Here is a 57,671-nt window from a genome sequence, read left to right as displayed (position 1 = left end):
CCCTGAGCCACCAGATGGCAAAATTGGTAAATATGAAAATGGTGAACTTAACGGTATTTTAGAAGACGCCCCTGCGATGCGCGCAGCTGATAGCATCCCTTCTATTCGTGATGATCAAGCGATTGAAGTTGCTGAACTCGTGCAAAAAGTGCTTAACCAGCAAGGTGTTACCATGGTGATGGACGCCCGTGTTTCTGAGCAACAACTCGAGGCATTTGCACAATTACAACAACGCGGGGACCTTACAATTCGTTTCCAAGCTGCACGTGAAATCACGCCAGACGAGACCCCAAATGTGGCATCTGTTGCTGCTGCGGTTGATAAAGCAGTCGCCTTTGCTAAAAAATGGCACCAAGCTGATTGGACGCCAACACCGGGTATCGGTTTAAATAATATTAAGATGTTTGTTGATGGTGTGATGCAATTCCCAACCATGACAGCGTCATTATTACAGCCTTATCGCATTAACCAAGGCACCGATGATGCACCAAATTGGGTTGAGACCGACAACTATGGCGACCTCTATTTCACCGCTGAAATCCTAGATGAGCTAATGGAAAAAATTGCAGCGGCAGGCTATGACCCGCACTTGCATACCGTTGGCGAAGGTGCCGTTTCGATTGTTTTAGATGCCATCGAAAAAATGCGTGCGGCTCACCCTGAAAAAGATATTCGCCCAGGTTTAGCCCACAACGAACTTGTTCATGCGGATGATTACGCACGCTTTGCCCGTTTAAAAACTATCGCTTGCTTGTCTTTCCAATGGGCGGCACCAACGCCTGAACTGGCTGCATTCGAGAAAAATATGCTAGGTGAAGCGCGTTTTGAGCAATTAGAGCCTATCGCTAAATTTGTTGATGCTGGTGCAGTTGTCGCATTTGGTAGCGACTGGCCTATCGATGACTTTGATGAATGGTATGATTTAAAAGTCGCAGCAACACGCCGAGGCCGGGATATTAATGGCCAACAAGCACCACGACTAGACAATGACCGTGACCTGACCGTGACTGAAGTTCTTCGCAGCGCAACAATTGACTCCGCTTATGCACAACACCGAGAAGACGTCCTTGGTTCATTAGAAGCAGGTAAATTCGCAGATATGATTGTATTGGATCGTAATGTATTTGAAATCCCAGCGGATGATATTGAAAATGTAAAAGTACTGCGTACGATTATCGGCGGAAAAACAGTTCATATTGCTTAGAAGTCTCTTTATCTAATAATTAAAAATAAAGTGATTAAATAAAATAAACACCCCAAAGATTAAATCGAATCTTGGGGTGTTTTTAATTAGGTGCTTAATTCCAAAACCTAACACAATTAAAAAGAGAAATTACGAGGGAATTAACGCCCTCGTAATACAACATTATTCTTCGTAAGAAAATATTGTCTGAACAACCGTATTCCCATGACTAATAACGACATAACATAACCTGTCGCGTATTAATAACGAAACACCTAACACGGTAATACACGCCGATACAAACGCAATCACTGCGAACTTGCTCATTTCCCTTGACCTCTTAATTGTTAAGAGGCACAATCCTAACTGTCGGTTTTGGATCGGGCCTCGTTGGTGAATAATAACTAACGGGGCTTTTTCATTTCTGATCCAAAATAAGTGACTTGAACCAGAAAGGCTCAAGCACCCAACCGCAGAGTAGCAAAATTTTATATTTTACGCACGCAACAATATTAAAATAATATTATTTTTTAACTTTGATTTCTAATTATAATTCCACCATTAATTAAAGATAAAATAGTTTGGGTGCTTGATACCACAAACCAAACAGTTAAAAAGAGAAATTACGAGGGAATTAACGCCCTCGTAATACAACATTATTCTTCGTAAGAAAATATTGTCTGAACAACCGTATTCCCATGACTAATAACGACATAACATAACCTGTCGCGTATTAATAACGAAACACCTAACACGGTAATACACGCCGATACAAACGCAATCACTGCGAACTTGCTCATTTCCCTTGACCTCTTAATTGTTAAGAGGCACAATCCTAACTGTCGGTTTTGGATCGGGCCTCGTTGGTGAATAATAACTAACGGGGCTTTTTCATTTCTGATCCAAAATAAGTGACTTGAACCAGAAAGGCTCAAGCACCCAACCGCAGATTAGCAAAGTTTTATATTTTACGCACGTTTTACCTCATAAAAATGCTTATTAAAAACACTTTATTCAGATATTATTATAAAAATAGTTAAATAAAATTTAAAATAAAAATCTATTTTTAAATCGTTATTTAAACTCTTCAACTTAAGAAAAATACTAAAATTTTCATTCAAAAAAATAACACTTGCAAACAAAAATACATCCCGCTAATATCCCCAGCGTTTTCTATCCAATAACAAACTGCAAGGAGGTTTATCATGACAACAACTAATCAAACTCTTTGTGGGCATACTCAATACTAGGTTTCCTCTCTATTCAGTTTTGCCTGCTAATTCACCTTATTTTTTAATTAGAAATGAGTTTATGACTTATGGGCAATACCTTTCATTCTGTGAGCGAACACGTCAGTTATATCGCCACGGAAACAACTTGGATTGAAAGTAAAGCAATCCAACAATTACAAATTACTGCAAACCTACCCAATATGGTATCCGTCGTTGGTATGCCAGATCTCCACCCTGGTCGTGGGTATCCTATTGGTGCAGCATTTTTTTCTGCCAAACGGTTCTACCCAGCTCTGGTTGGGAATGACATTGGCTGCGGAATGAGTTTATTTCAAACGGATATTAAAAAATCAAAAGTTAATCTCGATAAGCTCGAAAAACAACTTTCTGAGATGCCGGACCATGCGCCATCAACATGGCTTGATGAATATGTTCCTCATGATATGAAATCACATGATTTTATGGCATCACTAAGTTCTATTGGCGGTGGTAATCATTTTGCAGAATTTCAATCAATCGATGAAATATTACAACCTGAATTATTTGCGAAAAGCAGTCTAAATAAACAGCAATTACTGTTACTTGTTCACAGTGGATCTCGTGGTTTGGGGCAATCTATCTTACGTCAACATGTTGAACGTCACAGCCACGATGGCCTTTTTGAAGACTCTGATGATGCAAAAGAATACCTTCATGCACATCAAAATGCGCTCAATTTTGCGCAAATAAATCGACGTTTAATTGGTTTACGTATGTTGCAACAAGTAAAAGCAACAGGGGAGCTGAATTTAGATATCAACCATAATTTAGTCGAGCCTTGCAATATCAATGGCGTCGCTGGCTGGCTTCATCGCAAAGGTGCCACACCTTCTGACCGTGGCTTTGTGATTATCCCTGGCTCACGAGGTGATTACAGCTATTTAGTTTCCCCCCAGCCAAATGAAGCTTGTCTGAACTCCCTTGCTCATGGAGCGGGTCGTAAATGGATGCGAACTGAGTGCAAAGGACGGTTATCACACCGTTATACACCTCTTCAATTATCACGAACAGCACTAGGGAGTCGTGTTATCTGTGCAAATAAACAATTGATATACGAAGAAGCCCCACAATCCTATAAATCTATTGATACCGTGATTGAAAGTATGGTGAATATAGGTGTTATTCAGGTTGTGGCTCGGCTAAAACCTGTTATCACGTATAAAACCAGTGGAGAGTGTTAATTATGTTATTACAATTTTCCTCTGCACAAGGCCCTGAAGAATGCTGTATGGCTGTTGAAAAAGCACTCGCCTGTTTTTTACAAGATGCAACAGAGCTGCGAGTTTGCGTTGATATTTTAGAGTCATTCCCATCGAAACACGGGTTAAAGTCCGCCTTACTTTCTCTTGATGGAGAGCATGCAAAACAGCTAGCCCAAGCTTGGTGTGGTACGGTGCAATGGCAATGCCAGAGCCCTTTACGCCCTCGCCATAAACGAAAAAATTGGTTTATGAGTGTAATCCGCTTTTCACCGATTCAGCCTCTTGAAGAAAGTGAAATCGAATTTGAATTCACGAAAGCCCAAGGCGCAGGAGGGCAGCATGTGAATAAAACATCTTCTGCCGTTAGAGCAAGGCATGTGACAACGGGGATTACCGTAAAGGTTCAATCTGAACGTAGCCAACATGCGAACAAAAAATTGGCTAAACAATTGATACAATGGAAGCTTAATGAGCATCAATCACAACAATTAAATGCATTGGATAAGCAGCGTCACCATTCTCATTACCAGATTGAAAGGGGTAATGCTGCTATTACCTTTTCAGGTAAAGAGTTTAAACGATTGATATAATATAAAAATTAGTCACCCTTGAGCTATAGGGTGGCTAACTGGCTGAACTTAATTATGGCTGATACAGCATCGGGAGAGCCTCCATTGATTGCCCCGTAATATGACACTCTTTACCGCCCAACATGGATTTATCTGGTAATGGAAAACTGGCTATTTGCTCTCTTAACACAGCATCAGCACTGGATTTCTGAATAACGTCTTCTTTCAGTGATTTATTTTTAAAATCACAAGGTGTGTGATAAATTAACTCAAAAGCTGACTCAATTTCTTCTATTTTTTTATTTACCGCATCAAGTGTCACTTGGTAGTCTTTGTTTTCTGCTTCAAGATAGTTAATTAAATAGGTATCTTTATTGCTCGAGTTAATTTCTGATTTTATTTGTTTTTTATTAAAATCAATTAATTCTTCAAGTTCTTTGCGAAACTTTCTTTCTTCATTCAAAATATTTAAATACTCTTCGCTATTAAAAAATAAATTCATAACTTAATCCACCCTTATTATTTCCATTTAAATTAATGATAAATTAGTCGTCATTTATAGCCGCAAGTAGATGACAAAATTAAAATAGCCAAATAATTTATAAATTCAATATCTATTTTATTGTTGAATGAATAGTTAGCGGCCAGCCTCCTTTCAGAGGCGGCATCAAGGGGGTAAACGCTAGAGAATTTTTTCGGTTAAAAACCAACCGGCTATACTTTCACGTTTTTGTTCTGTAGGTAGGACTTCATGAGGAAATTCTTCTGACATAAAAAAGATCATTCTTCCTGCTAAAGGCTCCAATTTAAACAGATGATTATCGTTTTTATCAAAAACAACAAGTTCTCCGCCATCGCCTGATTTCCATGACTCATTCATATATAAAACCGTTGTGACTTTACGACGGCCAACACCTCGCGGGTTATCAACGTGTTTTTTATAAAAACCCCCATTCGGGTAACGGCAAAAATGCGTTTCAAAATCCCGCAAGCCTAAATACAACTGGTAATTCAGTGCTTGGCGTATTTCCTCCATTTTATCCATATAAAGAGCAATGGGTGCTCCCATTTCAGGTTCTAACCATACAGTTTGGTCACCCCGAATCGCTCTATTGCCCTGCAATGAATCTCGATGGCCGATACGAGCATCTTGCAGTGTGTTTGGTATGCAGTGTTTTATCTCTTGGATATCTGATGAGATCAGAAAATCGTCCCACACATACCAACCCTGTGTGGAGAGTGAATCAATAAGTGCATTAATTGACATGATAAATATTAGGAAGGTTATTCGGTAAAACTTTATACGGCAAGAAACTTAAAAAATAAAATTAAAAACTTAAATCTTGATGATTAGCTGATTAAATCAAACTTAAAGACCAAAAAATTTGAATCAATGAAAAATTCACTTTTAAAAACAATATGTTCTTAGAAAACCATATAAATTAAACGAGGGAGAATACAACTCGCAGCTCTCCCAACCGTGCGTATTTTTAAATCATTTGATTAACAATATACCGTTACCAGACTTTTGCTTGTGCCGTTCTATGCATAGACAAACCAAGGTTACCTGTCTTTTGGTAACTACTAGCAAATTGTTCTGGTGTTGTTGAAGTCGTTCCTTCCCTAAGCACCTCGAACCCAGTCCCATAGTCAGCAAGAACTACAGTTGGGTCATACAACTCTTCGTTAAAATTTAAATTATTTTTCAGTTTAGAGAGAGTGATATTGAAACAGTTTTTATTGGCATCATTAATCAGTATTTCTGACTCGTATTGTAAATTTGCTATATTCCCTTCACTTTCATTGTACTCTTTTAGCAAGTTTAATAGGTTTTCATTTGCTTTCGAGCTTTTTCTTAAATGGAGTGTTTTAGTCTTCTTCATTGGCGTATGCCAAGAGTCAATATTATTTATTTTTCTCTCAAGCGACCTAGCATAGGCTAAGCTTTGCCCAATACTGTAATCAGTATAATTTTCTGTATTTATGTTTAACACTTTATCATTTAAATTTGAATAATTTTCCTTTATATAGTTATCTTTATTTTCACTGTTTTTATCTACATTAACCTTTAATAATTCCAGTGATTTCTTAAAGGCTGACTTCCCCCTAAATCTTTCCCCATCTATATCGTTGATATTTTTTTCTATTGCCTTTATTAATGATTTAGTAATCTCATCTCTTTTTATTAATAACTCATCCATTTCCGTGGATTTTAATTTTAATCCATCTAAGTCCTTATTGATATCATCTATATTTTTCATATATATTCCTTTATAAATAAAAATTAATTAGCGCTAAAAAAGAGTAAGGTTAAAAATAAAAAATAACAAATTTTTATTTATTATAATTTTTATTAAATAATAATAGGTTCATATAAAAACACCGCCAATCGGCGGTGTTAAGAGAAGAAATCTATAAGGTTTCTAACCTTGCATAAGACGCTACCAGCCACTTAATACCTTGCCCTTGAAACGCAATTTGCAAACGACAATGCTCACCGCTGCCTTCAAGGTTAATAATCGTGCCTTCACCAAATTTTGGGTGCATTACTCGCTGGCCTAAAGCATAGCCGGAATCATTTTGACTGATGGGCGTACCAAGGCGCTGATGGCTAACTGGTCGTGAAACTGTAGCGCGTAAGCGAACCTCCTCCACACATTCCGTTGGGAGTTCGCCAATAAAACGCGATGGCCGGTGGTAAACTTCTTTACCATATAAACGGCGGCTTTCTGCATAAGTAATGGTGAGCTTTTCCATTGCTCGAGTGATACCGACGTAAGCTAAGCGACGCTCTTCTTCTAAACGACCACTTTCATCCATCGACATCTGACTCGGGAACATGCCTTCTTCCATGCCCACAATAAAGACCACTGGAAATTCCAAACCTTTGGCGGAGTGAAGTGTCATTAATTGAACGGCATCTTGGCTGACATCTGCTTGGCCTTCGCCTGATTCAAGGGCCGCATGGGATAAAAAAGCCTGCAATGGCATGAGATCTTGGTCTTCTTCTTGATAACTGAAGTCACGAGTCGCATTGACGAGTTCTTCCAAGTTTTCAATTCGAGCCTGTGCTTTTTCGCCTTTTTCTTGTTCATACATTGCACGCAGACCCGAGTCATTAATCACTCTATCTGCCTGAACATGTAATGGCATTTCTTGGGTTTCTTTCGCGAGTGCGTCAATCAGTTCTAAAAAGCGTTCGATGGATGCCGCTGCACGCCCACCAAGGACTTGCTCGCGAAGTAAGTACTCACAACTTTCCCATAATGTTAATTGCTGGTCACGTGCTGTTTGGCGCACAGTATCTAAAGTACGCTCACCAATCCCACGCGTCGGGGTGTTAACCACTCGCTCAAATGAAGCATCATCATTACGATTCGCAATCAGCCTTAAATAAGAAAGTGCATCTTTGATTTCCTGACGTTCAAAGAAGCGTTGCCCACCATAAATACGATACGGCATCGCACTTTGAATTAATGCCTCTTCAAGTACACGGGACTGCGCATTGCTACGGTATAACATGGCGCAATCTTGTAAAGCACCACCATTTTCCTGCCATTGTTTGATGCGCCCCACGACATAGCGAGCTTCATCTAATTCATTAAATGCACAATAAAGCGAAATCGGTTCGCCGTCTCCGCCTTCCGTCCATAAATTCTTCCCTAAACGGTCGCTATTATTGGCAATTAATGTATTCGCGGCTTTTAGAATGTTGTTGGTTGAACGGTAGTTTTGTTCAAGCCGAATAGTTTCTGCACCAGGAAAATCATTGAGGAAACGCTGAATATTTTCAACTTGTGCACCACGCCAGCCGTAAATCGATTGATCATCGTCCCCGACGATCATCACTTTGCCCGTTTCACCCGCCAACACGCGGATCCATGCATATTGAATACTATTTGTGTCTTGGAATTCATCCACCAAAATATTGGTGAAACGCTCGCGGTAATGTTGCAGAACATGGGGTTTATTCAGCCACAGCTCGTGAGCACGCAATAGTAATTCCGCAAAGTCCACCAGCCCAGCACGGTCACACGCCTCTTGATAAGCTTGATAGACTTTTAACCACGTTGCCTCAACAGGGTTTCCATAACTTTCAATGTGTTGTGGACGAAGCCCTTCATCTTTTTTCCCGTTGATGTACCACATACCTTGACGCGGTGGCCATTGTTTTTCATCGAGGTTCATGGCTTTAAGCAACCGACGAATTAAGCGGTATTGGTCGTCACTATCTAAAATTTGAAAGTCTTGTGGTAAGTTGGCATCCATGTAGTGTTGGCGTAACAAGCGATGTGCCAAACCGTGGAATGTACCAATCCACATGCCACCTTCGCTACTGCCAATCAATTGATTGATTCGATGGCGCATTTCAGCCGCGGCTTTGTTGGTAAAGGTCACCGCCATAATCGAAAATGGCGAGGCATTCTCAACGGACATCAACCATGCAATTCGGTGTACCAATACGCGCGTTTTCCCACTTCCAGCTCCCGCAAGAACAAGTAAATTGGTACGCGGGGCAGCAACCGCTTCGCGCTGTTTGTCGTTTAGACCTTCGAGCAGATAAGAGACGTCCATAGTTACCATCAAAGCAAAACAGTGGCAAATACCACTGTGTTTTTATACATGAAAAATGATTATACCAATGATAAGAGAGATTCCAACTGGGAAATTTCAACGTGCGGCAATAAACGTACGTCTTTTTCTTCCATCAGTGTTTTTTGACTTGGGTTTATCCAGCAAGCTTGCATACCGCTATTAATCGCACCTTCCACATCAGTGAGCAAATTATCCCCCACATGCAAAATAAACTGTGGTTCGATATCTAAGCGCTGCGCGGCTAGTCGGTACATATCGCAAAAAGGTTTCGAGCGCCCATCCGGGCCTGCTTTTAAAACAAACTGAAAATAATTCCCCAAACCACACGCATCAGGCTGCGCATTACCATTGGTAATCGCCACTAACGGCACTTTTTCAGCGAGCTGAAGTAAGGTTTTATGCGTTGATTCAGGAATATCGATTTGGTTACGCCAATACGTAAAATGCGCCATGATATCATCTGCGCCTTTTTCAGCATCTTCCCGCGAATAACCATAATGGCAAAACATCATTTTCGATGAAAGCCAACGCCAACGTGAAATATCATGAAAAATTTCAGGTTCTTGCTCTTCCACTAGACGGCGAAAAGCGTACAAATCATCATTATTAAAATGATTGAATTGTGGGTCATATTCACGCACAAAACGTAAAACTTCCTCTTCCGTTTTATCAATAACAGGGTGGTTATCGTAAAGCGTGTCATCCAAATCAAACGTAATCGCTTTAATTGGCGATAGCGGGCGGTAAAAATGCATTAAGGTTTCTCCCTCTTTGCTCTCGGATGAGCCACATCATAAACGTTTGCTAAGTGCTGAAAATCTAGGTGCGTATAGATTTGTGTTGTTGATAAATTCGCATGGCCTAAAAGTTCCTGCACTCCACGTAAATTCCCGCTTGATTCAAGGATATGTGTCGCAAAAGAGTGGCGTAATTTGTGTGGGTTAATATGGCTGTTAACCCCTTGTTTGATGCCCCATTGTTCAAACCGCTTTTGAACATTTCGGTTCGAAATTCGCTTACCACTTTGGGTAGAAATAAATACAGCATCATCTTCAGGTTCATACAATTCACGCATTTCTAACCAGCGCTGTAACCAGCTCACCGCCGTTTTCCCTAGTGGAATTTTGCGTTCTTTGCTGCCTTTACCCATCACCTTGACTTCACCCATTGTTAAATCAAGATGACGGACATTTAACCCAACCAGTTCTGACAAACGTAGACCTGCGCCGTACATCACTTCCAACATGGTTCTATCTCGAACAACCAGCGGATCGCCGCTGTCCATATTCAGAAGCTGGGAAACTTCATCCACATCCATGTTCTTTGGCAGACGTTTTTTGGCCTTCGGCGCTTGAATCGCTTTGGCTGGGTTGGCTGGCAGTTCACCTTGGTGAACCATCCAATCACAAAAACTTCTTAATGATGAAAGACGTAGCGCCATACTGGCCGCTTGAAGCCCCGATTTTCGGCTTTTTGCTGCAATATTTCGAACGAGTGTGGTATCGAGCTTTTTCCATTCATCAATTTTCATTGAAACCAGCATTTCAACAATCACACTGAGCTGGCGACGGTAATTTGTAATCGTGACAGGGCTTAACCGCCGCTCAACACGTAAATAACGCAAGAATGCTTCAACTTGGATCATCAGCCCATCGGGCTGAGCATCTACAGGCGTTCTATCCATTGGCTTAATAACCTCGGAAGAATTTGAGCGACTTTTTCTAACATTACCGTGCCCATTCCATATTGGTAATGTTCACGAGAGCGACTGGTAAAAATCACCATGCCAGATTCACCATGGTGACCAAATAATGAAATCGCCACGGATCCCACATTCAATGCTTCTGGCAACAGTAACTGAATTTCAGGGCCATTTAAGCGCCCAAGATAATTCTGCCTTTCACCAAACCGTTGAATTCTCACGGGTTCAAAAACACGACGGGAAATCACTAATTGATGCGCATCGAGAGGTGCTGATAAACGCCAGCTGTCACTAAATAGACGAATAGACGCACCTGACAAGCCCAGTTTTTTCGCCCAGCGATTAAGCGCTTGTAGCATTTCTTGTAAGCTTTTTGATGATGACATTTCAATCACCAGCAGTAATAACTCATCAAAAAGCTCCACATTTTCATGCGCTTGCTCAACCATAAAACGGATATCTTGCTCAAGTTCTTTAATTTTGATCCGTTGGCGGCTCATCACTAACTCAGGTAAGGACACCGCCCCGTTCACCACGTGGGGAACATTTATTTGCTCAACAAGCGCTGGGTGGCGTAGAAAAAAATAAGGATTTTCCTTTAAGTACTGCACCACGTCATTTTCATCCATTTGATGAATCTGTTTGGATGCTTTTTCAGTTTTATCCATACTATCCTCTTTGCCCTTTCAAGATTATATCTGGATCACTCCATCATAAACGTGTGCCGCAGGGCCCGTCATATAGAGAGGTGCTCCCGGCCCATCCCAAGAAATAGCAAGGGAACCTCCGGGTAAATCCACACGAACCCGTTTAGCTAATAAACCTTGAGAAATCCCAACTGCGACGGCAGCACACGCACCGCTACCACACGCTTGAGTTTCCCCCGCACCACGTTCATAAACACGCAAACGGATATGCTCTGCGCTAACGATTTCCATAAAACCAATATTAGCACGTTCAGGAAAACGCTCATGACTTTCGAGCGCTGGGCCTAATATTTCCACTTCCGCAGTATGGATGCTTTCCACTTGGATAACACAATGCGGGTTACCCATTGAAACGACACCACACAACACTGTACGTTCTTGTGCTCGGATAATATAGGTTTTTTCTTCCTTAACTGCGCGAAATGGAACTCTCTGTGGCTCAAAATCAGGTTCACCCATATTCACGCTGACATCATCATTTTCGTTAATGGTTAATGTCATGCGACCTGATTGAGTACTCACTTTAATTTTTTGCTTATTGGTTAAACCTTTAAGACGAACAAAACGTGCAAAACAACGCGCCCCATTACCACATTGGGAAACCTCACTACCATCCGCATTAAAAATGCGATAATGAAAATCGAGATCAGGGTCATAAGGCGCTTCAACCAACAAAAGTTGGTCAAAACCAACTCCAGTATGTCTATCGGCTAGGCGACAAATCATTTCTGGGGAGAAATACACATTTTGGGTTACTCCATCAACCACCATGAAGTCATTGCCTAAGCCATGCATTTTAGAGAATTGCATTTCACGCTCCATAGCGGCAACTTACTGGTTGATTGCTTGAGCAGGCTCTTTTACTGAGCTGCTTGGAGCAGTAGGTTGCACATCAGATGTTTGCGACGATGCCGCATTCTCTTCTGGTGGAAAATAAAGAGGGCCTTTTAATCCACAGCCAGAAAGGGTAAATAAAACAACAAGTGCGCTAAGCCCAACTAAACTTTTTTTCATTCTTTTTCGCCTGTAATACTCACTTTTGACATCTGATATTTTTACACAATAACAGGACTGAACCCGCAAATCACGTCTGTTTATCAAGCATGTTGACATTATATACTTTAGGCTAAATTTAATCTGAAAATTTTAAGGGCTTCCCTCCCCGCGCGTTCCCCCCTATAATTTTCATTAACTATAATAATTTCAATCAACTAATTGTGAGCAAACAGGAACTTAACCGTGAATGACAGCGAATTTCATCAGCTAGCAGAAACGCTGCTTAGCGCAATTGAAGAGCATTTAGATAATTATGATGGCGATGCCGATATTGATTGTGAGATTAATGGCGGTGTGATGACCCTCAGCTTTGAAGATGGCAGCAAGATCATTATCAATAAGCAAGAAGCGTTTCATCAGATGTGGTTAGCCACCAAACAAGGTGGGTATCACTATGATTATCAAGATGGAAATTGGATTTGTGACCGTTCAGGTCATGAGTTTAAAACAAAATTGGCAGAAGCTATCGCGTTTCAAAGCCAAGAACCGTTTTCTTTCTAAGAAACATAACGCGACCGGCAGGCAAAAGCCTGCTCGCAATGAAGAAATCAATAATAGTGCGCTTGTTGCTGCCCTTGTGGCGCTAAGCGCATATCATGCCCAATTTCATCACTTTCATCTTCTGCACCAAACGGCCATGTCACACCAGAAAACGCCACCACTTGGTTTTTACCCTCTTGATTAATAATCTGGTAAAACTGAGGTAGATTAAAATTAATAAAATTAGCACCGTAAGTGAAACGGTCATGGGAAGACGAGTAGAATTTACTCACATCACGTACTAAATCTTCTTTCGAACCTTCACAGTGAGAATAGATTTCGACACGGTTAGCTTCATCTAAGACGTAGATATTAAAGCCTGTATTATCTGGGGTGTTTTCAAAGAAAAACTGCACAATGCCTTCACTGGCATAGCCATCAACGACCGCAGGTAAGTGATTATCACTTTTCGCTTGCAGTTTAACTGGCCAACCGTGCAATTTGTTATGAGAAATTGCACCATAGAATTCAACCGCATTTTCGAGTTTTTGTACTGAAACATTTAGGCGTTCAAAGAATAGCCCCCACGTTTGCCCCGCAATACGTAACGCTTTAAAACGTCCCGGATCATTACGATTACTGGATAAACGCAGCTCAACACACTCGGAAACTAACTGTTGCACACGGGTACGAATCAAGCCACGTAAGTGCTCACTATAACAAAAGACTTCGACAGCTTCTGGTGGTGCCGCATCTTGGTGCATCTTACCTAAAATGGTTTTTAATGCTTCTAACATACATTGCTCGCCGCTGAAATGCAGGGTTCTCACCTCATTCCATGAATTGCGGTACAACAAATCGATGCTGCCGATAAGGCATTGTTGTGACTCACCAAAGCTGAAAATATCCAGCTTCCTGAAATCCACGTGCACCACTTGCTCAGAATAAACCTGAGTCGGGTCTTTTTCTAAGTTAACGATAATGGCAAGGTGGCGAATTTCACACGGGCTATACAGCGCTTTTGGTGTGGGTGCAGGCAAACGAATTGGGAAATGGCTAGAGACGTCATGCATTAACTCAAGCAGTTTTCGCTCATCACACTGAGATTGCCCATTGTGCATATACACTTGCGTATTTTCAGTCAGTAACCCGTTGAAATACGCCCATGCCACCAACTTATTCAAATAGCGGTTATATTCAAGAGGTTGATGACCAATAATCGCGTCAATATTTGGTGCTTGATTATACAGATACCAGCCACTGCGATTCGCACGCCCTGCGGGCACGTAAATAAAGGTTAAGTGAGATTCACTTAAGTCAGGAGAAATCTGCGGGTTCACCAAGGTCACTTTACCCGGTAAGGCTTCAAAAGCCGCATATAACTTACGTGTTAATACCCCAATATCTTGTGGGCTTGCACTAACACTTAAATTATTTCGACGCGCAAAACGAATAAGGTTTCGATAGCTTTGCATCATCGTGTCGAGTAATTCATTATGCGCTTCACGAACACGTTCAATTTTCCATTGATTACGTGAATCAAGTAACGCTAAACGTTCCGCACTCCATCCCCATGATTCAACAAGTTGAGATAGCACATCACGACGCCAACCAGAGCAGGCATTGCCATCATCTTCAGAGAGTTTTTCACAGACTTTGAGGTAAAAACAGCGACGGATCAAATCAAGGCGAGTAGAGTCATTGATTTCGGTGAGATAGCGCGTAACGCGGTCTAACATCAGGCAGTATGAATCTAAACCGTAACTCACGATTTCGCCTGCATGTAGATGGCGTTTAAATTCCATTGCCAGTAATTTACCGTGGGGGTAATCCCATGAATAAGACTCAAGCAAAATGCTTTTTAATACCGCTTTATAGGGTGAATCGACGCTTTTATATAACTGCCACAAGCTGGCACCAAAGTATTCAGCGGCTGACAGCTCACCTAACCCGCCTAAATCTAGCCATTCGTTTGGCGTCAATACACCTTGTGCATATAACCCCATGACGTATTCATCGTAATGCTGTTCTTCTTCAACAGGCACCATCGTCCACAGCAAACGTTTTCCCGCCATGCGGACAGCAGTACGATAAAACTCATCCAATAACAGGATATGCTGCGTTGAGCCGCAATTTTCCCCACCAATATGCCCACTGGCATGGTGACGAAAACGGTTTTCATCAATTAAAAAGATGGTGACATCAATGCCTAAAGACGCTGCCCACTGCTCAATCAACGTACATTTCTTTTGCAGAAAGCGTTTTTCTTCGTGATCAAGCCATGATGGATGACAAACCCACACATCAATATCAGAACAGTGGCTTTGCCCAACCGAAGAGGTACTGCCCATTGAATAAATTCCAGTGATAGGTAATTCACCATTAGCACTCGAATCTGTGGGTAAGAAGCGTTCAAATTGCTCTAACCATTTCATTTGCTCTGTATCTGGGGAGAAAAAACACACACCATGAGGGACGCTACCTTCGATAAAACCAGGCATCATAGGATGATGATAATGAAACAAGACTGGCAGCAAGCTATAAACCTGTGAAAAGGTTTCGCTCATAGACGCCGTCGCGCGCTCTAACCGTAATTGGTTTATCGCATCAAGTCTTTGTTTTAAGGTTTCAATATAGAGATACAAAGGTTACGCCTGACTGTAATGAATGTAATACAAATCTGGAAATTTCCCAGCACCCAACAGATAGAGATAGATTTAAAAAAGTTTTCAAATGAATTGTCGGAAACGTGATCAATTTAACACCTTGGAGCAAAAGGGTAAAGTAGATCACATAATTTTATACGCTTATTTTTGATACAAAATGCTTTTCAACATATTGTATAAAAAGGCTTTTTATTTTTTAACTCGGTAGAATATCCCTTGTTTTTCAATGGAATAATATCACTCATAGGAATTGTTTAACAAAATAACAATTCAAAAAGATATTAAGTACAATACGCACGGCGCCTGTGCTTGCACGCTTCAACACAAATTTATGCAAATCCCGCCCCTCACAATGGCGTAAATAGCACGATAAGCTAAAGAAATAACTCAATTGCTATCTTAGGTCATCATCTTTTGAATCACTTTCCTGCATCATGGTCACAAATATAAATCTGTTACAAATAATCTGGATGGTGATTTTGTACCCAACTGGAAAAAAAATCCTTAACATGTTAAAACTAATGCCAATTGTATGGTTAATACACGGCAATTTTCGCCAGAGAAAACAGCAAAATGACATCAACAAATATCGTACGCATTGCAACGCGTAAAAGCCCTCTCGCCTTATGGCAGGCGCATTTTGTCAAAGACAAACTAGAGCTGCTTCACCCCGGTTTACAGGTTGAACTTGTCCCCATGGTAACAAAAGGCGACATCATTCTTGATACCCCGCTGGCAAAAGTAGGTGGAAAAGGGTTATTTGTTAAAGAGCTGGAGCTTGCGTTATTAGAAGGACGTGCGGATATTGCCGTTCATTCAATGAAAGACGTGCCCGTTGAATTCCCTGAAGGACTTGGTTTGGTTACTATCTGCGAACGCGAAGACCCTCGTGATGCCTTTGTATCTAATCAGTACGACAATATTGATGCCTTGCCAAAAGGCAGTGTTGTAGGCACATCAAGTTTACGCCGCCAGTGCCAACTCAGAGAACTCCGCCCTGATTTAGTCATTCGTGATTTACGCGGTAATGTGGGCACTCGCTTATCAAAACTCGATAACGGCGAATACGATGCCATTATCCTAGCTGTTGCGGGTCTAAAACGCTTAGGGCTTGAAGCGCGTATTCGTACTGCACTTGAGCCTGAACAATGTTTACCCGCTGTTGGGCAAGGTGCTGTTGGCATTGAATGTCGATTAGATGATACGGTAACCCGTGAGTTACTTGCGGCACTGAACGATGATGATACCTCGACTTGCGTACTTGCAGAGCGTGCGATGAATATGCGCTTAGAAGGCGGATGCCAAGTTCCTATCGGCAGCTATGCAATTTGGCAAGATGACAAAATTTGGTTACGTGCCCTTGTCGGTGCACCAGACGGTAGCGTGATTATTCGCGGTGAGCGGCTTATCACCCCACAAGAGGCCAGCCAAGCGGGTGTTTCATTAGCTGAAGAGCTATTAGAACAAGGCGCGAGAGAAATTTTAGCTGAAGTGTATAAAGGAAACTCGCCTGCATGAGAGTTCTTGTCACACGCCCTGAACCTTCAGGCTCAGAGCTGATAGCGGCAATAACCTCAATAGGTGGGCAAGCTTATGCCTCTCCTTTAATTCGTATTGGGCCAGGGGCTGAGCTCAATACTTTGGTCACTCAGCTCGATGCCCTAGAAACGAACGATCTGGTCTTTCTTTTGTCCAAAAATGCAGTCGAGTACGCAAATTTAACGCTTGAACAAACGGGACGTAGCTGGTCTGATAAGTTATCTTACTATGGAATAGGTCGTTCTACTGGGCAGTATTTTCAGCACACGACAGGGCAAACAGCACATTGGGCTGACCATGGGGAAACCAGTGAAGTGCTTCTTACCCTTCCTGAGCTCCAATTTTTAGAAGGCAAACGTGCCCTTTTATTGCGGGGAAATGGTGGACGAGAACTTCTCGCATCCACATTACGCTCGCGTGGAGCCCACGTTGATTATTGCGAGTGTTACGCAAGGTTGCCTGTAAATTACGACAAAATACAATTCAATCAGAAATGGGTGCAAACCGAGATTACTGATGTCGTAATCACTAGCGGGCAAATGTTAGCCTTGCTTGAAGAATTAATCACCGATGAATATCGAGCATGGTGGTTTTCCCGCCGCCTGCTGGTTGTCAGTGAACGGATTGCAGATCTCGCCCGCCAAAGTGGATGGCAGAAGGTCTGTGTAGCGAATAGCGCAGATAATAATGCTTTAATTGAAGCATTAATCTCAACCGATATGGGATGCTAATTTATGACGGAACACGATAAAACGACCGAGACGGTGACGCCAGAAACGGGTGAAAAATCAACAGTTCACCGCGAAACTAAACCTTCCTCGGAACAAAAACGTTCTGGTCTCGTAGGCGGGATTATTGCTATTGCGGTTATCATCGCCATTGGTGGTGGCCTCTATTATTTCACTCAACAAAGTAATGCTAAATTAGTTAATGAAAATAATGAACTAAAACAGCAACTAAGTGATTTAATTGATCAGCAAAATTCAGATAGGCAACGTGTAGATGCCTTGATTGCTGCCAACAAAGATATCAAAAATCATGCCGTTGAATATGAAGATAAATTAAATCGCCGTATGCAAGAGCTGCAAGCTCATGTCACCGCACTTTCAAGTACCGATGTCAAAAGCTGGCTGATCGCCCAAGCCGACTTCATGGTGAAGATGGCCGGTCGCAAATTGTGGAATGATCATGACCCTGTGACCGCGGCAGTTCTGCTAAAGAGTGCAGACTCCAGTTTAGCGGAAATGAACGACCCAAGCCTGCTGGATATTCGTAAATCCATCAATAATGACATGGCAAAACTGGCTGCGATTAACCAGATTGACTATGACGGCATTATCTTAAAGTTAAATCAGCTTAGTAATGAGGTTGATAACTTGCGCCTCGCCGATTTAAACAGTGGTGATGCAGCGGATGATAATAACAGTGATGTAAGTGACGATATTTCCGATTGGAAACAAAACTTGTCACGCAGCTGGAAAAGCTTCACGAGTGATTTTATTACCGTTCGCGCTCGTGACGGTTCAGAAGCTCCACTATTAGCGCCAAACCAAGATATTTATTTACGTGAGAATATTCGTTCACAGCTTTTAATTGCCGCCCAAGCGGTTCCTCGTTATCAAGAAGAAACGTATAAGCAGTCATTAGAACAAGCTTCTACATGGGTGAGAGCCTATTTTGATACCGAAGCGCCAGCGACAAAGGCTTTTTTAGCGACCATTGATGAGCTAATCAATCAACCGATTGATGTTGAAATGCCTGATGCTCTCGAAAGTCAAGAAAAGCTCGAAAAACTGATGCAAACGCGCGTTCGCAGCTTGCTTTCACAGACTGAAACTGACAAATCCACTGATGGTGCAGTTGATGCCGCCGCTGAGGCAGTAAAAGACGCAACAAAAGCCGCAGAAGATGCCGTTCCTGCTACTGATGCACAAACGCCGGATACAGAACACCCTTTTGAATCCGCAGAGCCTGCTGGCAATAGGGGGTAATGATGATTAAGGTATTAATCCTCTTTCTGGTTCTGATTGCGGGAGTGATCTTAGGCCCACTATTGGCGGGTCACCAAGGTTATGTCTTTATCCGTACAGATAATTATGACATTACCACCAGTGTCACTAGCCTCGTTTTGGGTTTCATCCTGCTGCAATTTGTGCTGCTATTCCTTGGTTGGTGCTATCGCCGTTTTATGAGTACCACTTCGCGCACGAAAGGATGGGTGAGCGGTCGAAAATACCATAAAGCCCACACTCAAACCCAAAAAGCGTTGCTGAAATTAGCTGAAGGTGACTTTGAGCAAGTTGAAAAGCTGATGAGTAAGCATGCCGATTTCTCTCAACAGCCAGTGATTAACTATTTGATGGCCGCTGAAGCTGCACAACAACGTGGTGATGAGTTCCGTACCCACCAGTATTTAGACCGTGCTGCTGAAGCCGCGGGGAGCGATCAACTCCCTGTCGATATTTGCCGTGTGCGTATTCAGCTTGCTGAAGGTGAAGTCCATGCCGCTCGTAATGGTATCGATAAATTGATTGATAAAGCCCCAAGACACCCCGAAGTTTTACGTCTTGCTGAACAAGCTTACCTACGTTCGGGCGCGTACCAAGCATTGATCGAATTACTCCCAGTGATGGCAAAAATTCAGTTTCATAATGAAGACGAACTCGATGCATTAAAGCTGAAAGCTTACAAAGGGTTAATGAACCAATGCATGGCTGAAGGTGGAAGTGATGGCCTGAAAGATTGGTGGAAATCACAACCTCGTCGTGTTCGCCATGAAACCGCACTTCAAGCCTTCTTGGCTGAACACTTGATTGAGTGTGGTGATACCAAAAGCGCAGAAAAAATGATTATTGATGGGTTAAAGCAACAATATGATGAGCGCTTACTGCTGCTAGTACCAAAAATTAACAGCGATCACCCTGAAGCTATCGAGAAAACATTACTGCATCTGCAAAAACAAAATGGTGCCACACCTTTATTAAACAGTACATTAGGTGTTTTATCGTTACAGAATGCTCAGTGGGAAAAAGCAGAGTCTTACTTTAAAGCTGCGTTAGCACAGCGCTTTGATGTTCAAGATGCTTCATGGCTCGCAGATACTTACGATAAGCTGCATAAACCAAATGAAGCCGCTAAGGTTCGCCAAGAAGCCTTAACGCATTCATTGAAGCAAGAACGCACTTAAGTATTTTCGAATATTTGCACTCAATAAAAACGCGACTGTAAAAAGTGGCGTTTTTGTTTTTCATCTATAACACCCGATAAAGACACAAAAAAATAGCATTCTGCCCCGCTTTGTTATCTCATCAATATCCAAAAACGACAAAGAAAGTATTATTGTCGGTATAGCGCGTGAAAAAATAAACGCCCCTAAAAAACACAATAAATTCATTGTAAACAAAACAGGTGCAGCTATGTCATAAAACAAATACATAGTGTATAAAACACTATATGCATTTTTGCTTTGAATGAATTTAGGAAATTTATATGAATGTAGTTAAAGCTATTTGGCGCTGGATTATCGCGACACCAAACCGTTTACAAATCTTTTTTGACCTACTACTGTTAGTTTTATCACCTTTTGTTTTTATTATGATCATTGGCTTTAATACTGAAGACCTCAGTAAAGATATTTTCATCATTACGTTCATTATTCTTTGCTATACCTACATTACCCGCTGGATCAGTAAATGGTTTAGCAAAGGTAAAAATTAGTCTTCCTATTTGATTTTTGCCTCTTATCCACATCGATAAGGGGCTATGCTATAAAAAATGCAAAAAAAAACACCTGCACTAGGCAGGTGTAAAATACAATCAGGTCTACAGACGGATGGTGCCTCACTCAACGTTTCGCCCGTTCGTTGATGGTAAGAGGATGAGCTCTTGATCATCTAAGTTGGACAATAGGCACCGATAATCGGCTTTGCGTCATCTCTGGGTTTATGAAGCATTGCTATCATAAGAAGTGAGATGAGCATCTACATATTTAATAATGCATGATGCGTGCCAACTTTTTCTATCATCCTATTTTTTCCATTATCTTCCTAATTTTTCCGTATTACCTCGGTTTTGCACGTTATTTTGTATCTACTCAATTTCTCCACTGCACTCACGGCACTTTATGGGCTATGAGTACTCATTAAGGTAGATGTTCTTGTCTCAATTTAGAGACATCTTAATGCAGTTAAAAATTTATCTTTATAAATCAATGAGTAAAATGTCTCTTTTTGGAGACATTGAAATATGGGTTTGTATAAAAACCACGACACTAGTTTTTTTATATAAAAAACAACATGTTAAAGACTAGCATTTGATATAGGCAATTAAATAGAAAGAACAAACAAAAAAGAGAGAAAAAGAGGGTATTTAAAAGAGAGTTAATTGGCCAGCTCAGTGGTGAGTATAAAAAATTCAATACCGCTAGAATGCAAAAACCCCGCTATTAAGCGGGGTTCTTTAAATTGGTCGGCGAGAGAGGATTCGAACCTCCGACCCACTGGTCCCAAACCAGTTGCGCTACCAAGCTGCGCTACTCGCCGAAATGTACTGCTTCACATCAATTTTTTTCGTGGTGCGAAAGGGGGGACTTGAACCCCCACGTCCATAGGACACTAACACCTGAAGCTAGCGCGTCTACCAATTCCGCCACCCTCGCAATGTCACAAAAAAAATGGGGTGGCTAATGGGACTCGAACCCACGACAACTGGAATCACAATCCAGGGCTCTACCAACTGAGCTATAGCCACCATAACTTCACTTTTTTCAAAGCGTTGCTATCATACTACATACAACGTCATTTTGCCAACCGTAGCGACGCGCTAAAACTGGTGCGCCCGACAGGATTCGAACCTGAGACCTCTGCCTCCGGAGGGCAGCGCTCTATCCAGCTGAGCTACGGGCGCTTAACGCCGTTGCGGGAGAGGATAGTACGGATTTATCTACCCGCTGTCTAGTCCTTTTTGAAATAAAAATATCGATTGCTTGCCTTTTATCCATTTCGTCGAGAAAGAGAGCATTTTTGCCCTCTTTTTCGCGCGCCGCCCATAAAATTGCCGAGAAAATATCTTCCCTAGGCTTTTTTACTGTGGCCGTTTAACGCCTGAATTAGAAAATAAAGCAAAGAAACCGCTCCTAAAAAAAGTGCGCCGACAATTAATGACATCCGCGTATCTGGGTTTATCGCCATTCCGACTAAGACACAGGCCAAAAAGAGTAACGTGGCGTAGTTGACCCATGGAAATAAAATTGACTTAAATGGATGCCCGACGAGTTTTTCTTTATTTTGCTGGCGAAAACGAATTTGACTGGTGAGCAAAACTAACCATGGCACCATCCCTGGTAAGACGCTTGCACTGTACACGTACACAAACACTTTTTCTGGATTCGGGATGATGTAATTCAAGCTAGAGCCCGCAACAAGGCACAATATCGTAAAACCAACACAGCGTGCCGGAACGCCATTTTTCGTGAGTTTCAGTAACCCACTCGGTAGCTGCTTATTTTGCGCTAACGCGTACAACATGCGGCCACCACTGTACATGCCACTATTACACCCAGACAGCGCCGCTGTGAGCACCACAAAGTTGATCACAGCTGCCGCAGACACAATCCCCACTTTCGCAAAAGTTAACACAAACGGGCTCCCTTGCTGCCCGACTTCAGTCCAAGGAAATAAGGTAACAACAATAAAAATCGCACCTACGTAGAAAATCAAAATGCGCCATAAAATGTTATTAATAGCTTTTTTCAGCGTCACTTGTGGATTTTTCGCTTCACCAGCCGTGATCCCTACTAATTCAACACCTTGGTAGGAAGCCACAACGATACACAGCGCAAATAAGAAGCCTTTCCAGCCCCCCGCAAAGAAGCCACCATGTTCCGTCAAGTTACCTAGGCCAATCGGCTCAAAGTTATTTCCAAGCCCGAAAAAGATTAACCCCAAGCCAATCAGGATCATGACCACGATGGTGGTAACTTTAATCATCGCAAACCAAAACTCTAACTCACCATACAAGCGAACGGCAGCAAGGTTGGCCAATGCGACTAAAACTACTGCGACAATGGCAAATACCCACTGAGGCACATCTGGGAACCAATATTCAGCGTAAACACCGATGGCGGTAATTTCGGAGATCCCAACCGCCACCCACATAAACCAATAACCCCACGCGGTGAGGCATCCCCAAAATGGACTCAGGTACTTATAACCGAAAGAGGCAAACGAACCCGTGACAGGCTCAAGAAACAGCATCTCCCCCATGGAGCGCATGATGAAGAACACAAAAATACCGGCAATAATGTACGCCAGCAGCACGGAAGGCCCTGCCCATTTTAACGTACTGGCTGAGCCCATAAATAGCCCAACACCAATTGTTCCACCTAGCGCAATAAGCTCAATATGTCGAGCTTCTAACCCGCGCTGAAGTCCCTGTTGTGGATTCCCCATAAATACCCCTGTCATCAATTATTATCGTTAAATCACAGCGTGAATTGGAACGAAATTAGTCATAACCACTGTAATTTATTAAAAACAGCCGACTCATCGACTGAAAAGCATGTCATAGACCCAAATTAGAGATAAAAACTATGATCTACATTTATTTTTGATGAATTATAGAAATATTTGAGGAAAGAGACCAGCGAATACACAGAAGAATGACTCTGCAATCGGTATGGAGGGGAAATAAACGTGATAAATAAATATAAATAAAGCGGGAAAAGTTAACTTTTATCCCGCTTTATTCGTCAGCCATTGCTTGGAAGCAAACTTATAGCTTACCACCGTAGTAATAGCCTAAAAATTTCAGTAATTTAAACTGACGAGTAATACGCGAAGGTTGGGATAACAAGCGATACAGCCATTCTAAACCTAAGTTTTGCCACGCTTTTGGGGCGCGCTTCACATGGCCTGTAAAGACATCATAAGTCCCGCCAACGCCCATATACAGCGCGTCTGGGTGAACAACACGGCAATCACGCATAAAAAGTTCTTGTTTTGGTGACCCCATTGCAACCGTGACAATTTTGGCGCCGCTTGCATGAATGCGTTCAAATAAAGCACCACGGTCTTCTGCGGTAAAATAGCCATTTTGCGAGCCAACAATGTTCACATTCCATTGAGCGCGCAGTTTACTTTCGGTTTGTTCGAGGATTTCAGGCTTACCACCGACCAAAAATACAGGTGTACCTTCACGCCCTGCTCTTTCCATCAGCCCTTCCCATAAATCTGCGCCTGCAACGCGGGAAACCTGGGCTTTTGGGTATTTACGGCGGATCGCACGCACAATGCTGATCCCATCGGCATACAGATATTCAGCTTGGCCTAATAAGGTATTTAGTGCGGCGTCTTTTTCCGCAATCATCACTTTTTCCGCATTAATTGCGACTAAAGTCCCCGTTTTGGTCTCACCATCTGCAAACAAATAATCCAAAAAGTGGGCCATGTCTTTGAAGCCCCAAATATTATGTCCACGAATCGAATACTGAGGAACAGATGAAGATTGAGTTGATGACGGTTCCATGATGCTTCCTTAACGACTTTCACGTTGTTGGCTTCTCAAGAAAGAAGCTGTTTTTGTGCGGATAAGCCCCGCACTTTCAAATAACCAATACAGGAGTTTTGCCAAAATCAGGCATAACCCGAAAATTAAACAGAAAAAAACCACCCGCGAGACAAAAGAATCAACGCCTTCACGTGCTAATACAATAATGTTGAAAATCGCACCGAAGCAAAATGCCTGCATAATCGCGGCCTTATAACGGTTAGGTTCTTGCAAGCTCATGCCGTAAATCCAGTCAAACCACTTAATAATCAAGCCCACAGCGATTGCACCAAGCGGAATGAAAATCACCCCACCCATCACCACTAATGAGCCAATCAAGGTCGGTGAAATGGCTAACCCAGAATGGTTATTCAACACTTCCCAAGTAAAATAGTTCGCTGAGTTCAGCACGGTATCTGGCCGCTCTGGCCACACCCACGATGGAATAAATACATAGAAATCGCGAATGATCGGCGCAAGTCCTTGGAAATCCATCTCATCATAATGGCTGAGTAATAAGGCAAGGTTTTCCCATGGTGAGAACGTATCTCGGGTCAGGTACAAGAAGGTGTAATACGCTTCAGAGCCGCTTACATCCAACCCATAACGTTTTAATGCCAACCAGAACATCCCGACAATACTGGCGACGCCTGCCGCAGCCAGCATCCAGAGTGTGATCCAGCCTCTGACGATGCCGATAAATAAAAATAATGCGAAAGCGATGATGATATTCGCTCGTGTTCCACCCACGATAACGTAGGTTAAAAAGCCAAAAGCGACGGTGCTGATAAGGAAGAAAATCCAGCGTTTTTGCGTTGGTCGCAGAAAATAGACAATCAACATGGCAGGGATGAAGAAGTAGAAAAACCGCTTCAATGCAACCCCTGAAACTTGGCTGGAGAAAATTTGGCTGTAGGATTTCAACTTAAACAGTAAAAAACCGTTCTGCATAAAGAAGATACCCACCGTCACTACCGCAATAGCGATTAATAACATGCAAGTGAGGTTGGTTTCGACTTTATTCATGCTAAACAGCGCACGCCGTGAAGTATCTACTCTGCGCGACAGACGCGTTTTATAGGCTACATAATAGATGGCATAAAAACTGGTCGCCGCAAGCTGCGCATACAAAAGGTAATCCGCTGTCACGACTGCCACATCAAACTGGAACACTAAGGCACAGGTTAACGGGAAACCGAAATAAAACGTCAATAAATACAACATTGAAAAGAAAATGTTGAAGTTAAAACGAACACGTAAAAACTCTTTATACAGCAAGGTGCCGATAAAGATAATTGATATCAGGTAGACTAGCGCTAAGCCACCTAACTCCATTAGCGTCATGCTCGCCCCTCCGCAACACTGAGGATAGCTTTCCAACCCTCAGTAAAGTTTGGAGCAAAAAATTCAATATTGGCTTTATCCAACAACGTCATTTGGCGCTGTGCTTCATCCACCAGCGAGGTCGTTAATTCATCACCATAGAAAAATACGGGCACATTTTGCGCCGTTAAATCCTGCCAAAACGTATTTTGACGACTGATCACAAACGGAATACCGAATTGAATCAATAAGCAAACGGTACCAACCCCTTGCTGGCGATTAAAAATGAAATAACCCAGATCGCAGGTTTTCAACAAGTTAAGGTAATCGCTGAATGCCATACGCTCTTTGAGTATCTCGACCTGACCCGCTGAAAATGTGCTACCTGCCGCGTCTTCCACTTGTTGAATATAAACGTGGTTGTTTGCGGGATACCCCATTGGGATAATCACACGGGCCTTATCACCAAACTGCTGTTTAATCGCCCCCAGAGCCTCTACATGGCGATTAGAACGGTCACCCGAGTTACCGAGCAGGATAGTCAGTTGCTCGCCTTCACGTGGCTTACGTTCGCTCACCGTTAAAGCGGGATCCATCCGTGTCGGGAAATACAGCACTGAAGCAGGCACTTTAGGGTTCGACTGGTGGAAATAACATAAATCGCCCCGTGTCGCACAAACATGCCCCACTTTTTTTTGCGCCAAACGACGCAAAACATAAAACAGTTTGAATTTCAGTGAACTAGATTCTTCATACAGGTCTGCACCCCAAATATGCCACCAAAACTGGTGAGTCTTGATTTGGCCAAATAACAGTGCCAGCCAAATTGGTGCATTAAATTGCCCATGGAAGAAGAAACGAGTGCGGCGATCTGCTTTCGCCCGCTTTATCACACCGTTTGCGATGGATTTTTTATTTGCAAAAACGTCAATTTCGAGCTGTGGATAAGCGTCAGCAAGCCCCGCATCATCGCTTACGACCATAAAATGCGGTTTTTGTGACGGTGCCATCTCTTGGCTAATAACGTCATTAAAAAACGTTAAAACCGTCTGGTTATGATGTGGGAGATTCGATCCCAGTACATGTATTAAGGTTGTCATGCTCGCCTACGGTAAATCAAAAATACGCAACAACATAAAGTAAAGTATACGATATAAGTGGCCATATAGGCCTGTGTCGCACCAACCGCGCCATGCTCAGGGATAAGCCAGTGAGCAAAGCCCATCAGCAACACAAATTGACTCAATTCGGTTAGGACATAAAAACGTAATGCAGCTTTGGCTATTACCAAATAACCAAACACATAGGCACCAACTTTCAGTACGTCACCCACAAGCTGCCAAGCAAATAAGTCGCGCATTCCTGTAAATTTTTCAGAAAATAGCAGCCAAATAGCAAAATCACGCAGGAGCCACACCATAAAACTGGCAACAGCAACAGCGGGTAAGACAAATTTTAAGGCTTTAATGATTTCAGATGAAATTTCGCTTTTATGCTGTAAGCGGGAAAGTGTCGGCAATAAATACACCGAAAATGACGCAGTAATAAACTGCAAGTAAGCATCTGAAATCGTGCTCACTCCAGCCCATAACCCAACATCGTCCCAGCTATAACGCTCTGCTAATAGGTTTCGCATCATAATATAAGCGACAGGCAACGTCACCGACGTTAACAACGCCATGATGGTAAACTTACCCAAGTGCGTTGCAATGGCTTTATCCCAAGCGGGTTTCAGCATTGACAGTGCAAATTGTTTGCGGCGAATAATCATCAAACCTGCGGGTAAGACAACTAAGGCTGGCACAAGGGCTAAGCCCGCAAGCGCGCCTTCATATCCCCCCAAGGTATAGCACAAATAATAGGCAACAACACCCACTAAGCTCCCTAAAATGATAGCTTGAGCATTGCCTGATGCGTCTCTATAACCTTTTAAGATGGCTAAGAAGTAGTTTGCGTATGCAATCCCCATCTGAATAAATGCCACGGCATAAATCACAGAGGCATAATCAGGGCTATCAAATAATACCTGACTGATAGCACCACTAAATAGTAAGAAAATAACGGCTAATAACGTTGAAAAGCTGAGAATTAGCGTTGATGACGTCCCTAAAACGGCACGAAGCTTGACCGGGTCTTGATGGTGCTCTGCCACATATTTTGTGACACCATTGAAAATCCCCGCACCTGACAACACACCAAGAACAGTAATCAATTGGCGGAAATTCCCCGCCAACCCTACGCCACTCGGGCCAAATGCAATTGCCAGTAATTTAACGATAAGTAGGCCTGCCCCGATTTTAATCAGGGTAGACCCAGCTGTCCAAACAGAGGCTTTAGCTAACGACATTAGGCAAAGAACGCCTTAATGTGCTCGATAACGGTTTGCTGTTCGGCATCCGTCATGTTGTAGAACATCGGCAAACGCACCAGACGGTCACTTTCTTTGGTGGTGTATTTGTCTTCACCCTGGAAGCGACCAAACTCAAGTCCTGCTGGGCTTGTATGCAGTGCAACGTAGTGGAACACCGTTAACACGCCGTGAGACTTCATAAACTCATTGAATGCAGTGCGCTCTTCCACATCTTTCAATTTGATGTAGAACATATGGGCGTTGTGAACCAGACCTTCAGGCACAGTGGCTAACACTAAACGGCCTGCATCCACCAGCGGTTGCAATGCTTCGTAGTAACGCTTCCACAGCAATAAACGACGCTCGTTAATTTTGTCTGCTTCTTCCAGTTGAGCCCACAGATATGCCGCTTGTAAGTCAGATAACAGATAGCTGGAGCCAATGTCACGCCACGTATATTTATCCACTTGCCCACGGAAGAATTGGCTACGGTTTGTGCCTTTTTCACGAATGACTTCAGCGCGGCTGATTAAGTCTTTATCGTTGATTAAGGTCGCACCACCTTCCCCACCGGAAGAGTAGTTTTTGGTTTCATGGAAACTGTAACAACCAATGTGCCCAATTGTTCCTAACGCCTTGCCTTTGTAGGTTGACATCACGCCTTGCGCCGCATCTTCAATAACGAATAAATCATGCTTTTTGGCAATACCCATGATGGTGTCCATTTCACACGCAACACCTGCGTAGTGAACGGGTACAATCGCACGCGTACGTTCGGTGATCGCCGCTTCGATTTTGGTTTCATCAATGTTCATGGTGTCTGGGCGGATATCCACAAAAACAATTTTTGCACCGCGCAGAACAAATGCGTTTGAGGTTGATACAAAGGTAAAGCTTGGCATGATCACTTCATCGCCAGGCTTAATATCAATCAGGATCGCCGCCATTTCTAATGACGCCGTGCAAGATGGCGTCAACTGCACTTTCGGGCAGTTAAAACGTTTTTCCATCCACTCTTCACAACGTTTAGTGAAGCCACCATCACCACACAGTTTGCCACTTTCCATGGCTTGTCTCATATACTCTAATTCAGTACCTACAACGGGTGGTTTATTAAATGGAATCATGTTGTCCCCTGTATAACCAATAGGCGGTACTGGCAATTGCCGCACCGCTACGTGAATAAAGATTTAATGCCGCAACATTACTGATTTGGGTGGCAACATTTAACTGTCTTTTTTGGTGTTGCACACACCAGTCGAACGCCGCAGACATCAACTTGCGACCAATACCTCGCCCTTGCGCTTCAGGCATTTTCGCTAATAACCCGATGCGTGCAGTATCATCGTCAATATGGCGCAAACTCACAAAGCCTAAAATGCCGCCTGAGGCGTCTTTGACTAACAAGCAAGTATGGTCAAACGTACCTAGCACGGCTTTTTCTATCCACAAAGCGTAAAACCGCCCGCTATCCCCTTCACGATACCAAGGAGCACGAAAGCGGCTATTGCTAAAGACAGAGGCAGCCGCTTGTTGTAACAAAGGGACGTCATCCACTTGTGCTGCAACAACGCTATCTGCCGCCGTTAAACCTGCCTTTAGATAAGCATTTTCTGTGCCAATAGTGAGTGCAAAGTCCGTCTCACCTTCAACAAATGAAAAACCCATACTGGTTAAATCATCAATCAACTGTGTTTCAGACGCAGCAACCTTGGCTTGGATGATATCGTACGCATCCATTTGATAAGCAAGGACAGTTTCGAGGTTTTCCCCCGAAAAATTTAACTTTGCAGTTGAGCGATGAAAAAAGTCGCTCTCCCACTGTAAGGCATCAATACTGGCGCGGACGGACACGGAGTAAATCCTCTAAATATTGCCCATAACCGGTTTTTTTTAGGTGCTGCGCAGACTCGGCGACTTGTTCATCCGTTAACCAGCCATTACGCCATGCAATCTCTTCTAAGCAAGCAACTTTAAAACCTTGACGTTTTTCAACGGTTTGTACAAATGTACCCGCTTCAATCAAGCTGTCGTGAGTGCCCGTATCCAACCATGCAAAACCACGACCGAGAAGCTCAACATTTAACTGCCCACGCTCTAAATACATTTGGTTGATGGAGGTAATTTCTAACTCACCACGTTCAGATGGCTTAACTTGCTTAGCAAATTCAACCACTTGAGAGTCATAAAAATACAACCCTGTGACGGCCCAGTTGGATTTCGGTTTTATAGGTTTTTCTTCGATGGATAAGGCTTTAAAATTATCGTCAAATTCCACCACACCAAAACGCTCTGGATCCATCACTTGATAGCCAAATACCGTTGCTCCTTGGGTGCGCTCTGCGACAGATTTCAGTTTCGGGCTGAACGAGTGGCCAAAGAAGATATTGTCCCCTAAGACTAAACAGCAGCTATCACCATTGATAAATTCTTCACCAATAATAAAGGCTTGGGCTAATCCATCAGGTGACGGTTGCTCTGCATAACTCAGTTCAATACCAAACTCATGCCCATCACCCAATAGGCGTTTGAACATGGGTAAATCATCTGGAGTCGAAATAATTAAAATTTCGCGAATACCCGCTAACATCAAAACTGAAAGCGGGTAGTAAATCATTGGCTTATCATAGATAGGCAACAATTGTTTGGAAATACCGCGGGTAATTGGGTGCAAACGCGTTCCCGATCCCCCTGCTAAAATAATACCTTTCATGGTTTCACCTAATTGCCAAGGCCTAAGCGTTCACCTGCGTAGGAGCCATCTTGTACACGACGCCACCACGTTTCGTTATTCAAATACCATAAGACCGTTTTGCGAATGCCAGACTCAAACGTTTCTTCGGGTTTCCAGCCCAATTCACGCTCAATTTTTGCCGCATCAATAGCATAGCGCATATCATGACCCGGTCGGTCTTTCACATAGGTAATTAAGTCGCGGTAATGTGCCACACCTTGTGGTTTCTGCGGGTGTAGCTCTTCAAGCAGCTCACAAATGGTTTCAACAACGTCAATATTGCGGCGTTCGTTGTGCCCACCAATATTGTAAGTGGTGCCAGCCTGCGCCGTTGTTGCCACCAAATGCAAAGCACGTGCATGGTCTTCCACAAACAGCCAATCGCGAATTTGCTCACCTTTGCCGTACACTGGCAGTGGTTTGCCTGCCAAGGCGTTTAAAATAATTAAGGGGATCAATTTCTCAGGAAAATGATACGGCCCGTAGTTATTTGAGCAGTTGGTGATCATGGTTGGCAAACCATAGGTTCTTTGCCACGCACGCACCAAGTGGTCACTGGATGCTTTAGAGGCAGAGTATGGGCTGCTTGGCGCATAAGGCGTTGTTTCTGTAAAGAAACCTTCTGGGCCATCTAAATCACCGTACACTTCGTCTGTCGAGATATGGTGGAAGCGAAATGCGGCTTTTTTCCCTTCATCTAATGCAGACCAATAGTGACGAGCGGCTTCTAACAGTGTGTAAGTACCCACAATGTTGGTTTCAATGAAGGCAGCGGGTCCATCAATAGAGCGGTCAACGTGGCTTTCTGCCGCCAGATGCATAACCGCATCTGGCTGGTATTGCGCAAAAACGCGGTCAAGTGCTTGTCGGTCGCAGATGTTCACTTGCTCAAACGCATAGCGTTCACTGCTCTCAACAGACGCAAGGGATTCAAGGTTGCCTGCATAAGTCAGGCAATCAACCACAATCGCACTGTCGTTCGTGTTCTCAATGATATGACGAACCACTGCGGAGCCAATAAAACCCGCGCCTCCGGTGATTAGAATGCGTTTCAACGCCAAACTCCTTTTGTATCCACAACCCATTTTTGTGGGATTGCTGAACCTTGAATGCCTTTAAAGACATTGTGGTCAACTAACATCAGGATCACATCCGCCTCATTGACAGCTTTTTCAATAGAAACTAGCTCAGAAATACCTTTCAATGATGTTGGCAATTCTTCGATATGTGGCTCAACGGCGTAAGTTTTACCCGGGTTCCAATTCGCGACCATTTTCGTGATGTGCATTGCTGGGCTTTCACGTAAATCATCAATGTTCGGTTTAAATGAAAGGCCGAAACAGGCAATGGTGACTTCACTCGCTTTTTTGCCCGTTTCCACTAAACAATCGGCAACAGCGGCTTTCACTTGGTCAACCACCCAAATTGGTTTGCCATCATTCACTAAACGTGCAGTGTGGATCAAACGTGATTGTTTCGGGTTTTGAGCAACAATAAACCATGGGTCAACCGCGATACAGTGGCCACCAACGCCTGGACCCGGTTGTAAAATATTCACGCGCGGATGGCGATTTGCGAGGCTGATAAGCTCCCACACGTTGATATCTTGCTCAGCACAAATTAATGACAATTCATTGGCAAATGCGATATTGACGTCACGGAAGCTGTTTTCCGTTAATTTGCACATTTCTGCGGTTCTTGAATTGGTGATCACACATTCACCTTCAAGGAAAATGTTGTATAGCTCACTCGCACGCAGTGAAGATTTTGGTGTCATACCGCCAACTACACGGTCATTTTTAATTAATTCGACCATCACTTGGCCCGGCAGTACACGCTCTGGGCAATAAGCCACATCGATGTCTGCATCTTCGCCTGCTTGATGTGGGAATGTTAAATCAGGGCGCGCTTCGGCCATCCATTGGGACATTTGCTCGGTTGTGCCCACTGGAGAAGTAGACTCAAGAATGACTAAGTCCCCTTTTTTCAGCACAGGCGCAATCGACTCTGCCGCAGAACGAACATAGGCTAAATCGGGTTCGTGATCACCTTTAAATGGTGTAGGAACAGCAATCAAATAAGCATCGGCTGACTGTGGCTTTGTAAAAGCTTTCAAGTGACCTTCTTCAACGGCTTTTTTCACCACGATATCAAGTTCAGGTTCCACAATGTGGATTTTCCCCTGATTAATGGTATCCACCGCATGTTGGTTAACATCTACACCGACAACCTGTTTTTTACGTGATGCAAAGGCTGCTGCTGTTGGTAAACCGATATAACCAAGGCCAATAACAGAAATAGTTTCAAAACTCATAATTTCACCTGATTACTTTTTAATGCTGTAAGAATACGCTGACAAGCATGACCATCCCCATACGGGTTATGTGCGCGGCTCATTTCATGATATTCCGCATCATCTGTCAGTAACCGATTAACTTCATTAACAATTTTTTGTGTATCTGTTCCTACTAAGCGAACTGTACCCGCGTCAACCGCTTCAGGTCGCTCTGTGGTATCTCTCATTACCAGAACAGGCTTGCCAAGAGAAGGGGCTTCCTCTTGAATGCCCCCGGAATCTGTCAGAATCAAATAGGCATGATTCATTAAGTAGACAAATGGAAGGTATTCTTGAGGGCTAATTAAAATAATATTATCGATATCATGTAAAATACGCTTTACAGGCTCACTGACATTCGGGTTCAAGTGTACAGGGTAAACCACTTGTACATCTGGGTGTGCCTGTGCAATTTCCGCCAATGCGTGGCAAATACGCTCAAAACCACCACCAAAGCTTTCGCGGCGATGGCCTGTAACTAAAATCATTTTCTTATTAGGGTCAATAAATGGGTAGTTTGCACCCAATTTTTCCATCATGTGCTGGTCGCTCATGACTTTGTCTCGTACCCATAACAACGCGTCAATCACGCTGTTGCCTGTCACAAATATATGACTGTCTGGAATTGACTCTTTTAACAGGTTTTGGCGTGAATTTTCCGTTGGCGCGAAGTGATACATCGCTAAGTGCCCTGCAATTTTGCGGTTGGCTTCTTCAGGCCATGGGGAATACAGGTTTCCCGTACGCAACCCGGCTTCAACGTGCCCAACAGGAATACGATGGTAAAACGCAGCTAGGCTCGTTGCCATGGTCGTTGCGGTGTCCCCATGAACAAGCACAACATCAGGCTGAAAATCAGCAAAAACACTTTTCAGACCTTCGAGGATACGACAAGTAATATCGGTTAAATCTTGCCCTGGCTTCATAATATTGAGATCGTAATCTGGAGTGATCTCAAACAGTTTCAGTACTTGATCGAGCATTTCACGATGCTGTGCAGTGACACAAACTTTTGCTTCAAAATCTGCATCATTCGCCAATGCATGAACCAACGGTGCCATTTTGATGGCTTCTGGTCGTGTGCCGAATACAGTCAATACTTTCACAGTGACTCTCTTATATTTATCTTATGCAGTGTGCTGCTTATTTAATCTTAATGACTTTATCAAGCCACTGACGAATGTGTCAGTGGCTTATCCCAAAATCAAGATGGGCGACGGCGAGAAAGTACCACTCCGGCACCAACTAACAAGCCTATAGCCCCCCATAGAACCATCATAAAGGCTCGACGTGGGCTATCGCGTTTGACTGGATCTTCAGGCGTGCGCAAGTAGCGGTACGCTTGAAAATTATCTTGGAGAGTAGGCCCAACACTTAATGTTGATAACATCGCGATGTTTTGATCATAATCGGAGTCATGATCAGGACCCGTTGCTTTTAATGTTTCAATTTGTGCTTGCAATAACGGAGCACCTAACATAAACATTTTAGAATCTGGAATTTCATCTACAGGTGTCGCACTTTGATTGCGTACAATACCTTGTTTTTCAGCAACTTTGAGTGCTTGTTCCAGCGCATTTAAACGTCTTTCATAAGCAGCAGTTGCCACCATATCTTCACGCTTAACTAACGCTTTCATGGATTGCATTTTGGTTGCCCAAGTGCCTTTAATTTCATCATTCAGATTTGCAGTTGCACGTTGATTCGCAAATTGCGTGTATTGACGTAACAACTGATTCGCATCTGTTGATGTTTCAGCCACTAACTTAATACTGTCGGTTAGGTTTTTCACTTCATCGGCAGGCGTGAACTCGATATCATTAATAAGTTCATCCAACAGCGCCGCATCCGCTTTCGGATCATTTTCTAACCGTTGTTTGTAATAATCTGTGCTCAGCCAGAACTGACGGCGAGTATCGTAAGAGCCGAGTTGCTTAGTAAACTCTTGGTAAGCTTCTTTCGCAATGGTTGGCAATTGCCCTTCTTGACCCGTACTGTTAATACGGGAATCGAGGTTGCGCAGAAACTGTTGCTGAGAATAATAACTTCCCAGATTATTCACGGTAGGTAAATCCGTAATCGCCGTCGCACTCCATTTTGGCTGCATAAAATAGGATGCTCCCAACGCAATTGCAGCAAAAATAACTGCAAATGCAACGATCCAAATTTTGCCTTGCCACAAGGAGCGACATAAACCACGGATATCCAATTCCGGCTCTATTGGCGTTTGATGCTGACTCGGTTGTGTTTCTGAGTTATTCACTGCACAGAACCTCTATTTTCGTTTTTTTCGTTACCGTACTGCACCTCTGCGCGCTTTACGTCTAACTCGTTTAATAAAACGGGCGACTTTCCAAGCTCGTTTGATGCAATAACCATACATCATAAATACAAGCAAAAATAATGCCAACATTACCCATTCAGGCACAAATGTTAAGCGTTCACCGATAATACCAATACATGCCAAAAATGCAGCTGACAATGTAATCAGTACAAACGCCCCTTTCGGTGTAAAGCCAGAACGCATGATTAAATGGTGAATATGCTGACGGTCAGGTGAAAATGGGCTCATTCCTTTACGAATTCGACGGTACATTATCGCCACCATGTCCATGAGTGGAATAGCAATAATCCACAACGCGGTAACAGGGTTGATTGGATGGACTTCTTCTTGCGTCGAAGCAACCAAAATCCAGATAATGGTGAAGCCGATTAATGTACTTCCTGCATCCCCCATAAAAACTTTAAACCGACGACCTAATAATTCAAGATTCAAAACAAGGTATGGGATAATCGCAGCAATAAAAGCAAAACACCAAAATGCTAACGCCATATTACCGTTTAAATATAATAAAAGCCCTAAAGCACCAAAAGCAACGCTTGCCACACCGCCTAAAAGGCCATCGATTCCATCAATCATATTGAAGGAATTTATTGCCGTCCATACTGCAAATAATGTCACGATGTATGAGAACGGCCCAAGAACAAGTTCCCAAGGCCCAAATGCGTGCCCCAGAGAGTTTAACTTAAGCCCCGCTACTGTCATCATCAAAACGGCGACAAAAGCTTGCACGAAAGCTCTAAATTTAACGCTGATGTCAAAACGGTCATCCAAAGCACCAACAAATACCAAGGTACCTGCACATAACAAATACAACCACTTATGTGGGATATACTCATTTGTGATGGAAAATGAAAAGCATATCCCTATAAAAATAGAAATTCCACCAACGAGTGGTACTAAACCTTCATGTTTTTTCCTGAAATTCGGTTTGTCAACCAAACCAATTTTTGCTGTTACAAGTCGAGCAATAAAAATCATACAAAACGTAAATATCAATACGTAAAGAAGATTAGTAAAAAAATGTGCTCTATCCACAAGTCACTCTCTCATTATTCTATTTGAATTACACATCAATGCTCTTGTGTGTTACTTAAAATAAACTACGCCAATAATGAATAGCTTCATTCAGCTATTATCATGTAATTAAAACAAGCAATATCCATGCCAACCAGAGTTAGAAACAAGTATGTTTAAAAATATCTTGATTAATGCTTAAGAAAATAATGTTTATTAAAAAGTAATTTAAGTATAAGACATAGCACAAAACCTGCTAGATAAACAAAAGGCCACTTCAATTAAGAAAGTGGCCTTTTTCGATAATATAAGTAGTTATTTTACCTACCCAACTAAGCTCGCTTCATGAGGTCAAAAAACTCTTCATTCGTTTTCGTCATGGCTAACTTGCTAATGAAGAATTCCATTGCATCAATTTCACCCATTGGGTGAATAATTTTACGCAGGATCCACATTTTTTGCAGCTCGTCTTGAGAAGTCAGAAGTTCTTCTTTACGAGTACCAGAGCGATTGTAATCAATCGCAGGGAAGACACGTTTTTCCGCAATCTTACGGGAAAGGTGTAATTCCATGTTACCTGTACCTTTAAACTCCTCGTAAATAACTTCATCCATTTTCGAACCAGTATCAACCAGTGCAGTCGCAATGATTGTCAGGCTCCCGCCCTCTTCAACATTACGTGCAGCTCCGAAGAAACGTTTTGGACGATGTAATGCGTTTGCATCCACACCACCGGTTAATACTTTACCGGATGAAGGAACAACGGTGTTATACGCACGAGCAAGACGCGTTATGGAATCGAGTAAAATAATAACGTCTTTTTTATGTTCAACCAAACGTTTAGCTTTCTCGATAACCATTTCAGCAACTTGAACGTGACGCGCAGCTGGCTCATCAAAGGTAGAAGCAATTACTTCACCTTTAACTAAACGCTGCATTTCCGTTACCTCTTCAGGACGCTCATCAATCAGCAGAACCATCAGAACGCAATCAGGGTAGTTGTGTGCAATATTAGCCGCGATATTTTGCAGTAACATGGTTTTACCCGCTTTTGGCGGAGCAACAATCAACCCACGTTGGCCACGGCCAATCGGTGCAGCTAAATCCAGTACACGTGCAGTTAAATCTTCTGTTGAACCGTTACCACGTTCCATACGCAGACGACTATTTGCATGTAATGGGGTTAAGTTTTCGAACAGGATTTTACTACGCGCATTTTCAGGTTTATCGAAGTTAACTTCGTTGACTTTCAGGAGGGCAAAATAACGTTCACCTTCTTTAGGAGGACGAATTTTTCCTGAAATTGTGTCACCTGTGCGTAGGTTAAAACGGCGGATTTGGCTAGGGGAAACATAGATATCATCAGGACCTGCGAGGTAAGAACTGTCTGCTGAACGGAGGAAACCAAATCCATCCTGCAATATTTCCAGTACGCCATCGCCGAAAATATCCTCACCACTTTTTGCATGCTGCTTCAAAATGGAGAAAATAATATCCTGCTTTCTCATACGGGCTAAATTCTCTAGCCCCATGTTTTCGCCTAACGTAATCAATTCTGATACTGGCGTATTCTTTAATTCGGTAAGATTCATAATGGTGGGTTCTTTAACTCGGGGTAATTCTCGAACTATGAACGTTAATTGACGGCAACTTAATTTATTAAGTGCCAGTTTAACTTAACTGCCCTGTTGGTAGCCAACTCAATAAAGACCAACAACAATGCATAAAAATTTGTGCTAGCCACTGCTAAGTTATTTTAACATATGACCATGATTCATCTGGATGATGTACGGCATATTATTAGAAACACACACAACATTAGCAATAGTTTTTTGTACATTTAGGACAACATCTATCCCAATATCGCAAATTTCATTTCAGTTTCGCATTTAAAAACACATTTTACTGAATGCAAATTTTTCCCGATACGTTTTTACATCCGAAGATCTAACCACGCTTACATGATATTACCGCTGTTTATGCACTATCTTTAACATATACGAAAACACGTGTGAAACACGGATATTGAACTAGCTGATGCTTAACTCAATGTCTATGTTCTCAATTTTCATATTTAAAGTCATTGCGTCACCAGTTTTGATTATTAACAATCATGGTAATGCTGAACTAACTAGCTTGATGTATTAGATAAGAGCAATGGAATACAAGGTAAATCATACGGGTGCTACACGAGGAATAGTGATAACTTATCATGCTTAGATGAGGACGTCTAGCGGCTCTCTTGATAAAATAGATACACCGCTAAACGTTTTAGATCACATATAACGATAACTTACAGATTTTCGTCTAAAAATTCTTTCAGTTGCGTCTTAGATAATGCGCCAACTTTAGTCGCCGCCACACTACCATTTTTGAATAATAACAGCGTCGGGATACCACGAATTCCATATTTTGGGGCGGTAGCCGGATTATCATCAATATTCAGTTTTGCGATGGTCAATTTGCCTGTATATTCTTCAGCAACTTCATCAAGGATAGGTGCTATCATTTTACAAGGACCACACCATGCTGCCCAAAAATCGACGAGAACAGGTGAACTTGATTTCAGAACTGCAGTTTCAAAGCTTGCATCAGTTATATGTATAATTTTGTCGCTCATGTTGTACTCCAAAGAATCATCTTTTTGCAGACTTAGTGTAACATTATTGGCAGCAGTATGCTTTATTTCAAAAGATACACTTTCGTAAACCAACCGTTAACTGATATTCTAACATACTATGAGTAAAGCACACTTGACAGAAAAGAAGTTTTCCGACTTCGCATTGCACCCTAAAGTCATTGAAGCTCTGAGCAAGAAAGGCTTCAATTATTGCACGCCAATACAGGCGTCAACGTTGCCTTTCACTGTCGAAGGCAAAGACGTTGCGGGACAAGCGCAAACAGGTACAGGTAAAACGTTAGCATTCTTAGCGTCAACGTTTCATTATCTATTAACCCACCCTGCAATTGAAGGGAAAAAAGCGAATCAGCCACGTGCATTAATGATGGCACCGACTCGTGAATTAGCTGTTCAGATCTACTCTGATGCCAAAGAATTGGCAGAATACACAGGTCTGAAAATGGGTCTCGCTTATGGTGGTGATGGCTACGATGAGCAGCTAAAAGTGTTACAAAACGGTGTCGACATCCTTATTGGAACGACTGGCCGCCTTATTGATTATGCAAAACAAGGCCATGTGGACTTAGCTGCGATTCAAGTCGTCGTGCTTGATGAAGCTGACCGTATGTACGACCTTGGTTTTATTAAAGATATTCGTTGGTTATTCCGTCGTATGCCAGGGGCTTCGGACAGACTGAACCTGCTATTCTCCGCAACGTTGTCTTATCGCGTAAGAGAACTTGCCTTTGAGCAAATGAATAACCCTGAATATGTTGAAGTCGAGCCTCTACAAAAAACCGGCCATCGTATTAAAGAAGAGTTATTTTACCCTTCTAACGAAGAAAAAATGCGTTTGCTACAGACCCTACTCGAAGAAGAGTGGCCTGAGCGCTGTATTATTTTTGCTAATACTAAGCACCGTTGTGATGATATTTGGGCGCATTTAGCGGCCGATGGTCACCGTGTTGGCTTATTAACGGGTGATGTTGCACAGAAAAAACGTTTACGTATTTTAGAGCAATTCACACAAGGCCAACTGGATATTTTAGTCGCGACTGACGTTGCAGCACGTGGATTACACATTCCATCTGTGACTCACGTCTTTAACTATGATTTACCTGACGACTGTGAAGATTACGTTCACCGTATTGGCCGAACTGGCCGTGCTGGGGAAAGTGGTAACTCAATTAGTCTGGCTTGTGAAGAATATGCGCTTAACTTGCCTGCTATCGAAGAGTACATTCAACATTCGATCCCAGTGAGTAAATATAACAGCGATGCGTTATTGAGTGACTTACCTGCACCTAAACGCCGCCATCGCCCACGCCCTGGAGGCCAGCGTCGCAATTCAAATGCACCGCGTCGCCACAATGGTCCGCGTAATAACCATAAACGTCCAGGCTGAGTAAAAACGCTATGCTGAAATCTTCTTCTCTCTATGCTGCTATCGATTTAGGCTCAAACAGCTTTCACATGCTTGTTGTACGTGAAACAGCTGGCAGCATACAGGTTATTTCTAGGGTTAAGCGAAAAGTTCGCCTTGCTGCGGGGTTAGATAAAAATAACCTCCTTTCTGAGCAAGCAATGGAACGTGGTTGGCAATGCTTGCGACTTTTTTCGGAACATCTACAAGATATCCCGAGTACACAAATTCGTGTTGTCGCAACTGCAACACTGCGTTTAGCAAAAAATGCTGACATTTTCATCGAAAAAGCCAGTAAAATCCTAGGAAACCCCGTTAAAGTTATTCAAGGGGAAGAAGAAGCTCGCTTAATTTACCAAGGCGTTGCACATACGACAGGTGGCCCCGACCAACGCTTGGTGGTGGATATTGGTGGGGGAAGTACCGAGCTTGTCACAGGAACTGGCGCAAAAGCAGAGCAACTCTACAGCCTTGAAATGGGTTGTGTCACGTGGCTTGAGCGCTACTTCAGTGATAGAAGCTTAACGGAAGAAAATTTCTCAGCCGCCCAAGACGCCGCAAAAAAAGTGATCGAGCCTGTTGCTGAAGCCTTAAAAACTCACGGTTGGAAAATCTGTGTTGGCGCATCAGGTACTGTGCAAGCAATCCAAGAAATCATGATTGCACAAGGCATGGATGAACTTATCACCTTGTCTAAATTGCAGCAGTTAAAACGCAAAGCCATTTTATGCCAAAAACTTGAAGAGCTTGAAATTGAAGGCTTAACGTTTGAACGCGCACTGGTTTTCCCGAGTGGTTTATCGATTTTAATTGCCATCTTTGAAGCGTTAAATATCGATAACATGACACTTGCGGGCGGGGCTCTGCGAGAAGGCTTGGTTTATGGCATGTTGGAATTGCCCATTGAGCAAGATATTCGTGCTCGCACCGTACGCAATATCCAGCGCCGTTTCCAAGTAGACATCGAACAAGCTGGCCGTGTTCGTCAATTAGCTGAATATTTTTATCTGCAAGTTGCGAAAGATTGGCAATTAGATACTCGTTGCCGCGATTTATTATCAAGCGCCTGTGCATTGCATGAAATTGGTCTGAGTGTTGATTTTCGCAGAGGCCCTGAACACGCCAGTTATTTGATGACTCACTTGGATTTACCTGGCTATACACCGGCTCAAAAACGGTTACTAGCGGCGTTGTTACGAAATCAACAAGGTCCTGTTGATTTAGCCCCTCTCAGCCAACAAAATGCACTACCCATGCAACAAGCCTACTATTTGTGTCGTTTACTTCGATTAGCCATTATTTTTGCAAGCCGCCGACGTGATGACACTTTACCTGCCTTAAGGTTAAATGCCAGTACTGACAGGCTCACCATTATGCTGCCATACCGCTGGTTATCTGAGCATCCGCTGCGTGCAGAAAACTTACAGCAGGAGGTTCAATGGCAAGGTTATGTGAATTGGGTTCTAGAGCTGGAAGAACGTAACAGTTCGAATTGCTAGACTATTCCACACTAGAATCATTCTAGTGTGGAAATTCAACTAATTGTTATCAATCACTTTTCTTATTTAACCCTAGCCGTGCTTTAATATCCGCGAGTGCAGATTGCCCTTTTTGCATACGTTCTTCGGCACTAACCACTTTTCGCTGTTGCTCCCATTCAAGGTCATCTTGCGGCAACTCAAGCAAGAAGCGACTCAGCTCAGGGCGAATTAGCTCTCCATATTGACGACGTTCGCGGCAATGCGTAAAAAATAACTCTCTTTGTGCCCGAGTGATCCCCACATACGCTAAACGACGTTCTTCATCGATATTATTTTCGTCAATACTACTTTGGTGCGGAAGCAATCCTTCTTCCATACCAACCAGAAAAACATAAGGAAATTCAAGCCCTTTAGATGCATGCAGAGTCATTAGCTGAACTTGGTCAGATTCTTCATCATCCTCCCCGCGCTCCATCATATCGCGTAAGGTAAAACGAGTGACCACTTGGCTGAGCGTCATCGGGTCGTTTAATTCATCCCCTTCCACCATCTCACTCATCCAAGTAAACAATTGATTGACGTTTTTCATCCGCATTTCAGCAGCTTTGGTACTGGTTGATGTTTCATACAACCAACTTTCGTAATCCATTTCGCGCAGTAAGTCACGTACCGCAATCAACGGCTCGCGCTCTGATGTACGAACGATACTGTCCATCCACTGAGTAAACCGTTGTAATGCCTCTAATCCTTTGCCTTTTAGGGTTTGCTCTAGCCCTAAATCAAAACTGGCTTGGTATAAGCTTTTGCCCCGTTGATTCGCCCACTCCCCCAATTTTTGAATGGTTTTTGGACCAATTTCCCGGCGCGGTGTATTCACAATGCGTAAAAAAGCACTGTCATCTTCAGGGTTAGTTAGCACTCGCAAATAAGCCAGTAAATCCTTAATTTCAGGGCGTGAGAAAAATGAAGTACCACCAGAGATACGATATGGAATACGGTTTTGCATCAACATTTTTTCAAAAATTCGGGACTGGTGATTACCGCGATATAAAATCGCATAATCTTTATATTCCGTTTTGTTGATAAAGTGATGGGCGATAAGTTCACCAATTACCCGCTCCGCTTCATGATCTTCATTATTTGCCGTTAAAACTTTTAATGGCACACCATAACCCAGCTCAGAGAATAATTTTTTTTCAAATACATGGGGGTTGTTCGCAATTAGGATATTCGCCGCTTTTAAAATACGCCCTGAAGAACGGTAATTTTGCTCAAGCTTAATCACGTTTAACTTAGGAAAATCTTGACTAAGTAACACCAAGTTTTGCGGCCTTGCGCCACGCCATGAGTAAATCGATTGGTCGTCATCCCCAACCACCGTAAAGCGAGCACGTTGCCCCACCAGCAATTTCACCAGTTGATATTGGCTGGTGTTGGTATCTTGGTATTCATCCACCAGCAAATAACGGATTTTTTGCTGCCAGCGTTCACGCACTTCTTCATTTTGATACAACAGAAGCGTTGGTTTACTGATTAAATCGTCAAAATCCAGTACGTTGCAACTTTTTAAATGTAATTCATAACGGCGGTAACACTCTGCAAAGTGGTGTTCTTTTTCCGTTCGTGCCTGCCCGACAACTTGTTGTGGTGAGATAAGATCGTTTTTCCAGTTTGAGATCGCAGAGATCAACTGCTGTAGTAAATCTTTATCTTCTTCAAGCAAATCAAACGTTAGCTCTTTGAGTAATGCCATTTGGTCTTGGTCATCAAACAGCGAAAAATTGGCTTTAATACCTAGCGATTTATATTCACGCTTAATAATTTCCAAACCTAATGTATGGAAGGTTGAAATGATAAGCCCACGCGCCTCTTTTTTACCTAAGGTTTGTGCGACACGCTCTTTCATTTCGCGTGCAGCTTTATTGGTAAAAGTGACAGCAGCAATTTGCCGTGGTTGATAACCACATTGGCGGATCAAGTGTGCAATTTTGTTGGTAATAACACGGGTTTTACCTGATCCAGCCCCTGCCAATACAAGGCAAGGACCATCGACAAATTCAACTGCCTGTTGCTGGCCTGGGTTTAATCGCATGGTTTCTCTACATCACTTAGTTATTCAAAATGGAACTCGCTACAGATTGTAGCAGAAACCCAGCCAACTCTTGAGCAACGATCCTTCCTATTTATAAAAAACAAAAAACCACATCATTCCTAGAAACAATGTGGTTTGGTTTTATTCTTCAACTGCATCAATACATTTTTCTAAACCATTCGCGCCAGAGGAAGACGACAATATGTAGCCAACGCCCCTATCACGCGAAGAGTGACGAAAAATTAACTTCCAACTGAAATCTTTTTCATATCCGTCATATAACCACGTAAAGTCTTACCGATTTTCTCGATAGGATGATTACGAATTGCTTCATTGATATCACGTAACTGTGCGTTATCTGTACCATTATCAGCAACTGACTTCGCTAAATCACCCGCTTGTAACTTGGTCATGAAGTCTTTCAGCATCGGCACAGCTGCAAATGAGAACAGATAGTTACCGTATTCCGCCGTGTCTGAAATAACCACGTTCATTTCATATAAACGCTTACGCGCAATGGTGTTCGCAATCAGTGGCAGTTCGTGCAGGGACTCGTAGTATGCTGATTCTTCTAAGATACCCGCTTCTAACATAGTATCGAACGCTAATTCAACACCCGCTTTAACCATTGCAACTAACAGAACGCCGTGGTCGAAATACTCTTGCTCTGCGATTTTTCCTGCATATTCAGGGTAATTTTCAAACGCAGATTGGCCTGTCTCTTCACGCCATGTCAGCAGGTTTTTATCATCATTTGCCCAGTCAGCCATCATGGTTGATGAGAACTCACCTGAAATGATGTCATCCATATGTTTTTGGAACAGTGGTGCCATGATAGTTTTCAGTTGCTCAGACAACGCATATGCGCGGACTTTCGCAGGGTTAGATAAACGATCCATCATCAGCGTGATACCACCTTGTTTCAGCGCTTCTGTGATAGTTTCCCAGCCAAACTGAATCAATTTACCGGCATAGCCTGGCTCAACACCGTCTGCAACCATTTTGTCGTAGCTCAGTAATGCGCCTGCTTGCAACATACCACACAGAATGGTTTGCTCACCCATCAGGTCAGACTTAACTTCCGCAACAAATGAAGATTCCAGAACACCTGCACGATGGCCACCTGTGGCAGCCGCCCATGCTTTAGCAATCGCCATCCCCTCGCCTTTCGGGTCATTTTCTGGGTGAACAGCAATCAGAGTTGGAACACCGAATCCACGTTTGTATTCTTCACGAACTTCCGTACCTGGGCATTTTGGAGCAACCATCACAACAGTAATATCTTTACGGATTTCTTCACCAACCTCAACAATGTTGAAGCCGTGTGAGTAACCCAGTGCTGCACCTTGTTTCATCATTGGTTGAACAGCACGAACAACGGTAGAGTGTTGTTTGTCTGGCGTTAAGTTAACAACTAAGTCTGCCGTTGGGATCAATTCTTCATACGTACCCACTTTAAAGCCGTTCTCAGTGGCTTTGCGCCATGAAGCACGTTTTTCACTAATCGCTTCTGCACGTAATGCATAAGCGATATCTAAACCAGAGTCACGCATGTTCAGGCCTTGGTTCAGACCTTGTGCACCACAACCGACGATGACGATTTTTTTCCCTTTCAGGTAGCCAGCTTCATCCGCAAATTCTTCACGTTTCATAAAGCGGCACTTGCCTAATTGAGCTAACTGCTCACGCAAATTCAATGTGTTAAAATAATTCGCCATTGTCATACTCCATTGTTCTGTTGTGTTCGTTATGTCAGGCAATCAATTTGCCTGTCGCTTATTTTTAAGCGTTTATGGATTTACTATATGCGATGTTTCGCATTGCTTAAATTGATATATTAACAATACAATGTTGCAATATTCGCAACGTAGTTAATGACTTTATCCGAGGGCAAGATGGATATTCGTGATCTGAAACTTTTTTTGCATTTAGCACAGAGCTGCCACTTTGGCCGTACCTCTAAAGCCATGCATGTCAGCCCTTCAACACTGTCTCGGCAAATTCAACGCTTAGAAGAGCAACTGGGTCACCCGTTGTTTGTCCGTGATAACCGTTCGGTAAAACTCACACAAGCAGGCGAGCACCTAAAACAATTTGCACAGCAAACCTTGTTGCAGTATCAGCAACTACAGCATGCCCTTAATCAACAAAGCCCATCACTGAGTGGTGAGTTGCATCTTTTTTGCTCAGTCACCGCTGCATACAGTCATTTACCACAAGTTTTAGATAAATTCCGTGCTTTACACCCGTTAGTCGAAATAAAACTCACTACCGGAGATGCCGCAGATGCCGTCGAAAAAGTGGAAACCCACGAGGCAGACCTTGGTATTGCAGGAAAACCAGAGCGTTTACCCGATAATGTACGTTTCACCAAAATTGGCGAAATTCCATTGGTGCTCATTGCGCCATCGTTGCCTTGTGCGGTACGGTCAATGGTGACGGAAGCTGAACCTGATTGGTCAACGGTGCCGTTTATTTTGCCGGAACACGGTCCATCACGAAAACGTATCGAATTATGGTTTCGCCGCCATCACATCAATAACCCAGTTATTTACGCGACGGTATCTGGCCATGAAGCGATTGTATCGATGGTCGCGCTTGGTTGTGGTATCGCGTTGATCCCAAGTGTGGTGGTGGATAACAGCCCCGAGCCTGTTCGTAGCCGTATTTCACAACTCGACAATATTTCGATGGTGGAGCCCTTTGAACTCGGCGTTTGCCTACTCAGCAAACGCCTAAGTGAGCCGCTCATTAAAGCGTTTTGGGAATTACTCCCAGACAACTCAATCTAAGGTTTTTTGGCTATCTTGTGGCGCAAGGAAAAAACGGAAAGAAGGGTTGCCCGTCTCATCGTGGTACTCATACCCTAGCGCATCAAGGTGCCTATCAAAACGCACTTCAGGCCCTGCAAGTTCAAATGCCGCCAGCACTCGCCCATAATCCGTACCATGGCTACGGTAATGAAAAAGCGTAATATTCCAGTGTGTTCCGAGTGTTTCTAAAAATCTCAGCAACGCTCCTGGGGACTCTGGGAACTCAAAACTATACAGTCTTTCATCTAATGGTTTGGATGGACGGCCGCCAATCATATAACGCACATGAAGCTTCGCCATTTCATCATCAGATAAGTCATCAACGTCATAGCCGTTGCTTCTGAGCTCTTGGATAATTTCTGCTCGCTCGCCATCACGACCACTTAAGCGCACCCCAACAAAAATACAGGCGCGATCTGGGTCTGCATCCGTATAACGGTAATTAAACTCCGTGATAGCACGGTGCCCTAATAGCTGGCAAAAGCGTAAAAAGCTGCCCTTTTGCTCAGGGATCGTCACCGCTAGCAGCGCTTCGCGTTGCTCACCAATCTCACAGCGCTCAGAGACATAACGCAGCCCGTGGAAATTCATATTCGCGCCAGACAGGATATGCGCTAAACGTTCACCTTTAATGTTGTGCTGTTGGACATATTTTTTCAGCCCTGCCAGTGCTAAAGCGCCTGACGGCTCGGCAATTGCACGGACATCTTCAAAAATATCTTTCAAGGCTGCGCAGATAGAATCGCTATCGACCGTGATAACATCATCTACATACTGTTGGCACAATCTAAACGTTTCATCACCGATACGTTTAACAGCGACACCTTCCGCAAATAACCCGACACGCGGTAAATCAACGGGGTGCCCTGCTTCTAATGCGGCTTTCAAACACGCTGCATCTTCCGCTTCAACACCAATGATTTTAATTTCAGGCATCAGTTGTTTGATAATAACCGCTACGCCAGCGATTAAGCCGCCACCGCCAACTGGGATGAAGATACGGTCTAGATGTACGTCTTGCTGTAATAATTCCAACGCAATCGTCGCTTGCCCAGCAATCACCGATGGGTGGTCAAAAGGCGGGACAAAGGTATAACCCTCCTCTGCCGCCATAGCGATCGCTTTGGCTTTTGCCTCATCAAAATTCGCGCCGTGTAAAATGGCTTCGCCACCAAAGCTACGAACCGCATCCACTTTGATATCCGCCGTTGCTACAGGCATGACAATTTTGGCTTTAACGCCAACGCGGCTTGCTGACAGCGCAACACCTTGTGCGTGGTTTCCTGCCGATGCAGTCACAACGCCTTTGGCTTTTTGCTCTTCCGTTAACGTGGCAATCATGGCGTAAGCCCCGCGTAGCTTAAAGCTGTGTACAGGCTGCCTGTCTTCGCGTTTAACCAAAATCGTATTGCCTAAACGTGCAGATATTTTATCCATTTGCTGAAGCGGCGTAACTTGAGCCGCCTCATAGACTGGCGCACTCAGCGCCGCCTTTAAATAATCAGCACTTGTCGGTGCTGTGGGTAATGGTTTTGCCGCTGCCACATCAGCCCCCTAATTTCGACTTATCGCGTACAGCGCCTTTATCTGCGCTGGTTGCTAAGGAAGCGTAGGCACGCAGAGCAAAAGAGACTTCGCGCTGACGGTCACGTGGTGTAAAGGCTTTATCACCACGGGCTAATTCAGCTTCACGACGTTGGTTAAGCTCACTTTCACTGACATCCAGCACCATTGTTCTTTTTGGAATATTGATATCAATAATATCGCCATCTTGAACCAATGCTAATAAGCCGCCACTTGCTGCTTCAGGTGAAATATGCCCAATTGACAGACCTGAACTACCGCCTGAGAAACGGCCATCCGTGATAAGTGCGCAGCTTTTACCCAATCCCATTGATTTCAGGTAAGACGTTGGGTACAGCATTTCCTGCATTCCCGGCCCACCTTTTGGCCCTTCGTAGCGGATCACTACTACATCGCCTTCAACGACTTTACCACCTAAGATTGATTCAACCGCATCATCTTGACTTTCAAATACTTTTGCAGGACCACGGAAGGTTAAACTACCTTCATCAACGCCAGCCGTTTTGACGATACAACCATCTTCCGCAATATTTCCAGACAGTACAGCCAGACCACCATCCAAGCTATACGCATTCTCAATATTACGAATACAGCCATTTTCACGGTCAGTATCCAGTGAAGGCCAACGGCAATTTTGTGAAAATGCTTTAGTGGTACGAATGCCCGCAGGCCCTGCGGAAAACATAGACTTAACACTTTCGTCTTTCGTCAACATGACATCATATTGCGCCAATGTTTCTTGAAAAGTCAGACCTAAAATATTGGTGACATTTTCTTGCAATAGGCCTGCGCGGCTCAATTCACCTAAAATACCAATGACGCCCCCTGCACGGTGAACATCTTCCATATGGTATTTCTGTGTACTTGGTGCCACTTTGCATAAGTGCGGGACTTTGCGAGATAAGCGGTCGATATCTTCCATTGTAAAATCAACATCGGCTTCTTGTGCTGCCGCCAGCAAGTGAAGAACGGTATTGGTCGAGCCACCCATCGCAATATCAAGGGTCATCGCATTTTCAAACGCCGCTTTATTCGCAATATTGCGAGGCAACGCGCTTTCATCATCTTTTTCGTAATAGCGCTTTGTTAACTCGACAATACGTTTACCCGCATTGATAAATAACGTTTCGCGGTCTGCATGAGTGGCTAATAACGAGCCATTACCCGGCTGAGATAAGCCTAATGCTTCCGTTAAGCAGTTCATGGAGTTTGCCGTAAACATACCGGAGCATGAACCACAGGTTGGGCAAGCTGAACGTTCGATTTGTTCGCTATCCGCATCACTCACATTCGGGTTTGCCCCTTGGATCATCGCATCAACGAGATCCAATTTAATGATTTGGTCTGAAAGCTTGGTTTTCCCTGCTTCCATCGGGCCACCAGATACGAAAATAACAGGGATATTGAGGCGTAATGACGCCATTAACATACCTGGGGTGATTTTGTCGCAGTTAGAAATACACACCATAGCGTCTGCACAGTGTGCATTGACCATGTATTCGACAGAATCGGCAATTAATTCACGGGAAGGTAAGGAATACAGCATTCCGCCATGCCCCATGGCAATCCCATCATCAACCGCAATTGTATTAAACTCTTTTGCTACGCCACCTGCGTTTTCAATTTGCTCTGCAACCAGTTTACCAAGATCGCGTAAATGTACGTGACCAGGCACAAACTGAGTAAATGAGTTCACAACTGCAATAATGGGTTTTCCAAAATCAGCATCGGTCATTCCAGTTGCACGCCACAATGCGCGCGCACCCGCCATATTACGACCATGAGTTGTTGTTGCTGAACGGTACTTAGGCATATCTTTAACTCCCGTGTTTAAAACAGGCGGGGAACGTCCGCCTGTAACATCTATTTCAATTTAGTTATTAAGGGTTTACTGGATCTAACCAGCCCCATTTGTCTTCCGTTGTACCATTAAATAAACCGAAGAATGCTTGCTGAATTTGTTTCGTGACTGGGCCACAACGACCAATACCAACTTGGATACCATCAACGCTGCGTACAGGGGTAATTTCTGCTGCGGTGCCTGTCATAAAGACTTCATCAGCAAGGTATAGGGATTCGCGTGATAGTGTTTGCTCACGAACTTCGATGCCCATATCTTTTGCTAAGGTTAAAATGGCATCACGGGTAATACCCGGTAATGCTGATGATGTGAACGGAGGCGTATATAAAATCCCATCTTTCACTTCAAAAATATTTTCACCTGCACCTTCAGAGAGATACCCATGAACGTCTAGTGCAATACCTTCTTGATAACCATGACGGCGTGCTTCGCTACCCACTAATAACGATGATAAATAGTTACCACCCGCTTTTGCACCTGTAGGGATAGTATTCGGTGCAACACGGTTCCAAGAAGACACCATTGCATCAATTCCTTGGTCTAAGGCTTCTTCGCCTAAATAAGCGCCCCAAGGGAAAGCCGCTAAGATGACGTCTGTGTTATAACCATCCGGTGGGTTAACTCCCATGCCGACATCACCGATAAACACTAATGGACGGATATATGCGCTGACTAAGTTATTTTTGCGTAAAGTCGCACGACAAGCTTCCATTAACTCTTCTACGCTGTAGCTGACAGGCATACGGTAAATTTTTGCAGAATCGTGCAAACGTTGCATGTGCTCACGGTGGCGGAAAACCACAGGTCCTTTATGAGAATCATAGCAACGGACGCCTTCAAACACTGATGTACCATAATGCAGAGCATGAGACATTACATGAACCTTTGCATCAGCCCATGGCGTCATTTCACCGTTAAACCAAATAAAGTCAGCTTTCTTAGTCATTTTTATCTTCCTTACATTGCACTTTGTGTGCGTAATAGTCGTGATTCTTGTTGTAGCACTTCAACCTCTGTAATGTCAGAAAGCTTAGTTAACTGAGCACAAAGCTGGGTTAACGGCCTTTGACTACTTACAGTCAGTTCAATATTAACATTATCGCCATCTGGTGACTGTCCCATATTCATGGCATTTATCTTAAATCCACGATGGCGAGTGACCCTTAATATACGCTCTAAAACCTCAGGACGGAAACGGGCCAATATCGAGAGTTGATGTTGCATCATAATGGTTTCTCCATCATTTTTTCATTACTCGCCCCTGGTGGAACCAACGGCCAGACGTTTTCTAATTCATTAATTGATACCTGTAATAAGTAGGCACCTTCGCTATTCAATAATTCGTCTAATGCTGCATTTACTTGTGATTTATCTGTAATACGCTGCCCTTTAATGCCAAACGCACTGGCTAAAGCAACAAAATCAGGATTATCCGTTAATATCGTTTCGCTATAACGTTGTTCAAAGAACAGCTCTTGCCATTGGCGAACCATACCTAATCGTTGGTTATCCAATAAAAGAATTTTGACAGGCAATTGTTTACGTTTGATGGTGCCTAACTCTTGGACATTCATCATGAATGAGCCATCACCAGACACACAAACAACTGTGTCTTCCGGCCTCGCGACTTGTGCGCCGATCGCGGCAGGAACACCGAATCCCATCGTACCCAACCCACTTGATGTTAAGAAGTTTTCAGGGGCATCTACCGTAATATGCTGTGCTGACCACATTTGGTGTTGTCCTACATCCGTTGTCACAACGGTGTTTGGCTTCATCTTATCGGACAATTGTTTCAATAAGAGCGGTGCATAAATAGGCTCACCTGGGTGGTCATAACGCCAACCAAACTCTGCTTTTAACTGTTGAACTTCGGATTGCCATGGTGCAATTGATTTTTTCAACATTAATTTTGGTAATAACGCTTTTGCATCACCATGTAAAGCAACATGAGTTTGACGCAATTTGTCCAACTCAACGTGGTCAATATCGATATGAATGACTTTAGCATTCGGCGCAAAGGTATTTAATTTTCCCGTTACACGGTCATCAAAACGCGCCCCAACGGCAATCAGCAAATCACATCGTTGAACGGAAATGTTGGCAGCTTTCGTGCCATGCATTCCTAACATTCCTAGGTAATTCGCATCTTTTGGGTCAACGGCACCTAACCCTTTTAATGTTGAAACAGAAGGTAACCCGGTATAGGTGATAAATTCCCGTAATTCAGAAACCGCACCTGACATTCCAACACCACCACCGATATACAACATTGGTTTTTCTGCTTGCTCCAGCAATGCTCTCGCTTGCTGTATCTCTGTCTCCGGAGATGACATTTCTTGCTCCACAGGCATTAAAAAAGGAGATAGCTCTGCGTGTTGCAACTGAATATCTTTCGGAATATCAATCAGTACAGGTCCAGGACGCCCACTATTTGCGATTGCGAAAGCTTCAGCAAGAATGCGAGGCAAATCATCTATCGATTCAACTAAAAAACTATGTTTGGTACAGGCCAGAGATAACCCTAAAACGTCAATTTCCTGAAAAGCATCTGTGCCAATAAACGCGGAAGCCACTTGCCCTGTGATAGCAACAACAGGGACGGAGTCTAACAATGCATCCGCTAACCCAGTAATGACGTTTGTTGCTCCGGGACCTGATGTAGCAATACAAACACCTGTTTTACCTGTTGAGCGAGCATAGCCAATTGCTGCAATCACCGCGCCTTGTTCATGTCTACACAGCAAATGTTCTACCCCACCATCATACAGCGCGTCATACACTGGCATGATTGCACCTCCGGGGTAACCAAAAACAGTATCAACCCCTTGAGTTCGTAATGCTTGGACTAACCATTGTGCTCCCGTCATGTTTTTCTCCTGTCGTCCTTTCTTATCTATTTGTATTTATTATGTTTTATTTGATTTTCTTGGGTTAACAAATATTCATGTCAAAAAAAACCCCGCGCCTTTCGGTGCGGGGTTCTCGTAAGATCTGGCTGTTATTTTAGCCTTCGTCGTCCAAGTGCAGCCCCGCACGGTGGGATAATAATCACCACCACGCTAATAATAATTAGGCTAACTGCTTGGATAAATGCGTTCATGAGTTTTGCTTTTTTAACTTTTATTTGTTGTCCTTATTAAGAGGTATCATTTTAAAATTACTTTGACAACTTTTATTTGATTTATTTAATTTCGAAATGTTTAACCAATTTAAAATCAATAACTTAATTCAAAATCAACATAATGCGCTATTAAATTAGCAATAATGCAGTACTTATCCATAAAACTGCTAGCATAATCAGCTATATCACCCATTGTCTTTTCTTAAAAATGGGCCGATTCCATTTCGCTCAATTAGTCATTTTTTCTTAACCTTATCCAAAGCTCCATTAAAATGCACCACATCAAAAACAACCAAAACCCTAAAGATATCAAATCCTAGAAGCCGCTCCCAAAAAAATAAAACAGTTAAGCAACTACACAAACAAATTATCGAGTCGCTTCGCAAATATCATTTTCATGTGTTAAGTGTCGGTCAATTTTTAACAGAATATTACTCTGTTAATTATATCGGAGGTTTTATGGCATTGGCGATTGTTTATACTAGAGCTTCCATAGGTATGGAGGCACCACTTGTCACAGTTGAGGCTCATATTAGTAATGGATTACCAGGGCTAACATTAGTTGGTTTACCTGAAACTGCAGTCAAAGAATCTAGAGATAGAGTCAGAAGTGCATTATTAAACAGTGGATTTGAGTACCCAGCGAAAAAAATAACGGTGAATTTGGCTCCCGCAGATTTACCAAAAGAAAGTGGTCGCTATGACCTTGCTATCGCAGTAGCCATACTCGCATCATCAGGGCAAATTTCACATGATGCTTTAAATAAACATGAATTTTTAGGTGAACTTGCCCTTTCTGGTGACGTCCGTTATGTCAGTAGCGCAATCCCTGCGGCGAAAGCAGCATTAAAACAACAACGAACACTAATTATTTCCTCGAAAAATCAACACCAATTAAATTTATTACCCGAAAATAGCGTTCAGTTTGTAAGCTCTCTATTAGAACTTTGCCATTATTTTAATGGGGGTAATGAGCTCGAATTTAACTGCCAGATAAATCAACCACCCCCATCAGCTAAAAATGACGATGATATCAACGATATTATTGGGCAAGAACAAGGAAAGCGAGCCCTCGAAATTTCCGCTGCGGGAGGGCACCATCTACTGCTTTTAGGTCCCCCAGGAACAGGTAAAACAATGCTTGCTAGCCGGCTTATTACTTTATTGCCCTCTCTTACGTCTCAGGAGGCGCTAGAAGTCGCTTCATTGCATAGTTTGAGCCAGAATACCCAAGACACCTTAACTTGGCCTATAAGGCCATTTAGAGCCCCTCATCATAGCGCCTCAATGGCTGCACTGATTGGTGGCGGCTCTCTACCTAAACCTGGGGAAATTTCACTCGCCCATCATGGCATCTTGTTTTTAGATGAATTACCAGAATTTAGTCGTGCTGTTTTAGATTCTTTAAGAGAACCGCTCGAATCAAGAGAAATTAGTCTTTCTCGAGCAAAAGCCAAAGTCTGTTACCCAGCTAATTTTCAACTTATCGCTGCACTAAATCCGAGTCCTACAGGGCAATATCAAGGGGAAATGAGTCGCTCTTCCCCAATATCTATTTTACGTTATCTTTCTCGCATATCTGGGCCGCTTTTAGACCGTTTTGACCTTTCCATAGAGATACCTTTACTCCCTCTAGGCTCATTAAGTCGCCCTGTAAATCAAGGAGAAAACAGTGAACAAATACAATGCCGTGTTATTCGCGCCCGGAATACTCAGATAACACGAGCTGGGAAAATAAATAATTTACTAACATCTAAAGAAATAACAAAATTTTGCTCACTATCCCCTAAAGATGCCTTATTCTTAGAACATGCTTTAAACAAGTTAGGCCTTTCTATTCGGGCGTGGCATAAGATCTTAAAGGTCTCTCGAACCATTGCTGATCTCAATGAGTGCTCAAGTATTGAACGAATTCATTTATTAGAAGCTCTCGGGTACCGAGCAATGGATAAGTTATTGCTTCATTTGCAAAAACAAGTAAGCTGAAGGGAGGAGTTGGTGAATATGACCCATCGTACAAAAATAAAGGGACCGCAGTCCCTTATCTTATACGATGGTAATATTAATCATCTGTATCAGTATAGTCTTCCGAAGGATCTATCTGAGGTTTCCCACCAGAGAGCGTGTGGAAACGTTTTGGACGATTAATACGACTAGAGTATTTTACCCAAACTTTTTCTTCTGGAGTAGCAGGCTCGCGCTCACCGCGGCAAACAGCAACGAAGAGTTTTTCTTCTTCAGTTTGCGCAGCGCGTTTACCTGTATCTAGCTCATTAAAAGCTTGGCCTAGACGCTCTAGCAGCTGAGCTTCTTTAATGGTGAAATCACCATGACGAGAAAAGCCACGAGGGTAATGCTTAGTATCAAAAAAACGATTAGTCGTGATGAAGCTATCTGCCATCTGACACACTCCTAACTTATTGCAGTCAAACTCTATATGGCGCGGAGTATTAGACAGCATTGACAATCTGTAAAACAAAACATTTGAATCATCACGACAAAAATAATTGGAGATGCATGTGGACAGCGAGTTATTGAGAACTTTTTTAGAGGTTAGCAAAACTAGGCACTTCGGCAGAGCTGCTGAGTCACTCTATTTGACGCAATCTGCTGTCAGCTTTCGTATCCGGCAGCTAGAGACTCAGTTGGGCACAAGTTTATTCACTCGCCACAGAAATAATATTCGATTAACTGCTGCTGGTGAGCGTTTAGTACCCTATGCCGAATCGTTGATGAACACATGGCTACAAGCTAAAAAAGAAATTTCTCATGCATCACAACACACTGAACTCTCAGTTGGCGCGACCGCATCACTCTGGGAAGGCTACCTCACTGATTGGGTAGAAGCGCTTTATACTCAACACGACGAATTACGATTAGAAGCGCGCGTTTCCACCCGTCAATCACTCGTAAAACAATTGCATTCAAGAGAATTAGATTTACTGATAGCAACAGAGCCACCTAAAATGGATGAATTCGAAAGTACTGTCATTGGTGCTATAGAACTACAGCTAATGGCATCACAAAAGAACATCGCTCTAACGAATTACAATTACATAAAGCTAGAATGGGGAGCGGATTTTCATCCCAAAAATGAATCAGCACTGACTCAAGCGGATGCACCCGTGATGATCACAACATCGGCGCATATTACACGCCAATTACTCCCTGTATCGCTTTCTGCCGCATATTTACCCGCTCATTGGGTACATCACTATCCCGCACTAAAAATACTGTCAGAAGCCCCTATAAGTAAGCCACTATATGCGGTATGGTTACAAAAAAATGATCAACAGGCGCTTATTAATCAACTAATTAAAACACCAATAAAAAATGCGCCATTACAGGTATCCAGCTAAGCGGCAATCACACGTACTTCCTAGCTCTGAGCCTTGAATAATTAACTTTATGCTATTGAATACGCCTCATTGGCAAACGTGGCATAAAAAATAATTCAAATAAACCTGCAATGCTTTCTGTAGCGAAAACGAGAGCAATCTAACCATAACTCACTTCGTTGTTAATTTAATTTTCTGAATCCTTTTAGCAAATTAGGATACTCTCTGGCATGTTCATTCGAATAACAAAATCAAATTTAAATTTAAATTTAAATTTAAATTTAAATTTCACTAAGGATGTTTATGTTTTTTCTAGGTTGGATCTCTAAACAACGAAAAACTTTGCCTAATTCCAATTCATAAAAATGGCTTCGCATATACATTAAAGAATAAAGAAGCTAGGCGACTAAAAGTAGCTTTGAATAGATTGATATATACAATGGGCAATTCGTGGAAGTGATAATAGGAGAAAGGATATTTACAAAATTTAGATAAAGAAAAACCCGATTAATATAACCGGGTTATCAATAGATACTTCTTTTATTATTACTTAATTGGTAACTGGCAGGGGCGGAGAGACTCGAACTCCCAACACCCGGTTTTGGAGACCGGTGCTCTACCAATTGAACTACGCCCCTAAATTAAGTGGCGGAACGGACGGGACTCGAACCCGCGACCCCCTGCGTGACAGGCAGGTATTCTAACCAACTGAACTACCG

At 43.0% G+C, this 57,671-nt stretch carries 50 protein-coding genes and 5 tRNA genes (1 of these 55 running past the window's edge); 14 read left to right on the top strand and 41 right to left on the bottom strand.

From position 1 onward, the window contains the following. Nucleotides 1-1,204, top strand: the 3' portion of a protein-coding gene (locus AC4IFT_RS18490) for an amidohydrolase (RefSeq protein WP_490752222.1). Its footprint begins 515 nt before the window's first position; the window shows 1,204 of its 1,719 coding nt (coding positions 516-1,719); the start codon falls outside the window, past its left edge; its stop codon occupies nt 1,202-1,204. A gap of 162 nt (nt 1,205-1,366) precedes the next feature. On the opposite strand, the gene AC4IFT_RS18485 is transcribed toward AC4IFT_RS18490, so the two are convergent. Continuing rightward, the gene (locus tag AC4IFT_RS18485; protein WP_219244943.1) at nt 1,367-1,510 is read right to left on the bottom strand and encodes a Hok/Gef family protein; all 144 of its coding nucleotides are present in this window, start codon (nt 1,508-1,510) and stop codon (nt 1,367-1,369) included. 329 nt (nt 1,511-1,839) lie between these two features. Beyond that, nucleotides 1,840-1,983, bottom strand: a complete 144-nt coding sequence (locus AC4IFT_RS18480; RefSeq protein WP_219244943.1) for a Hok/Gef family protein — start codon at nt 1,981-1,983, stop codon at nt 1,840-1,842. A 518-nt stretch (nt 1,984-2,501) separates the two neighbouring features. On the opposite strand from AC4IFT_RS18480, the gene AC4IFT_RS18475 reads away from it, so the two are divergent. After that, entirely contained in the window at nt 2,502-3,635 is a 1,134-nt protein-coding gene (locus tag AC4IFT_RS18475) for an RNA ligase RtcB family protein (RefSeq protein WP_490752221.1), read from the top strand. Further along, on the top strand, nt 3,635-4,246 hold the full coding sequence (prfH, locus tag AC4IFT_RS18470; RefSeq protein WP_490752230.1) for a peptide chain release factor H: 612 nt from the start codon (nt 3,635-3,637) through the stop codon (nt 4,244-4,246). The genes AC4IFT_RS18475 and prfH overlap by 1 nt, the downstream gene beginning before the upstream one ends. Nucleotides 4,247-4,298: 52 nt before the next feature. On the opposite strand, the gene AC4IFT_RS18465 is transcribed toward prfH, so the two are convergent. The 9 genes from AC4IFT_RS18465 to lptM all read right to left on the bottom strand — a co-directional run bounded on the left by AC4IFT_RS18465 (nt 4,299) and on the right by lptM (nt 12,244). Further along, nucleotides 4,299-4,727, bottom strand: a complete 429-nt coding sequence (locus tag AC4IFT_RS18465; RefSeq protein WP_490752219.1) for a hypothetical protein — start codon at nt 4,725-4,727, stop codon at nt 4,299-4,301. Between the two features lie 180 nt (nt 4,728-4,907). Then, nucleotides 4,908-5,492: a 2OG-Fe(II) oxygenase gene (locus tag AC4IFT_RS18460; protein ID WP_490736645.1), complete on the bottom strand. Its 585-nt coding sequence runs from the start codon at nt 5,490-5,492 to the stop codon at nt 4,908-4,910. 250 nt (nt 5,493-5,742) lie between these two features. Continuing rightward, complete coding sequence (locus AC4IFT_RS18455; protein ID WP_490752217.1) at nt 5,743-6,486, bottom strand: hypothetical protein; 744 nt, start codon at nt 6,484-6,486, stop codon at nt 5,743-5,745. Nucleotides 6,487-6,637: 151 nt separating this feature from the next. Then, complete coding sequence (gene uvrD, locus AC4IFT_RS18450) at nt 6,638-8,800, bottom strand: DNA helicase II (RefSeq protein WP_219244949.1); 2,163 nt, start codon at nt 8,798-8,800, stop codon at nt 6,638-6,640. A 59-nt stretch (nt 8,801-8,859) separates the two neighbouring features. Next, nucleotides 8,860-9,576 carry a 5-amino-6-(5-phospho-D-ribitylamino)uracil phosphatase YigB gene (yigB, locus tag AC4IFT_RS18445; RefSeq protein WP_490736640.1) on the bottom strand — a complete coding sequence of 239 codons (717 nt, stop codon included), beginning with the start codon at nt 9,574-9,576 and terminating at the stop codon, nt 8,860-8,862. Next, nucleotides 9,576-10,505 (bottom strand): tyrosine recombinase XerC, encoded by a 930-nt coding sequence (gene xerC, locus AC4IFT_RS18440; protein ID WP_490736638.1) that lies wholly within the window; start codon nt 10,503-10,505, stop codon nt 9,576-9,578. Before xerC ends, yigB begins: the two co-directional genes overlap by 1 nt. Beyond that, nucleotides 10,487-11,191, bottom strand: coding sequence for a DUF484 domain-containing protein (locus tag AC4IFT_RS18435; protein WP_490752215.1), 705 nt, complete (start codon nt 11,189-11,191; stop codon nt 10,487-10,489). The genes xerC and AC4IFT_RS18435 overlap by 19 nt, the downstream gene beginning before the upstream one ends. Before the next feature lie 24 nt (nt 11,192-11,215). Then, the gene (gene dapF, locus AC4IFT_RS18430; RefSeq protein WP_490736634.1) at nt 11,216-12,040 is read right to left on the bottom strand and encodes a diaminopimelate epimerase; all 825 of its coding nucleotides are present in this window, start codon (nt 12,038-12,040) and stop codon (nt 11,216-11,218) included. 21 nt (nt 12,041-12,061) lie between these two features. After that, on the bottom strand, nt 12,062-12,244 hold the full coding sequence (gene lptM, locus AC4IFT_RS18425) for an LPS translocon maturation chaperone LptM (protein WP_490736632.1): 183 nt from the start codon (nt 12,242-12,244) through the stop codon (nt 12,062-12,064). Between the two features lie 225 nt (nt 12,245-12,469). Between lptM and cyaY the strand changes: the two genes are divergently transcribed. Further along, the gene (gene cyaY / locus AC4IFT_RS18420) at nt 12,470-12,787 is read left to right on the top strand and encodes an iron donor protein CyaY (protein WP_219244955.1); all 318 of its coding nucleotides are present in this window, start codon (nt 12,470-12,472) and stop codon (nt 12,785-12,787) included. 47 nt (nt 12,788-12,834) lie between these two features. On the opposite strand, the gene AC4IFT_RS18415 is transcribed toward cyaY, so the two are convergent. Beyond that, nucleotides 12,835-15,411: a class I adenylate cyclase gene (locus tag AC4IFT_RS18415; protein ID WP_490752213.1), complete on the bottom strand. Its 2,577-nt coding sequence runs from the start codon at nt 15,409-15,411 to the stop codon at nt 12,835-12,837. 594 nt (nt 15,412-16,005) lie between these two features. Here AC4IFT_RS18415 and hemC point away from each other — a divergent pair. The 5 genes from hemC to AC4IFT_RS18390 all read left to right on the top strand — a co-directional run bounded on the left by hemC (nt 16,006) and on the right by AC4IFT_RS18390 (nt 20,688). Further along, nucleotides 16,006-16,950: a hydroxymethylbilane synthase gene (gene hemC / locus AC4IFT_RS18410; RefSeq protein ID WP_490752212.1), complete on the top strand. Its 945-nt coding sequence runs from the start codon at nt 16,006-16,008 to the stop codon at nt 16,948-16,950. Next, a complete protein-coding gene (locus AC4IFT_RS18405) occupies nt 16,947-17,702 on the top strand; it encodes a uroporphyrinogen-III synthase (RefSeq protein ID WP_490736626.1) in 756 nt (251 codons plus the stop codon). Before hemC ends, AC4IFT_RS18405 begins: the two co-directional genes overlap by 4 nt. A 3-nt stretch (nt 17,703-17,705) precedes the next feature. Then, nucleotides 17,706-18,962, top strand: a complete 1,257-nt coding sequence (gene hemX / locus AC4IFT_RS18400) for a uroporphyrinogen-III C-methyltransferase (protein WP_490752210.1) — start codon at nt 17,706-17,708, stop codon at nt 18,960-18,962. Nucleotides 18,963-18,964: 2 nt separating this feature from the next. Next, a complete protein-coding gene (gene hemY, locus AC4IFT_RS18395) occupies nt 18,965-20,158 on the top strand; it encodes a protoheme IX biogenesis protein HemY (RefSeq protein ID WP_490736622.1) in 1,194 nt (397 codons plus the stop codon). Nucleotides 20,159-20,460: 302 nt separating this feature from the next. Further along, entirely contained in the window at nt 20,461-20,688 is a 228-nt protein-coding gene (locus tag AC4IFT_RS18390) for a hypothetical protein (RefSeq protein WP_219244960.1), read from the top strand. Between the two features lie 747 nt (nt 20,689-21,435). Here AC4IFT_RS18390 and AC4IFT_RS18385 read toward each other — a convergent pair. From AC4IFT_RS18385 to trxA, 19 genes are all read right to left on the bottom strand, one after another. Next, nucleotides 21,436-21,512 (bottom strand) — tRNA-Pro (locus AC4IFT_RS18385). A gap of 30 nt (nt 21,513-21,542) precedes the next feature. Beyond that, nucleotides 21,543-21,628 (bottom strand) — tRNA-Leu (locus AC4IFT_RS18380). A 16-nt stretch (nt 21,629-21,644) separates the two neighbouring features. Further along, nucleotides 21,645-21,720: transfer RNA gene (locus tag AC4IFT_RS18375), tRNA-His, on the bottom strand. Nucleotides 21,721-21,799: 79 nt separating this feature from the next. After that, nucleotides 21,800-21,876, bottom strand: a tRNA-Arg gene (locus AC4IFT_RS18370). A 167-nt stretch (nt 21,877-22,043) separates the two neighbouring features. Next, nucleotides 22,044-23,420, bottom strand: a complete 1,377-nt coding sequence (thrP, locus tag AC4IFT_RS18365) for a bifunctional threonine/serine APC transporter ThrP (RefSeq protein WP_490736620.1) — start codon at nt 23,418-23,420, stop codon at nt 22,044-22,046. 322 nt (nt 23,421-23,742) lie between these two features. Beyond that, entirely contained in the window at nt 23,743-24,495 is a 753-nt protein-coding gene (gene wecG, locus AC4IFT_RS18360; protein ID WP_490736618.1) for a lipopolysaccharide N-acetylmannosaminouronosyltransferase, read from the bottom strand. Between the two features lie 9 nt (nt 24,496-24,504). Then, nucleotides 24,505-25,860 (bottom strand): ECA oligosaccharide polymerase, encoded by a 1,356-nt coding sequence (gene wzyE / locus AC4IFT_RS18355; RefSeq protein ID WP_490752208.1) that lies wholly within the window; start codon nt 25,858-25,860, stop codon nt 24,505-24,507. After that, nucleotides 25,857-26,939: a TDP-N-acetylfucosamine:lipid II N-acetylfucosaminyltransferase gene (locus AC4IFT_RS18350; protein WP_490752206.1), complete on the bottom strand. Its 1,083-nt coding sequence runs from the start codon at nt 26,937-26,939 to the stop codon at nt 25,857-25,859. Before AC4IFT_RS18350 ends, wzyE begins: the two co-directional genes overlap by 4 nt. Further along, complete coding sequence (gene wzxE, locus AC4IFT_RS18345) at nt 26,936-28,186, bottom strand: lipid III flippase WzxE (protein ID WP_490752204.1); 1,251 nt, start codon at nt 28,184-28,186, stop codon at nt 26,936-26,938. The genes AC4IFT_RS18350 and wzxE overlap by 4 nt, the downstream gene beginning before the upstream one ends. Continuing rightward, nucleotides 28,186-29,316 carry a dTDP-4-amino-4,6-dideoxygalactose transaminase gene (gene rffA / locus AC4IFT_RS18340; protein WP_490736610.1) on the bottom strand — a complete coding sequence of 377 codons (1,131 nt, stop codon included), beginning with the start codon at nt 29,314-29,316 and terminating at the stop codon, nt 28,186-28,188. Before rffA ends, wzxE begins: the two co-directional genes overlap by 1 nt. Next, nucleotides 29,303-30,043 carry a dTDP-4-amino-4,6-dideoxy-D-galactose acyltransferase gene (rffC, locus tag AC4IFT_RS18335; protein WP_490736608.1) on the bottom strand — a complete coding sequence of 247 codons (741 nt, stop codon included), beginning with the start codon at nt 30,041-30,043 and terminating at the stop codon, nt 29,303-29,305. The genes rffA and rffC overlap by 14 nt, the downstream gene beginning before the upstream one ends. Then, nucleotides 30,021-30,902 carry a glucose-1-phosphate thymidylyltransferase RfbA gene (gene rfbA, locus AC4IFT_RS18330; RefSeq protein ID WP_490752202.1) on the bottom strand — a complete coding sequence of 294 codons (882 nt, stop codon included), beginning with the start codon at nt 30,900-30,902 and terminating at the stop codon, nt 30,021-30,023. The genes rffC and rfbA overlap by 23 nt, the downstream gene beginning before the upstream one ends. An 8-nt stretch (nt 30,903-30,910) precedes the next feature. Then, nucleotides 30,911-31,978, bottom strand: coding sequence for a dTDP-glucose 4,6-dehydratase (gene rffG / locus AC4IFT_RS18325; protein WP_490752200.1), 1,068 nt, complete (start codon nt 31,976-31,978; stop codon nt 30,911-30,913). Beyond that, on the bottom strand, nt 31,975-33,237 hold the full coding sequence (wecC, locus tag AC4IFT_RS18320) for a UDP-N-acetyl-D-mannosamine dehydrogenase (protein WP_490736602.1): 1,263 nt from the start codon (nt 33,235-33,237) through the stop codon (nt 31,975-31,977). Before wecC ends, rffG begins: the two co-directional genes overlap by 4 nt. Further along, nucleotides 33,234-34,364, bottom strand: coding sequence for a non-hydrolyzing UDP-N-acetylglucosamine 2-epimerase (gene wecB, locus AC4IFT_RS18315; RefSeq protein ID WP_219244971.1), 1,131 nt, complete (start codon nt 34,362-34,364; stop codon nt 33,234-33,236). Before wecB ends, wecC begins: the two co-directional genes overlap by 4 nt. Nucleotides 34,365-34,462: 98 nt before the next feature. Next, nucleotides 34,463-35,521 (bottom strand): ECA polysaccharide chain length modulation protein, encoded by a 1,059-nt coding sequence (wzzE, locus tag AC4IFT_RS18310; protein WP_490736600.1) that lies wholly within the window; start codon nt 35,519-35,521, stop codon nt 34,463-34,465. 30 nt (nt 35,522-35,551) lie between these two features. Further along, entirely contained in the window at nt 35,552-36,637 is a 1,086-nt protein-coding gene (wecA, locus tag AC4IFT_RS18305) for a UDP-N-acetylglucosamine--undecaprenyl-phosphate N-acetylglucosaminephosphotransferase (protein WP_490752198.1), read from the bottom strand. A 311-nt stretch (nt 36,638-36,948) separates the two neighbouring features. Then, complete coding sequence (gene rho / locus AC4IFT_RS18300; RefSeq protein WP_490736596.1) at nt 36,949-38,208, bottom strand: transcription termination factor Rho; 1,260 nt, start codon at nt 38,206-38,208, stop codon at nt 36,949-36,951. 701 nt (nt 38,209-38,909) lie between these two features. Further along, a complete protein-coding gene (gene trxA / locus AC4IFT_RS18295) occupies nt 38,910-39,236 on the bottom strand; it encodes a thioredoxin TrxA (protein ID WP_353244195.1) in 327 nt (108 codons plus the stop codon). 118 nt (nt 39,237-39,354) lie between these two features. On the opposite strand from trxA, the gene rhlB reads away from it, so the two are divergent. Next, nucleotides 39,355-40,641, top strand: coding sequence for an ATP-dependent RNA helicase RhlB (gene rhlB, locus AC4IFT_RS18290; protein ID WP_490752196.1), 1,287 nt, complete (start codon nt 39,355-39,357; stop codon nt 40,639-40,641). A gap of 11 nt (nt 40,642-40,652) precedes the next feature. Further along, entirely contained in the window at nt 40,653-42,158 is a 1,506-nt protein-coding gene (gene gppA, locus AC4IFT_RS18285; protein ID WP_490752194.1) for a guanosine-5'-triphosphate,3'-diphosphate diphosphatase, read from the top strand. Nucleotides 42,159-42,207: 49 nt separating this feature from the next. Here the strand turns inward: gppA and rep are convergent, their stop codons facing one another. Continuing rightward, entirely contained in the window at nt 42,208-44,232 is a 2,025-nt protein-coding gene (rep, locus tag AC4IFT_RS18280; protein WP_490736589.1) for a DNA helicase Rep, read from the bottom strand. Nucleotides 44,233-44,474: 242 nt separating this feature from the next. Continuing rightward, nucleotides 44,475-45,950, bottom strand: a complete 1,476-nt coding sequence (ilvC, locus tag AC4IFT_RS18275) for a ketol-acid reductoisomerase (protein WP_219244979.1) — start codon at nt 45,948-45,950, stop codon at nt 44,475-44,477. Nucleotides 45,951-46,127: 177 nt separating this feature from the next. On the opposite strand from ilvC, the gene ilvY reads away from it, so the two are divergent. Then, entirely contained in the window at nt 46,128-47,024 is an 897-nt protein-coding gene (gene ilvY, locus AC4IFT_RS18270; RefSeq protein ID WP_206083058.1) for an HTH-type transcriptional activator IlvY, read from the top strand. Here the strand turns inward: ilvY and ilvA are convergent. From ilvA to ilvL, 6 genes are all read right to left on the bottom strand, one after another. Next, complete coding sequence (gene ilvA, locus AC4IFT_RS18265; protein WP_490752191.1) at nt 47,016-48,590, bottom strand: threonine ammonia-lyase, biosynthetic; 1,575 nt, start codon at nt 48,588-48,590, stop codon at nt 47,016-47,018. The two genes, ilvY and ilvA, sit on opposite strands and share 9 nt — an antisense overlap. Before the next feature lies 1 nt (nt 48,591). Then, nucleotides 48,592-50,442, bottom strand: a complete 1,851-nt coding sequence (gene ilvD, locus AC4IFT_RS18260; protein ID WP_490736583.1) for a dihydroxy-acid dehydratase — start codon at nt 50,440-50,442, stop codon at nt 48,592-48,594. Nucleotides 50,443-50,509: 67 nt separating this feature from the next. Next, nucleotides 50,510-51,436 (bottom strand): branched-chain amino acid transaminase, encoded by a 927-nt coding sequence (locus tag AC4IFT_RS18255; protein ID WP_219244983.1) that lies wholly within the window; start codon nt 51,434-51,436, stop codon nt 50,510-50,512. 11 nt (nt 51,437-51,447) lie between these two features. After that, complete coding sequence (ilvM, locus tag AC4IFT_RS18250) at nt 51,448-51,717, bottom strand: acetolactate synthase 2 small subunit (protein WP_273804707.1); 270 nt, start codon at nt 51,715-51,717, stop codon at nt 51,448-51,450. Next, on the bottom strand, nt 51,714-53,360 hold the full coding sequence (ilvG, locus tag AC4IFT_RS18245) for an acetolactate synthase 2 catalytic subunit (RefSeq protein ID WP_490736579.1): 1,647 nt from the start codon (nt 53,358-53,360) through the stop codon (nt 51,714-51,716). Before ilvG ends, ilvM begins: the two co-directional genes overlap by 4 nt. A 131-nt stretch (nt 53,361-53,491) precedes the next feature. Beyond that, nucleotides 53,492-53,593: an ilv operon leader peptide gene (ilvL, locus tag AC4IFT_RS18240; RefSeq protein ID WP_071524553.1), complete on the bottom strand. Its 102-nt coding sequence runs from the start codon at nt 53,591-53,593 to the stop codon at nt 53,492-53,494. 480 nt (nt 53,594-54,073) lie between these two features. On the opposite strand from ilvL, the gene AC4IFT_RS18235 reads away from it, so the two are divergent. Then, complete coding sequence (locus AC4IFT_RS18235) at nt 54,074-55,600, top strand: YifB family Mg chelatase-like AAA ATPase (protein ID WP_490752189.1); 1,527 nt, start codon at nt 54,074-54,076, stop codon at nt 55,598-55,600. A 76-nt stretch (nt 55,601-55,676) separates the two neighbouring features. Here the strand turns inward: AC4IFT_RS18235 and AC4IFT_RS18230 are convergent, their stop codons facing one another. Beyond that, entirely contained in the window at nt 55,677-56,015 is a 339-nt protein-coding gene (locus AC4IFT_RS18230; protein WP_490736575.1) for a MaoP family protein, read from the bottom strand. Between the two features lie 112 nt (nt 56,016-56,127). On the opposite strand from AC4IFT_RS18230, the gene hdfR reads away from it, so the two are divergent. Next, nucleotides 56,128-56,973, top strand: coding sequence for an HTH-type transcriptional regulator HdfR (gene hdfR, locus AC4IFT_RS18225; protein ID WP_490736573.1), 846 nt, complete (start codon nt 56,128-56,130; stop codon nt 56,971-56,973). 541 nt (nt 56,974-57,514) lie between these two features. Here hdfR and AC4IFT_RS18220 read toward each other — a convergent pair. Continuing rightward, a tRNA-Trp gene (locus AC4IFT_RS18220) sits at nt 57,515-57,590 on the bottom strand. Between the last annotated feature and the right edge of the window lie 81 nt (nt 57,591-57,671).

The organism is Providencia sp. UF-183, assembly GCF_058246155.1.
This window is presented reverse-complemented; position numbering and strand designations above follow the sequence as displayed.

Excerpts from the sequence above, each read along its gene's own strand:
- AC4IFT_RS18485 (WP_219244943.1), bottom strand. The coding sequence starts at position 1,510 with ATGAGCAAGTTCGCAGTGATTGCGTTTGTATCGGCGTGTATTACCGTG.
- AC4IFT_RS18480 (WP_219244943.1), bottom strand. The coding sequence starts at position 1,983 with ATGAGCAAGTTCGCAGTGATTGCGTTTGTATCGGCGTGTATTACCGTG.
- AC4IFT_RS18475 (WP_490752221.1), top strand. The coding sequence starts at position 2,502 with ATGGGCAATACCTTTCATTCTGTGAGCGAACACGTCAGTTATATCGCC.
- AC4IFT_RS18465 (WP_490752219.1), bottom strand. The coding sequence starts at position 4,727 with ATGAATTTATTTTTTAATAGCGAAGAGTATTTAAATATTTTGAATGAA.
- AC4IFT_RS18460 (WP_490736645.1), bottom strand. The coding sequence starts at position 5,492 with ATGTCAATTAATGCACTTATTGATTCACTCTCCACACAGGGTTGGTAT.
- AC4IFT_RS18455 (WP_490752217.1), bottom strand. The coding sequence starts at position 6,486 with ATGAAAAATATAGATGATATCAATAAGGACTTAGATGGATTAAAATTA.
- uvrD (WP_219244949.1), bottom strand. The coding sequence starts at position 8,800 with ATGGACGTCTCTTATCTGCTCGAAGGTCTAAACGACAAACAGCGCGAA.
- yigB (WP_490736640.1), bottom strand. The coding sequence starts at position 9,576 with ATGCATTTTTACCGCCCGCTATCGCCAATTAAAGCGATTACGTTTGAT.
- xerC (WP_490736638.1), bottom strand. The coding sequence starts at position 10,505 with ATGGATAGAACGCCTGTAGATGCTCAGCCCGATGGGCTGATGATCCAA.
- AC4IFT_RS18435 (WP_490752215.1), bottom strand. The coding sequence starts at position 11,191 with ATGGATAAAACTGAAAAAGCATCCAAACAGATTCATCAAATGGATGAA.
- dapF (WP_490736634.1), bottom strand. The coding sequence starts at position 12,040 with ATGCAATTCTCTAAAATGCATGGCTTAGGCAATGACTTCATGGTGGTT.
- lptM (WP_490736632.1), bottom strand. The coding sequence starts at position 12,244 with ATGAAAAAAAGTTTAGTTGGGCTTAGCGCACTTGTTGTTTTATTTACC.
- hemC (WP_490752212.1), top strand. The coding sequence starts at position 16,006 with ATGACATCAACAAATATCGTACGCATTGCAACGCGTAAAAGCCCTCTC.
- AC4IFT_RS18405 (WP_490736626.1), top strand. The coding sequence starts at position 16,947 with ATGAGAGTTCTTGTCACACGCCCTGAACCTTCAGGCTCAGAGCTGATA.
- hemX (WP_490752210.1), top strand. The coding sequence starts at position 17,706 with ATGACGGAACACGATAAAACGACCGAGACGGTGACGCCAGAAACGGGT.
- hemY (WP_490736622.1), top strand. The coding sequence starts at position 18,965 with ATGATTAAGGTATTAATCCTCTTTCTGGTTCTGATTGCGGGAGTGATC.
- AC4IFT_RS18390 (WP_219244960.1), top strand. The coding sequence starts at position 20,461 with ATGAATGTAGTTAAAGCTATTTGGCGCTGGATTATCGCGACACCAAAC.
- thrP (WP_490736620.1), bottom strand. The coding sequence starts at position 23,420 with ATGGGGAATCCACAACAGGGACTTCAGCGCGGGTTAGAAGCTCGACAT.
- wecG (WP_490736618.1), bottom strand. The coding sequence starts at position 24,495 with ATGGAACCGTCATCAACTCAATCTTCATCTGTTCCTCAGTATTCGATT.
- wzyE (WP_490752208.1), bottom strand. The coding sequence starts at position 25,860 with ATGACGCTAATGGAGTTAGGTGGCTTAGCGCTAGTCTACCTGATATCA.
- AC4IFT_RS18350 (WP_490752206.1), bottom strand. The coding sequence starts at position 26,939 with ATGACAACCTTAATACATGTACTGGGATCGAATCTCCCACATCATAAC.
- wzxE (WP_490752204.1), bottom strand. The coding sequence starts at position 28,186 with ATGTCGTTAGCTAAAGCCTCTGTTTGGACAGCTGGGTCTACCCTGATT.
- rffA (WP_490736610.1), bottom strand. The coding sequence starts at position 29,316 with ATGATTCCATTTAATAAACCACCCGTTGTAGGTACTGAATTAGAGTAT.
- rfbA (WP_490752202.1), bottom strand. The coding sequence starts at position 30,902 with ATGAAAGGTATTATTTTAGCAGGGGGATCGGGAACGCGTTTGCACCCA.
- wecC (WP_490736602.1), bottom strand. The coding sequence starts at position 33,237 with ATGAGTTTTGAAACTATTTCTGTTATTGGCCTTGGTTATATCGGTTTA.
- rho (WP_490736596.1), bottom strand. The coding sequence starts at position 38,208 with ATGAATCTTACCGAATTAAAGAATACGCCAGTATCAGAATTGATTACG.
- trxA (WP_353244195.1), bottom strand. The coding sequence starts at position 39,236 with ATGAGCGACAAAATTATACATATAACTGATGCAAGCTTTGAAACTGCA.
- rhlB (WP_490752196.1), top strand. The coding sequence starts at position 39,355 with ATGAGTAAAGCACACTTGACAGAAAAGAAGTTTTCCGACTTCGCATTG.
- gppA (WP_490752194.1), top strand. The coding sequence starts at position 40,653 with ATGCTGAAATCTTCTTCTCTCTATGCTGCTATCGATTTAGGCTCAAAC.
- rep (WP_490736589.1), bottom strand. The coding sequence starts at position 44,232 with ATGCGATTAAACCCAGGCCAGCAACAGGCAGTTGAATTTGTCGATGGT.
- ilvC (WP_219244979.1), bottom strand. The coding sequence starts at position 45,950 with ATGGCGAATTATTTTAACACATTGAATTTGCGTGAGCAGTTAGCTCAA.
- ilvY (WP_206083058.1), top strand. The coding sequence starts at position 46,128 with ATGGATATTCGTGATCTGAAACTTTTTTTGCATTTAGCACAGAGCTGC.
- ilvD (WP_490736583.1), bottom strand. The coding sequence starts at position 50,442 with ATGCCTAAGTACCGTTCAGCAACAACAACTCATGGTCGTAATATGGCG.
- AC4IFT_RS18255 (WP_219244983.1), bottom strand. The coding sequence starts at position 51,436 with ATGACTAAGAAAGCTGACTTTATTTGGTTTAACGGTGAAATGACGCCA.
- ilvM (WP_273804707.1), bottom strand. The coding sequence starts at position 51,717 with ATGATGCAACATCAACTCTCGATATTGGCCCGTTTCCGTCCTGAGGTT.
- ilvG (WP_490736579.1), bottom strand. The coding sequence starts at position 53,360 with ATGACGGGAGCACAATGGTTAGTCCAAGCATTACGAACTCAAGGGGTT.
- ilvL (WP_071524553.1), bottom strand. The coding sequence starts at position 53,593 with ATGAACGCATTTATCCAAGCAGTTAGCCTAATTATTATTAGCGTGGTG.
- AC4IFT_RS18235 (WP_490752189.1), top strand. The coding sequence starts at position 54,074 with ATGGCATTGGCGATTGTTTATACTAGAGCTTCCATAGGTATGGAGGCA.
- AC4IFT_RS18230 (WP_490736575.1), bottom strand. The coding sequence starts at position 56,015 with ATGGCAGATAGCTTCATCACGACTAATCGTTTTTTTGATACTAAGCAT.
- hdfR (WP_490736573.1), top strand. The coding sequence starts at position 56,128 with ATGCATGTGGACAGCGAGTTATTGAGAACTTTTTTAGAGGTTAGCAAA.